General features: G+C 37.0%; 53 protein-coding genes and 1 riboswitch (2 of these 54 running past the window's edge). Of the genes, 19 read left to right on the forward strand and 34 right to left on the reverse strand.

Annotated features, from left to right (window positions below; genetic code table 11):
• From DHD80_RS08045 to DHD80_RS08060, 4 genes are all read right to left on the reverse strand, one after another.
• Positions 1 to 1,216, reverse strand: partial view of a M56/M15 family metallopeptidase gene (locus DHD80_RS08045; protein ID WP_251740647.1) — the 5' portion only. 212 nt of this gene lie to the left of the window's left edge; 1,216 of the gene's 1,428 nt are visible here — the first part of the coding sequence; the start codon lies at positions 1,214 to 1,216; its stop codon lies beyond the left edge, outside the window.
• Between the two features lies 1 nt (position 1,217).
• A complete protein-coding gene (locus DHD80_RS08050) occupies positions 1,218 to 1,595 on the reverse strand; it encodes a BlaI/MecI/CopY family transcriptional regulator (protein WP_251740648.1) in 378 nt (125 codons plus the stop codon).
• Positions 1,596 to 1,750: 155 nt separating this feature from the next.
• Entirely contained in the window at positions 1,751 to 2,308 is a 558-nt protein-coding gene (locus DHD80_RS08055) for a DUF1572 family protein (protein WP_251740649.1), read from the reverse strand.
• A gap of 579 nt (positions 2,309 to 2,887) precedes the next feature.
• On the reverse strand, positions 2,888 to 3,289 hold the full coding sequence (locus tag DHD80_RS08060) for a GNAT family N-acetyltransferase (protein WP_251740650.1): 402 nt from the start codon (positions 3,287 to 3,289) through the stop codon (positions 2,888 to 2,890).
• 728 nt (positions 3,290 to 4,017) lie between these two features.
• Between DHD80_RS08060 and DHD80_RS08065 the strand changes: the two genes are divergently transcribed.
• Complete coding sequence (locus tag DHD80_RS08065; protein WP_251740651.1) at positions 4,018 to 5,508, forward strand: serine hydrolase; 1,491 nt, start codon at positions 4,018 to 4,020, stop codon at positions 5,506 to 5,508.
• A 474-nt stretch (positions 5,509 to 5,982) separates the two neighbouring features.
• Here DHD80_RS08065 and DHD80_RS08070 read toward each other — a convergent pair whose 3' ends face one another.
• From DHD80_RS08070 to DHD80_RS08110, 9 genes are all read right to left on the reverse strand, one after another.
• On the reverse strand, positions 5,983 to 7,047 hold the full coding sequence (locus DHD80_RS08070) for an AhpC/TSA family protein (protein ID WP_251740652.1): 1,065 nt from the start codon (positions 7,045 to 7,047) through the stop codon (positions 5,983 to 5,985).
• A 47-nt stretch (positions 7,048 to 7,094) separates the two neighbouring features.
• Entirely contained in the window at positions 7,095 to 7,283 is a 189-nt protein-coding gene (locus DHD80_RS08075; RefSeq protein WP_251740653.1) for a hypothetical protein, read from the reverse strand.
• 489 nt (positions 7,284 to 7,772) lie between these two features.
• Positions 7,773 to 8,459, reverse strand: coding sequence for a hypothetical protein (locus DHD80_RS08080; RefSeq protein WP_251740654.1), 687 nt, complete (start codon positions 8,457 to 8,459; stop codon positions 7,773 to 7,775).
• 197 nt (positions 8,460 to 8,656) lie between these two features.
• A complete protein-coding gene (locus DHD80_RS08085; RefSeq protein WP_251740655.1) occupies positions 8,657 to 9,148 on the reverse strand; it encodes an alpha/beta hydrolase in 492 nt (163 codons plus the stop codon).
• A gap of 181 nt (positions 9,149 to 9,329) precedes the next feature.
• Complete coding sequence (locus tag DHD80_RS08090) at positions 9,330 to 9,584, reverse strand: hypothetical protein (RefSeq protein ID WP_251740656.1); 255 nt, start codon at positions 9,582 to 9,584, stop codon at positions 9,330 to 9,332.
• A 337-nt stretch (positions 9,585 to 9,921) separates the two neighbouring features.
• Positions 9,922 to 10,221, reverse strand: a complete 300-nt coding sequence (locus DHD80_RS08095) for a type II toxin-antitoxin system RelE/ParE family toxin (protein ID WP_251740657.1) — start codon at positions 10,219 to 10,221, stop codon at positions 9,922 to 9,924.
• Positions 10,214 to 10,465: a type II toxin-antitoxin system ParD family antitoxin gene (locus tag DHD80_RS08100; protein WP_251740658.1), complete on the reverse strand. Its 252-nt coding sequence runs from the start codon at positions 10,463 to 10,465 to the stop codon at positions 10,214 to 10,216. Before DHD80_RS08100 ends, DHD80_RS08095 begins: the two co-directional genes overlap by 8 nt.
• 379 nt (positions 10,466 to 10,844) lie before the next feature.
• Complete coding sequence (locus DHD80_RS08105; protein WP_251740659.1) at positions 10,845 to 13,013, reverse strand: prolyl oligopeptidase family serine peptidase; 2,169 nt, start codon at positions 13,011 to 13,013, stop codon at positions 10,845 to 10,847.
• A 378-nt stretch (positions 13,014 to 13,391) separates the two neighbouring features.
• Positions 13,392 to 13,790, reverse strand: a complete 399-nt coding sequence (locus DHD80_RS08110) for an ACT domain-containing protein (RefSeq protein WP_251740660.1) — start codon at positions 13,788 to 13,790, stop codon at positions 13,392 to 13,394.
• A 427-nt stretch (positions 13,791 to 14,217) separates the two neighbouring features.
• On the opposite strand from DHD80_RS08110, the gene DHD80_RS08115 reads away from it, so the two are divergent.
• Both DHD80_RS08115 and DHD80_RS08120 read left to right on the forward strand, forming a co-directional pair.
• Positions 14,218 to 15,849, forward strand: coding sequence for a hypothetical protein (locus DHD80_RS08115; protein ID WP_251740661.1), 1,632 nt, complete (start codon positions 14,218 to 14,220; stop codon positions 15,847 to 15,849).
• 112 nt (positions 15,850 to 15,961) lie between these two features.
• Complete coding sequence (locus DHD80_RS08120; RefSeq protein ID WP_251740662.1) at positions 15,962 to 17,065, forward strand: Fic family protein; 1,104 nt, start codon at positions 15,962 to 15,964, stop codon at positions 17,063 to 17,065.
• A 343-nt stretch (positions 17,066 to 17,408) separates the two neighbouring features.
• Here DHD80_RS08120 and DHD80_RS08125 read toward each other — a convergent pair whose 3' ends face one another.
• From DHD80_RS08125 to DHD80_RS08140, 4 genes are all read right to left on the reverse strand, one after another.
• Positions 17,409 to 17,939: a dihydrofolate reductase family protein gene (locus tag DHD80_RS08125; protein ID WP_251740663.1), complete on the reverse strand. Its 531-nt coding sequence runs from the start codon at positions 17,937 to 17,939 to the stop codon at positions 17,409 to 17,411.
• Positions 17,940 to 18,130: 191 nt separating this feature from the next.
• Positions 18,131 to 18,544, reverse strand: coding sequence for a PIN domain-containing protein (locus tag DHD80_RS08130; RefSeq protein ID WP_251740664.1), 414 nt, complete (start codon positions 18,542 to 18,544; stop codon positions 18,131 to 18,133).
• Positions 18,541 to 18,786: a DUF6364 family protein gene (locus DHD80_RS08135; RefSeq protein ID WP_251740665.1), complete on the reverse strand. Its 246-nt coding sequence runs from the start codon at positions 18,784 to 18,786 to the stop codon at positions 18,541 to 18,543. The genes DHD80_RS08130 and DHD80_RS08135 overlap by 4 nt, the downstream gene beginning before the upstream one ends.
• Before the next feature lie 228 nt (positions 18,787 to 19,014).
• Positions 19,015 to 19,470: a RidA family protein gene (locus DHD80_RS08140; RefSeq protein WP_251740666.1), complete on the reverse strand. Its 456-nt coding sequence runs from the start codon at positions 19,468 to 19,470 to the stop codon at positions 19,015 to 19,017.
• 581 nt (positions 19,471 to 20,051) lie between these two features.
• Between DHD80_RS08140 and DHD80_RS08145 the strand changes: the two genes are divergently transcribed.
• Positions 20,052 to 21,017: an IS110 family transposase gene (locus DHD80_RS08145; RefSeq protein WP_251740667.1), complete on the forward strand. Its 966-nt coding sequence runs from the start codon at positions 20,052 to 20,054 to the stop codon at positions 21,015 to 21,017.
• Between the two features lie 48 nt (positions 21,018 to 21,065).
• Here DHD80_RS08145 and DHD80_RS08150 read toward each other — a convergent pair whose 3' ends face one another.
• From DHD80_RS08150 to DHD80_RS19890, 7 genes are all read right to left on the reverse strand, one after another.
• On the reverse strand, positions 21,066 to 21,827 hold the full coding sequence (locus tag DHD80_RS08150) for a class I SAM-dependent methyltransferase (protein ID WP_251740668.1): 762 nt from the start codon (positions 21,825 to 21,827) through the stop codon (positions 21,066 to 21,068).
• A 409-nt stretch (positions 21,828 to 22,236) separates the two neighbouring features.
• Complete coding sequence (locus DHD80_RS08155) at positions 22,237 to 22,578, reverse strand: DUF1016 N-terminal domain-containing protein (protein WP_251740669.1); 342 nt, start codon at positions 22,576 to 22,578, stop codon at positions 22,237 to 22,239.
• On the reverse strand, positions 22,556 to 22,696 hold the full coding sequence (locus DHD80_RS08160; protein WP_251740670.1) for a hypothetical protein: 141 nt from the start codon (positions 22,694 to 22,696) through the stop codon (positions 22,556 to 22,558). Before DHD80_RS08160 ends, DHD80_RS08155 begins: the two co-directional genes overlap by 23 nt.
• Positions 22,697 to 23,387: 691 nt before the next feature.
• Positions 23,388 to 23,696, reverse strand: a complete 309-nt coding sequence (locus tag DHD80_RS08165; RefSeq protein WP_251740671.1) for a hypothetical protein — start codon at positions 23,694 to 23,696, stop codon at positions 23,388 to 23,390.
• Between the two features lie 44 nt (positions 23,697 to 23,740).
• Positions 23,741 to 24,385, reverse strand: a complete 645-nt coding sequence (locus DHD80_RS08170; RefSeq protein ID WP_251740672.1) for a hypothetical protein — start codon at positions 24,383 to 24,385, stop codon at positions 23,741 to 23,743.
• 11 nt (positions 24,386 to 24,396) lie between these two features.
• Entirely contained in the window at positions 24,397 to 25,113 is a 717-nt protein-coding gene (locus DHD80_RS08175; protein WP_251740673.1) for a hypothetical protein, read from the reverse strand.
• A 715-nt stretch (positions 25,114 to 25,828) separates the two neighbouring features.
• The gene (locus tag DHD80_RS19890; RefSeq protein WP_279347015.1) at positions 25,829 to 27,025 is read right to left on the reverse strand and encodes a redoxin family protein; all 1,197 of its coding nucleotides are present in this window, start codon (positions 27,023 to 27,025) and stop codon (positions 25,829 to 25,831) included.
• Between DHD80_RS19890 and DHD80_RS08185 the strand changes: the two genes are divergently transcribed.
• Positions 26,975 to 27,565 carry a GNAT family N-acetyltransferase gene (locus tag DHD80_RS08185; protein WP_251740706.1) on the forward strand — a complete coding sequence of 197 codons (591 nt, stop codon included), beginning with the start codon at positions 26,975 to 26,977 and terminating at the stop codon, positions 27,563 to 27,565. The two genes, DHD80_RS19890 and DHD80_RS08185, sit on opposite strands and share 51 nt — an antisense overlap.
• Positions 27,566 to 28,099: 534 nt before the next feature.
• A complete protein-coding gene (locus tag DHD80_RS08190) occupies positions 28,100 to 28,414 on the forward strand; it encodes a hypothetical protein (protein WP_251740674.1) in 315 nt (104 codons plus the stop codon).
• Positions 28,415 to 28,603: 189 nt separating this feature from the next.
• Here DHD80_RS08190 and DHD80_RS08195 read toward each other — a convergent pair whose 3' ends face one another.
• From DHD80_RS08195 to DHD80_RS08210, 4 genes are read right to left on the reverse strand one after another with little or no spacing between them, the layout of a single operon-like run.
• Positions 28,604 to 28,906 carry a Trm112 family protein gene (locus DHD80_RS08195; protein WP_251740675.1) on the reverse strand — a complete coding sequence of 101 codons (303 nt, stop codon included), beginning with the start codon at positions 28,904 to 28,906 and terminating at the stop codon, positions 28,604 to 28,606.
• Positions 28,907 to 28,909: 3 nt separating this feature from the next.
• A complete protein-coding gene (locus tag DHD80_RS08200; protein WP_251740676.1) occupies positions 28,910 to 29,536 on the reverse strand; it encodes a thiamine phosphate synthase in 627 nt (208 codons plus the stop codon).
• Positions 29,533 to 30,588 (reverse strand): AIR synthase family protein, encoded by a 1,056-nt coding sequence (locus DHD80_RS08205; RefSeq protein WP_251740677.1) that lies wholly within the window; start codon positions 30,586 to 30,588, stop codon positions 29,533 to 29,535. The genes DHD80_RS08200 and DHD80_RS08205 overlap by 4 nt, the downstream gene beginning before the upstream one ends.
• Positions 30,588 to 31,310, reverse strand: coding sequence for a class I SAM-dependent methyltransferase (locus DHD80_RS08210; protein ID WP_347709963.1), 723 nt, complete (start codon positions 31,308 to 31,310; stop codon positions 30,588 to 30,590). The genes DHD80_RS08205 and DHD80_RS08210 overlap by 1 nt, the downstream gene beginning before the upstream one ends.
• A gap of 63 nt (positions 31,311 to 31,373) precedes the next feature.
• A riboswitch (TPP riboswitch) is annotated at positions 31,374 to 31,467 on the reverse strand.
• Positions 31,468 to 31,798: 331 nt separating this feature from the next.
• Here DHD80_RS08210 and DHD80_RS08215 point away from each other — a divergent pair.
• The 3 genes from DHD80_RS08215 (at position 31,799) to DHD80_RS08225 (ending at position 35,877) form a co-directional block, all read left to right on the forward strand.
• Positions 31,799 to 33,238: an AMP-binding protein gene (locus DHD80_RS08215; protein WP_251740679.1), complete on the forward strand. Its 1,440-nt coding sequence runs from the start codon at positions 31,799 to 31,801 to the stop codon at positions 33,236 to 33,238.
• Positions 33,214 to 34,329, forward strand: coding sequence for a DUF3419 family protein (locus DHD80_RS08220; protein ID WP_251740680.1), 1,116 nt, complete (start codon positions 33,214 to 33,216; stop codon positions 34,327 to 34,329). Before DHD80_RS08215 ends, DHD80_RS08220 begins: the two co-directional genes overlap by 25 nt.
• A 366-nt stretch (positions 34,330 to 34,695) precedes the next feature.
• Positions 34,696 to 35,877, forward strand: a complete 1,182-nt coding sequence (locus DHD80_RS08225; protein WP_251740681.1) for an aminoglycoside phosphotransferase family protein — start codon at positions 34,696 to 34,698, stop codon at positions 35,875 to 35,877.
• A gap of 98 nt (positions 35,878 to 35,975) precedes the next feature.
• On the opposite strand, the gene DHD80_RS08230 is transcribed toward DHD80_RS08225, so the two are convergent.
• From DHD80_RS08230 to DHD80_RS08250, 5 genes are all read right to left on the reverse strand, one after another.
• Complete coding sequence (locus DHD80_RS08230) at positions 35,976 to 36,296, reverse strand: type II toxin-antitoxin system RelE/ParE family toxin (protein ID WP_251740682.1); 321 nt, start codon at positions 36,294 to 36,296, stop codon at positions 35,976 to 35,978.
• Positions 36,287 to 36,529, reverse strand: coding sequence for a hypothetical protein (locus DHD80_RS08235; protein ID WP_251740683.1), 243 nt, complete (start codon positions 36,527 to 36,529; stop codon positions 36,287 to 36,289). The genes DHD80_RS08230 and DHD80_RS08235 overlap by 10 nt, the downstream gene beginning before the upstream one ends.
• A gap of 296 nt (positions 36,530 to 36,825) precedes the next feature.
• Positions 36,826 to 37,908, reverse strand: a complete 1,083-nt coding sequence (locus tag DHD80_RS08240; RefSeq protein WP_251740684.1) for a hypothetical protein — start codon at positions 37,906 to 37,908, stop codon at positions 36,826 to 36,828.
• A 300-nt stretch (positions 37,909 to 38,208) separates the two neighbouring features.
• A complete protein-coding gene (locus tag DHD80_RS08245) occupies positions 38,209 to 40,791 on the reverse strand; it encodes a PEP/pyruvate-binding domain-containing protein (protein WP_251740685.1) in 2,583 nt (860 codons plus the stop codon).
• A complete protein-coding gene (locus tag DHD80_RS08250; RefSeq protein WP_251740686.1) occupies positions 40,788 to 41,681 on the reverse strand; it encodes a UbiA family prenyltransferase in 894 nt (297 codons plus the stop codon). The genes DHD80_RS08245 and DHD80_RS08250 overlap by 4 nt, the downstream gene beginning before the upstream one ends.
• Positions 41,682 to 41,736: 55 nt before the next feature.
• On the opposite strand from DHD80_RS08250, the gene DHD80_RS08255 reads away from it, so the two are divergent.
• Complete coding sequence (locus tag DHD80_RS08255) at positions 41,737 to 43,983, forward strand: efflux RND transporter permease subunit (RefSeq protein WP_251740687.1); 2,247 nt, start codon at positions 41,737 to 41,739, stop codon at positions 43,981 to 43,983.
• Positions 43,984 to 44,180: 197 nt separating this feature from the next.
• Here DHD80_RS08255 and DHD80_RS08260 read toward each other — a convergent pair whose 3' ends face one another.
• Positions 44,181 to 45,212 carry a LacI family DNA-binding transcriptional regulator gene (locus DHD80_RS08260; RefSeq protein ID WP_251740688.1) on the reverse strand — a complete coding sequence of 344 codons (1,032 nt, stop codon included), beginning with the start codon at positions 45,210 to 45,212 and terminating at the stop codon, positions 44,181 to 44,183.
• A gap of 250 nt (positions 45,213 to 45,462) precedes the next feature.
• Between DHD80_RS08260 and DHD80_RS08265 the strand changes: the two genes are divergently transcribed.
• From DHD80_RS08265 to DHD80_RS08305, 9 genes are all read left to right on the forward strand, one after another.
• Positions 45,463 to 48,564 (forward strand): TonB-dependent receptor, encoded by a 3,102-nt coding sequence (locus DHD80_RS08265; protein ID WP_251740689.1) that lies wholly within the window; start codon positions 45,463 to 45,465, stop codon positions 48,562 to 48,564.
• An 18-nt stretch (positions 48,565 to 48,582) separates the two neighbouring features.
• Positions 48,583 to 49,944, forward strand: coding sequence for a RagB/SusD family nutrient uptake outer membrane protein (locus tag DHD80_RS08270; protein WP_251740690.1), 1,362 nt, complete (start codon positions 48,583 to 48,585; stop codon positions 49,942 to 49,944).
• Positions 49,919 to 51,421: a DNRLRE domain-containing protein gene (locus DHD80_RS08275; protein ID WP_251740691.1), complete on the forward strand. Its 1,503-nt coding sequence runs from the start codon at positions 49,919 to 49,921 to the stop codon at positions 51,419 to 51,421. Before DHD80_RS08270 ends, DHD80_RS08275 begins: the two co-directional genes overlap by 26 nt.
• 16 nt (positions 51,422 to 51,437) lie before the next feature.
• Positions 51,438 to 52,202 (forward strand): glycoside hydrolase family 16 protein, encoded by a 765-nt coding sequence (locus DHD80_RS08280; RefSeq protein ID WP_251740692.1) that lies wholly within the window; start codon positions 51,438 to 51,440, stop codon positions 52,200 to 52,202.
• 122 nt (positions 52,203 to 52,324) lie between these two features.
• Positions 52,325 to 53,101, forward strand: a complete 777-nt coding sequence (locus DHD80_RS08285; protein ID WP_251740693.1) for a glucosamine-6-phosphate deaminase — start codon at positions 52,325 to 52,327, stop codon at positions 53,099 to 53,101.
• A gap of 12 nt (positions 53,102 to 53,113) precedes the next feature.
• The gene (locus DHD80_RS08290) at positions 53,114 to 54,670 is read left to right on the forward strand and encodes a family 20 glycosylhydrolase (RefSeq protein WP_251740694.1); all 1,557 of its coding nucleotides are present in this window, start codon (positions 53,114 to 53,116) and stop codon (positions 54,668 to 54,670) included.
• 60 nt (positions 54,671 to 54,730) lie between these two features.
• Positions 54,731 to 56,203, forward strand: a complete 1,473-nt coding sequence (locus DHD80_RS08295) for a sodium:solute symporter family protein (RefSeq protein WP_251740695.1) — start codon at positions 54,731 to 54,733, stop codon at positions 56,201 to 56,203.
• A 12-nt stretch (positions 56,204 to 56,215) separates the two neighbouring features.
• Positions 56,216 to 57,364 carry an amidohydrolase family protein gene (locus DHD80_RS08300; protein WP_251740696.1) on the forward strand — a complete coding sequence of 383 codons (1,149 nt, stop codon included), beginning with the start codon at positions 56,216 to 56,218 and terminating at the stop codon, positions 57,362 to 57,364.
• A gap of 13 nt (positions 57,365 to 57,377) precedes the next feature.
• Positions 57,378 to 57,671 carry the 5' portion of a beta-N-acetylhexosaminidase gene (locus tag DHD80_RS08305; RefSeq protein WP_251740697.1) on the forward strand. 1,344 nt of this gene lie beyond the right edge of the window, so the window shows 294 of its 1,638 coding nt (coding positions 1–294); it begins with the start codon at positions 57,378 to 57,380; the stop codon falls past the right edge of the window.

A 57,671-nucleotide genomic window follows, 5' to 3' on the forward strand; every position in this document is an offset into this window, starting at 1 on the left:
GAACTAAAATTTCAATGAATGATTTAGAAACTTTTTCGAAAAGATTATTTGATGAATAATAGCCTTCTACGCCATTCTGTTTGATATTATTCGACGCATTACAATGCAAACTAAGTAATAAGTCAGGCTTGATCTTATTTATCAATTTTACCCTGTCATTCAGAGAAATAAATTCATCGGAATCTCGAGTAGAAATTATTTTAATATCGCTGCTTTCAGATAATTCTAAAAGTTGATTGGTTATTTCCAAATTTATATTCTTTTCCTCTAGATTACCTGCATCTTCACCCCCATGACCTGGATCGATTAAGACTACAAAAGATTTATCCTCTTTTATTGGAGTTGATGAACTCAGGACGAAAATACCCGCACTAAGCAAAAACGCAAAACTAATTTTAAGTGCATTTTTAAAAATTGATGATTTTTGTTGGTGTAACATATTTAAACGGTTTTTGGTTTTTATTAAACTGAACCCACTATAGATCCCTAGAATATTCTTTTTCGATTGGTTTACTATTAGAGTTGAATAAAAGTCTAGATTTATTCCCGCATTGATAACGAATGAATCAGCCAGAAATTCATGATTTGTTTCTATTTCCTTTTTAAATAACCATATAAATGGGTTAAACCAGGAAAAACACATGAGTAATTCAACTAAGATGATATCAAAAGAATGATATTGTTGAGAATGGCAATTTTCATGTAGCAATATGGATTTTAAATCAGTCTCATTTTCTAAATGTTTAGGTCTTAAAAAAATATAATTGAAAAAACTAAAAGGACTGTTGGTGTCCTCTGTAAGACTTATCTCCTGACCCCTATAGTGAAGCTTTTTACTGCTTTTTATCAAATAAGAAACTTTCTTTAAATTCCATAAAAGCCTCAACAGCATTACAAAGGATATTGTAAAATATATAATTGAAATCACTGAAATTTCCTTAGGGGTTTGATATTGAATTATTTCAGAATTTCCGAAAGATACATCGGGTGAAGTATCTATAAGATTGGCAGTTGTGATGTCTTGATCGATCTTATTGATAGGATTCCAATTTAAACCATAATCTAATTGTAAATAAGGTGAAGCAAAGCAGAGCAAAAGGGATGTTAATAAATAGATTCTGTTAAGTTCTAAGTTCTTCTCGTTTTTTAATAAAAAAACATAAATAAGATAAAATAAGCTTAGAAGGATTATATTATAGCATATGAATTCTATCATATTATTCTTTTTTAGAAATTTTATCTTTTAAAATTTTTTCCAATTCCTTTAATTCTTCTAAGCTCAGGTCTGAATTTTTAGTAAAAAATGATGCAAATTGAGAACTGGAATTATTAAAGAAGTTTGAAACGATGTCTTTAAAATGATTTTTGAAATAATCATTTCTTTTTAAAATGGGAAAATAATTTTTATCCCTGCCACTTTTCTCAAAACCAATATAATTTTTCTTTACCATCCTACTGATGAGTGTTGAGATAGTTGTATAAGCTGGTTTGGGTTCGGGAAACTCTTCGACTATATCTTTTAAAAAACCTCTTTCAATCTTCCAGAGGTATTTCATGATTTCAAGTTCAGTCTTATTTAATTGCTTTATATCCACAAAAGTAGTTTTAATACTACAAATGTAGTAATATTATTTTAATAAATATTATTTTATTGAAAATTTTCTTGTAGCAAGGATCTTGGTTAACGTAAATGGCGTGGATTAGGGAGGTAGCTCGGCGGCTTAGTTGTTTGTTACTTGGTATTTAAATTTTATTTTATATCATCGGTAAAATGTCCTCCATGTTTTCCCCTTGAGAATTTTTCATTATTAAAGTGAGAGGATTTTCCTTTGGGTATGGACAAACTCTTCCATTCGTTTCCTTTTATCATTCGGCCAATATATACGATTTGTCCTATATGATATGAATAATGAGCAAACTGTCGATTTACAGCTTCAATAATAGAATGTGATTGATTGCGGATGAAAATTTCTGTATCAAAATTTTGTTCCTCTATAGAATTCAAAGCATCGAACAAGCATTTCCATCCGTCATTCCATTTCGATAACAGTTCCTCTTTTGTTCTAATAACGGCTTCAAATTCTAAATCCCTATTCCGCCATTCTTTTTCCCCATCTGAGGTCAGAAAATCAGTCCAACGCGATTTCATATTGCCCGAAAGGTGGTTCGCAATGATAGAGATGGAATTTGATTCATTATTGAATTGCCAGAAGAAATCCTTTTCATCTAGTTGGTCAAAAGTCTTTTCTCCAAGAGATTTATAATATTTAAATTGTCTTTTGATACTATTTAAGTATTCTAATTTCATTTCAAATGTTGTAAAAAGTTTTGGTTCATAAATAACCTGAAGGGATGCGTTGTCGGCTTATTTATTTTAGGTGTGATAACTAAATTATCACTTTTCATTGGAATACCGTTATTCACATCTATTTTAGAGACAATCTTATTACAAGTGCCATTACGAGCGTAGCGAAGCAATTCCATGAGCAATTAGCACTAATCAATTTATCGAAATCCTGCTTACACATTTCGACTCCGCTAAATGTGACAAAGCATTTGTCCATTGCGAGGAAACGAAGTGAACAGGATAGTCATTGCGTGGAAACGAAGTGACCGAAGCAATCTCATGTAAGAACAAACAAGGAAGAGGTCGCCACGCTACGCTCGCGATGACAATCAGCAGGGAATGCGTCCCAAGTTTCGGATTCGGGACCCGTAGGTGCAAAATCCGTTAAAAAAGAATTACTGTTTGAGCGAAGCGAGTTCAATTCTTTTAGGATTTAAACCCTTACGGGTGAACGAGAAACTGCAGACTAGCTTTTTTGTTTCTTTTTCAGCAATGGAAAAAGAAAAGAATGAGAATATGCTTCGACTGCTCTATTAATCTTTATTTACTCCTTTTTATAATAAATCCATTTTTGATTTCTTCAAATCCTATTTTTGGATAATATTCCATCGCCAATGGCGCAGAAAGTAAAATCAAGGCAGTTTCATTACCAATTTCCCTTTTGGTCATTTCTATTAATCGCTTACCTATTCCTTCTTTTTGGTATTCTTCTTTAACAGCTAAATCTGATAAATAGCAAGCGTAGCAGTAGTCGGTTATAGCACGAGATATTCCAATTAGCTCACTATCTGACCACGCACTAATGATTAAGTTAGAATTTGCATACATTTTTGTTATCCTTTCGCTTTCTGCGGTTGGGCGTTTTATTCCTGAACTATTATAAACTTCAATAATATCTGATGTCTCTGGAATTAATCCAATTTTATATATGATGTTTTTCATTGTATTTCATTTTTTTTTAGCTTGTTGCCAAAAGTCCACGTAGAATGACAATTGACGCGGAGTTATGGATGCTCCCGCTCGCTAGCTTAGGGATTTCCGGCTTAACGTTTTTTTTATTAAATATAATTTAGTCCTTTTCAAATAAACACGCTTTTGAGTTAGGATATGGCGTTGGAGACAGATTTAATTTACGATTTCAATTCCTTCAAATTTTTCAACCAAATCATCCATAGGTTTCGTAATCCTAGATTTGAAACCTCACGTGCAATATTCCTTTTTTCCAATTGCTCGAATTGGTGAACCTTTCGGATATATTTGAATTGAATTTGGTTTAATTGTCTTCGCCTGATATAATAAGGAATAGCAATATATCCTATTATAAATAATAACATGGCGCTGATAAATAAAATGCTAAAAACAAACCATGTATCTATGTCAACTCTAAAATCCATTAAATTTCATTTCAAAACTCCATAATTAATACTAGCTACATTAATCCCGGGCGCAAGTAATGTAGAGTTAGCGCTTGTTCTTGTTGGCTTTGTTATTTATTCCCTGAGGTTTCTAAAATATCACTTTTTACTCGATTGCCCGTTATTTGATGTTTATCGATGTTACATGTAGGTTTTCCATGAATTATGTTTTAAATAATCTCCAGTGTAACACACCACAAAATGGATTGTCTCTAATGTATATAATCAATCATTAATTTAGACAATCCATCAATTATGCAGAAACAAACTTTCTTCGCTTATCTAATTTTCTTCTTAGGTTTTACTTTCCAATCAAGTGCTCAGGATACCCATCAAGCTCAAATCGATACGTTGTTGGACATTTGCTATGAGCGTGGAATATTTAATGGCAATGCTTTGGTGATTAAAGATGATAAAATCATTTATAGTGCTGAAAAAGGTTTTACAGATGCAAGCAAAACTAAACAACTTGATAAAAATTCGATTTTTGATATTGGCTCCATTTCAAAGGAGTTCAATGCCGTAGCGATTATGATGCTCGAAGAAAAAGGATTGCTAAATCTAGACGATGAAATTTCGAAATATCAATTAGGTCTTCCCGAATGGTCGCATAAAATTACTATCAAAAATCTGTTGCAATATAGTAGTGGATTGCCTTTGGTTGATTGGGAAAATGTACATGGCGACAATGACCTTTATAATAATTTAAAATCCCTCAATGCATTGGAGTTTGAACCTGGTACGGGTTATTTGTATAGCAATAACAACGTATTTCTTCAAAGACGAATCGTAGAAAAAATAACTGGTAAAACTTTCAGCGAATTTATTAAATTGAACCTTCTACAACCTATGGGGATGCATAATTCGGTGATTGACCACCAATACGAAAATCCAAATTTCGTAAGAGGGTTCAATAGCGACAACATTAATGACGAGAAGTTGGAATTAAAAATGTCTGGCTGGGTATGCCCAAACATTAGTGATTTGGCTAAGTGGGCGAAGCAATTGTTGTCCTACAACCTAATTTCACGAAAATCTCTACATACTCTTTTTGAAACCTACTCAAATGATAGTCAGTCCCCGCTGGGTAACGGTAAATTTGTTAATGGGGAATTGGTTACGTATGAACATCATGGCTCATCCCTAAACTATGAATCCATGGTTCATTTCGATCTCCAGGAAAAGTTATTGATCATCCTGATGACTAATAGCAAAAGTTTGAAAATTAGTGAAATAAATGAAGCTATAAGGCATATTTTAAAAGATGAAGGTTACGAAATACCTCAAAAGTCTGTTTACCTGACTATTCGGGAAAAGACTTATGATGATGTGGACGAAGGTGTAGCCTACTATAAAAGGTTAAAGGATTCCAGTTTGGATACTTATAATTTTTCTGATCAATGGGAGTTGGCCCGCTTGTCTTACAAATTGCTCGAAAAAAATCAAAATGAGGAGGCAATTAAAATATTGGAACTCCTGATTTCAGAACTACCTATTAAATCTGAAGAAACACTTGAATTTATAGGATCGAGGATTTTAGAGGAAAACCAGGTTGATAAATCCATAAAGGTCTATGAATTAATGGTGGCGGAATTTCCTTCCGGTAAGTCGTATAGTGGTTTGGGTGACGCTTATTTTAAAAAGGAGCAAATTGATCTCGCTTTGCGCAATTATAAAAAATCTTTGCAAATTGAACCTGAAAATGAAAATTCAAAAAAAATGATTTTGGCGATTGAAAAGTTATGATTTAAGCGAGATTGTATTTTCTTATTATTAGGGGATTTTTTCGATATTGGTAAACGTGCTTGGTTACGCAAGTAGCGTAGAGTAGGGGACGATTTCTTGCCGGCTTTGCTGTTTGTTACCTGGGTCTCACTAGAATACCCGCTATTTACTCTTCACCGATGGGAGGTGCTATTTAATTCAGTGATCTGTCGTAATTCCTTTCCGAATTTTTATTTGTCCGTTAAAGTACCTAATAGGCAAATCATGACTAAAATTGTCACGTCGAGCATTTCGACTTCGCTCAATACAGGCTCAAGTCTAGACGTTTTTGTTTGACCTTTCGATTGCGCTCAAGGTGACAAAAACTTATGTTAGGTGTCTAAACGGATAAGCATATAACTATTTTCTTTCCTGGTTACTAAATTACAGTTTTTCGGCAATACCCATTACCTGCCGGCGGGGCAGGTTCGTGATGAACCGACTTGGCAACTGGCATTATTGCAGAATTCCTGTTAGTTTTTGATTCAATTTGTCTCCTCTTAAGTTTCTACCAATAATTTCACCATTTTCTGAAATTAAAAAATTGTCTGGTATTCCGTTAATACCATAAATTAGGGAAGCTTTATTATCATCACCTTTTAAATCATTTACATGATTCCAAATTAAGCTATCATCTTTAATTGCTTTTATCCAGTTATCCTTGTTAGAATCTAAAGAAACAGCAAATATTTCGAATCCCTGTGGATGAAATTTTCGATAAGTTTTTACCAGGTTAGGATTTTCTTTTCGACATGGACCACACCATGCTGCCCAGAATTCAAGTAATACTGCTTTCCCTTTTAGATTAGAAAGTTTTCTCATATTTCCTAGTGTATCTTGCATTTCGAAATCTACAAACTGTTCTCCTAATTTTGGTTCTTGGTTTAGTTCAATATATTTTGAAATTTTCTTTCCGTATTGATTGTTTTTATTGTCGGGTGAAAAGTTTTCATATAATGTTTTTGTTTTTTCTTTACCCCAAGTCGATGAATAGACGGAAAGTATATATGAACTATGAATACTTTTTGGATGATTTTTCACAAATTCCATATCCATTTCAAGTTGTTTATTCCTCGGGAGTGAATCGGTTTTTTCGTGTAATTTTTGACTTAAATTCTCTTCATATGAACCTGTTACATCTGCATTTCTAAAATCTGATTTTGTTGCGTCAAAAGTCATTATCGTGTCCTCTAACCATAAAAATCTATAATGGGAGAAATCTTTTGTTCTAAGTACTACTTGTATTGGTGATTCTGTTAAATCTGTATTGAAAGAAAACGAATTATTTTGAATTTTCGTAGAATCTAAAATGGTATTATCACCATCCAAATATATTGAAGCTCCATCCTCAATTCCCTGGGTTTTTCCTTCTAATGAAAATTCTATCTGCTTTTGTTTATTACAAGAATTTAATAAGATTAAGAAAAGTACACATATCAATTTTTCATAAGAATTGTATTTAATGCCTTTGTTACTAAGGGCAGTCTCTCTAAAAACCGTTTTTAAACCCGCCGTATCCAACTAAAATACGGGTTTTTATGGTTTTTGGGAGAAGGCTAAGGTAAATGTTACCTGATCTTGATTATCACCTCATCTAGCATTACAGAAATTGCCTTTTCAAAACCCTTGGTAAACCATGGATTGGAAGGTGCCCATCCTATATTTATTGTAGACATTACATCTACTTTTACATCTTCGTACCTGAATCTGCATTGTACGGTATCTTCTGCATTTTGGGTAAATCCTCTTTCAATCAAAGATTTTCTTTTGATTGTCCGTAAAGTATAATCTAATAAAAGACGTCATTCTGAACTTGTTTCAGAATCTTCTAACACTGTAAATCACCCCAATAAATGAGACCCTGAAATAAATTCAGGGTGACGAAATAACTATTTATGACAAAAAACGGGTATACATTAAATTTTTCTACAATAAGGGATTTTACCTTTTTTCCAGTTTTCCATTTCCATTTCATCCGAATTATCCCGCTACGGAATCTTTAGGATCTATTCGAAAAGGGATGTTTATTAAAATGGGTGGAGGAAGAAGTACCAGTTATATACTGAATCTATAAGCCTCCTATGCTTATCTTAAAAAAAATTTCTAGATGCCCAGTTTAAAGATTCAACAGAACCGCCCCGTGCGAGACCCGCTTGGTGTATGCTGAGCTTAGCCGAAGGTTACGGTGGTGTGAGGGGTGCACTCCGTCAATTAATGGCGGAGCCATCACTCGACTATTGCATGTTTTAAATCTGGATACTTAATGAAAGTTTAATCAGATGATAGTATATTTTATATACTACCTTATCATCATATTGTAAACTTTCATCAATCCATCCTAGACTATCTTTACGTCTAAATTGATTTATTTCATAACCTAGTTTTAAAACAGGGGTATATTTTCCTAAGTTCTTACCAATGCCAAAATCTAAGTTGGCTAACAGTCCCCCTTTTTCTTCAAAGTCATATTCACCATTAGAATAACCATATAAAAATTGGCTTACTTGATATCCGGCATTTAAATCAGTGCTAAAAAGCCAATTTTCTGCGAATTGATGATGATATCTAAATTTGGTGAAGAGGGGCAACATTATTTTGTCATAATATTCATTTGAGATTATTGGATGTTTATCTTTGTGGACAACATTTATTCCTGATCCAATTCCCATAATAAAGCTTTTATTTATTTGATAGTTTAGAGAAAAATTTAAACCAAACACGGGAGAGTCAAATTTTGAATTTTCAGGGACATCAACATTTATATTATTTCGATATTCAATGTGATCTCTGGTTTCCTTTCCCACTGAAAACTTAGTTACTGCATCACCTTCTAGGTATATATGGTCAAATATTTGAGCTTGTATTGAATTTGCAGCTATGAATAGTAAAAAAAGGAATAATTTATTTAAAATTGGATCTGTTTTAACTGTCATAACTAAGTTTTAAAGAATTAGGAGCATGATTTCTCATTTTAAAATATGCTATAACAGCAGCTTGTCCAAGAAAAATTTACTCCTACCGTACCCAACTAAAATACGGTTTTTATGGTTGTTGGGAGATGCTTGCAGGAAACACTTCCAGGCTATTGATATTTCGAAAATGCTCTTAAAATGCTGGCAAAAAAATATAGTTACCATACATTTTTGTTTAATATCTCTATCAGTTTTTTCTCAATTTCAGGTTCCGAATCAGAATGTCCTCCATCTACAATAAATATTTCACTATTTTTTAGTCTGGAATCTAACTCAATAGCAGACTTTACCGGACATATAGCATCATCTTTTCCATGTACAATTTTAATGGGAATTTGTTCTATTTGTTTTAAGTTATCGAGAATATAATTTTCCTCTATGAAGCAGTCATTTTTTAAATAATATGTTTCCAAAATGGATAATGATTCATAAGGAATCTGTTCTAATATTTTCTCAACCTCTTTTTTTGTAATCCCTTTTTTATAAATAGATATTTCATAAAATGACCACTCATAAGAAAAGTGTTTTTTTTCTGCTGGCGTGCCATTTATTATCTTTTCTGAATAATAATTTATAATAGGAATTTGGCTATCATCGGGCACATTTTTTTGAATCTTTCCCATATCCCGGGAAATTGTTTTCCAACCCATCCGTTTAGGTAGTGGTTTGTCGATTCTTTATCTGCTAAATATACACCTCTTAGCAATAGACCCTTAATTCTTTTTGGGTTTTGGATCGCATATACTAATCCAAGAGTTGTTCCCCAGGAGCCTCCAAAAATCAATACTTTTTCTATTAATAAATAATCAAGAAGTTTATTGATATCATTGACTAAATGCTGGGTTGTGTTTTCTTCAATACATCCAAAAGGAATACTTTTGGAAGCTCCTCTTTGGTCAAAAAAACGACCCTTTGTGTATCAAAATTAAAAAAGCGTTTATCTCTTTCAGAAAATCCAGCTCCAGGACCTCCGTGGATGAACAATATTGTTTCCGCAATTGGATTTCCACAAACTTCGTAATATATTTTATGAGTTTTACTTACTTTAAGAAAATCAGTCCTAGTTAGTCGTGTTAAATTCTCCATTTTTTGCATTAATCTGTGCCAATAGGGGGCTCCCAAAAAACAATTTTTCCAACCGCCGTACCCAACTAAAATACGGTTTTTTCGATTTTGAAGGGGTAAGGTAAAGGTTACTTGATCTTTTAAAGTGACAAAACGAACCGATATGCTTATAGCCACAGAAAAAGTGGCACAGTTTAAACCAAAACCAGTAAAAAATAGCTAGTGGGTCAGCATCCGCCAGAACGAAAGCTGCCTAAAAAGGGGGGTGAGGATCAGTTTAGTCCTGTATATTCATGTACTGTTCTGTGAGAGGTTAGGGGCGAGATTTCCCTTTACCTACTCGACTGCGTGTAGTTTTTTATTCGGTTATTCTCCTCTTTAAATCCATTCTCTCGTGTAAAATTCTCGTAATTTCAACATAGTTTTCATTTAGAGTTCGATAGAAAATGATATGTCGATTCGTTTTCATTCCTAGTAGACTTTGAGTAATTCCGTCATGGTTTTTTCCTAAATTCGGGTTGTCTGCAATTTCCTGGCAGGTTGAAATTAGCATTTCATAATAGTTGTCGGCTTGATTTTCAGACCAAACCTCAAAAGTATAATCCCAAATTTTGGATAAATCTTCAACAGCTTTGTTTGTCAATTTAAATTCAGCCATTCGAGTGTTTTTCCACTTTTAGGGATTCAAGATGTTTTTTGGGATCAAAATCGTGAGCAATTCCGCTATCAATTCCGTCCTCAATTGCATTCCTTAATGCCATTACTTTACTTTCTTCTTCTTCTAAAAGCCTTAACCCTGCGCGTATAACTTCGCTAACATTTTTAAACCGACCCTCTTTTATTCGACTTTGGACGAATTGGTCAAAATAATTTCCTAGTGATATTGATGTGTTTTTGTTCATTTTGATACTATTTGATTTAAAAATACCAAAAATTGGTATAATATCCAAATTCTCAAATTACACATAACGTTGGGCAAAGTGGCCGGCTTTTGAAACCGAGTCCTCTCCACCGTCACCGAGCGTATGAACGAAGATAGCTCTTAATAGCTTACACCGAGCCCCACCTTTGTGGATAGCTTTTGTCTGCACGATTTACCTTTTCTCATCACATAATAAGTTGGTCTTCTCTTTGTCGTCATGGGTTCTCTTAATAGAAAGGTTTGTCTCTAATAATGGTGTCAATTCTTTATTTTATTGTTTTTAGTCCCACCGTACTTAGTCGTTGTACCCGATCAAGGTAACCGTACCTACTCTTTCGGGTTGCGCTAACTAATCTCATTTATTTTTTTGTAGGCTGAAAATCCTTATGCCCTGCTTGCCAAAGGGCAAATGCATACATGTTTGCATAGTTTCGGAAACTTACATTCTTCTCTTCCGTCCAGTGGCCACTATCGTAATTTACCTGCAAGACAATTGGTTTGTTCGATGTAGTGGCATTTTGCAATGCAGCTACAAACTTGGCCGGTTGCCATACAGGCACACGGGTATCATTGATGCCCGTAACTGCAATAACAGCAGGATACTTTACGCCTGGTATTACATGCAGGTAGGCATCCATTTCTATTAACCCCATTGCTTCTGTAGAATCTTTTACAGTACCAAATTCTTTTGAATCCAGAATACCATTGGGTCTGTTCTCGCCACGTAAAGGATTGCTAACAGGAACATTGTTGATGGCAGCTGCAAATAGATCTGGACGTTCCGTGATGGCCCTACCAATTAAAATGCCGCCTGCACTTGTACCATCGCCAATAAGATGTTGTGCTGAAGTGTATCCGTTATTAATTAAATATTCTCCACAGGAAATAAAATCTTTCCAAGTGTTTGGTTTGGTGGCCTTGAACCCTCCCATATGCCATGCATATCCTTTTTCCCCGCCACCACGTGGATGTGTTTCGGCAATAATAATTCCCTTATTTAATAAGGGTAAATACATTGGTTTAAACCATGGAGAAGAGGAAATCCCATAGGAGCCATAACCTGTCATCAATACAACATTACTCCCATCTTTTTTAATGTTCTTATTGTAAATCAGTGATAAAGAAACCATAACCCCATCATGGCTCTTGACATCGACTTCTTCGACTAGAAGGTCATCTGTTCCCGGATATTTTGCTGTTGAATTAAATACGCTAATGGATGTTTGATGTGATAGAGGATTATAATCATACCGGGTTGTGGGTTGCTTCCATGAAGATACATGCAGGATACAATCATTTGTTTTTATATCAAATGTCTGCGCCCATGAATAACCACTCAGGGGGAGTTTTATAGATTGAACTTCACCGTTTGAAAAATTATATTGATCAATTGAAGAATTGATACCGTCTGTTTTTTGTACAAACAAATAATCCCTGCATATGGTAAGCCACTCAATGGTTTGTTTACTTTCTGGGACAAGTGTTTGTGCATGGGTTACATCAAGTTCATTGAGCGGAGATACCAACACTTTAAAATGAGGGGCATCTTTTCGGGAAAGCAGGTACACCATCTCTTTATAGATTATTGCATCCTTAACCTCGTCCTCAGATTTCACTAAGGTTTTCCAGTTTACCTGATTATCTGTTAGGTCAGGAGCAGAAGCGTAGAGTTTCTTATTCTGCTCCTGGCTACCGCTCCAGATCGTTGCCAATAGATATTTATTATCCATTGAATAATCAACAAACAACAGGTCAGCAGCTTTTAAGTCAAAATTGGGATTATTGATACGGGATAAAATAGTTTTGTCTTTCATTGGATCAGTTCCCAGTTGATGGTACTTCACAGCTATATCCTGGAACAAGTGGGTAGAAAGCTGATCGCTGGTTTGAAGGGCACCATAAATAAACCCTTTGCTGTCAGGTGTCCATGCTTGCACAGAATTGACCGGATATAGGGTATCGGAATTAAATTTCTTCGTGTCAACATTAATGACCCTTACAGTGGAAATATCTGCTTTACCACTTTGAGTAAAGCTCAGCGCTACCATTTTTCCGTCTTTGCTGGGCAGAAAATTAAAAGTGATTTCTTTAGAATGGCCACTGCCATAGGTATGCGGATCAAACAACAAAACTTCTTTTCCTTCCTTGCCCTGCCTGTAATAAAGTTTCGCCACATTTTCACCGGCCATTGTTTTTTTATAAAAATACCGACCCGATTCCCGGCTTATATAGGGGATATCCGATGGTGTCAATTCATCCAGCTTTATTAAAGCATTCCGCCCAGGGATTTTATCCAACATTTTATTAGTAAACTCTGATTGCAATTTTATCCAGTCCAGTACTTGTTGATTATTCACATCTTCCAGCCATCGGTAATTATCCACCACAACTTTACCAAAGATGGTTTCCGTTACGGGTTGTTTTTGTGTTTCCGGATAAATGAAGTTTTGTGCTGCAGAATGATTGCTGATAAATAGGGATACACAGCAGACAACTGAAGCAAGGCTTTGTGTTGAGGAATTTTTCATGTGTGTAAATTTTGAATTTACCTGATGCTTTGTTTATCTATAAAGTTCTTGTCGATTGTTTGCTTGTATCTTGTTTCAAGTTCTTTTATTCATTTCCCCGGTCAAAGTTATCTAAGGAAACGAACTCTTGTCCCTGTGGAGAATCTGAATTAACAGACTGTCACGTGTTAATTTCTGAATTTCCATGAGAGTCATTTGTTGCGTTAAGTTATTGAACTCAGGTATTTGTTATAGCATTATCGCTAATGTTCTCGACTAAAGCAAGTAGCGTGGAGTAGGGGCGCTTTCTTCTCGGCTTAGTTGTTTGTTACTTGTTCTCTAAAATAGCATTTTTTACTCGATTGACCGCTATTTGCCGGTAACCCTAGCAACAGTTTTTTAATTATTCCCAGATAAATTTTTAAGTACTTTAATTGCTTTTTCCGCATCTTTTTTATCCACGAAAATATGATCGTGATAATAACCTGCAATTACATTACAACTAATTTCATTTTTAGCTAATTCGGTTGAGAAGCTTGCCGTTAAACCAACAGCGTCAAGGGATGAATGAATCATAAGGGTAATCCAGGAAGCCACATAGTCATAACTTAAATTTAGTTTATCTGCTTTACTTTTCTCAATAACAATGGTGGTTCCTTCTATTTCTTTGAATTCACAAATTGTACTTTCCCGGTTAATTTTATGTATATCTTTTACTGTACAAAAAACATATTCTCCCAGGTTCAGTTTGGGGGTCATTCCTTTTATTAAATCCGAAATATTAGTTTCTCCGGCCATTTAGATTAATCATTATTTATAGTAAAGATACAATAGTCAATAAACCCTCAAATGCTAGTCCCGATTAAATAGGATAGCGTATAAGTTAATTTTTTGTTCTTTAAATTCCCCATTTTTTTAATATGTAATCAAGAAGTATTTGGAAAACCCCAATAAAACTAATTCAATCATAGTATTCATTTTTGTTTTCAACTTGTTGCTGGTGGTTACGGTTTTGGGCAAGCTGCGGGAGTAGGGTGTAGACCTGTGGGCCTTACTCCGCTAATAACCAAAAGTGGCACCCTTTAAACCGAAATCACTGGTACGTTTTGATTTGAGTTATTTCCTATTGGATAAATCTTAAATCTACCCATAAACAGGTATGGTATTGTTTCATAGTGAGGGGTATTTTTATAGTAAATAAAAATTTTCTATAAATCTGAACATTATGAAAAATTCAATCGTTTCAATCGTTTCATTCATTTTTTTATTTTTTAGCTATATTTCTTCTGCACAAGAAAATAATGAGCCCGCACCTAATCAGAAAGACAAATTACCGATTCTAAATATTAGCGCTACACTGTATTCAGATAAACAGGTGAGCGATATAACCTTCTCCAAATTAATTTTTAAAGATTTAAATTATTTGATACTTGGTGATGATTCTCCACAGCAAGGTATTAGTTATGAATATAAAGAAGATCTTTCTTCATTAAAGTTGAGCGGATATGTGGCAGATTTCAATTGGAACGGTAAAAAAAATGGTTTTGTTACCATAGACGGTGAATTTAAAACTAAAAATGGTATATATTTTTTTGATAAAGAAAAAGGGGGTAGTCAGGCTAAAGTCACAGGGAATATCTTTTTTACTATAGATAGTTATAGAAGTTATAAGAGTTTATTTTCTGAAAAGAATGGTCAATCTGAATGGAATAAGGCTAGGCAGCAAGCTTATATACGTACCAATTATCAAAAAGTTCAATTATTACAAGATTTATATACCAAGTACAAAACCCTTTTTTCGATAGCCTCTAAGATCAATTATCCGGTCGAATCTCTTTCAATTAAGGATACTATTAGAAAAAATGCAGAGCCTTATCTGGAAGACCACAAAATAGAATTTGAATTTTTAGAAGACGCTGAGTTTGATTTAAGTAAGTATAAGGTTAATTCTACGATAGAATCTATAATTGAATTTCAGAATATAAATAAATTAAAAGGGGAGGAAAAAAGAAAGTTAAAGAAAGTGGCTGACGGGAATAACGAGAATTTCGAAGGTTATAAAATTGATAAAGAAGAGGTAACTCTCATCGGGTCTACTTATAATCTTTCTAAAGTTTTTGCTGAATTAAAAGATGTAAAAAATAAAATAGATTCTTTGGCTTTCGCTTTAGAAAAAATTGAAATTGAAGAAGCTGAGGAAATTTGGACTTCAAAGCATGTATGGTATATGGGTGTTTCACCATTTTACGCTAGGGAATCATTGGAAATATTTAATTTTAATGAAAATTTAGAAACTTCAGATCAGTTCAAAACTCAAAAGAAAGATATTGTTGGGTTGAATATAAATCTCAATTATTTCACACAAAATAAAAAGGAGTCGTTTAATCGATTTTATGCCAGGGCTAATTTAGAAATATCTAAGAGTAGTAATTTCAATGATTTAAGTCTATCTCAAATCAAGGTAATAGATTCTTTTGGAATTGGAGCTGATGGAAATTTATTAGAAGTGGTATCTGAGAAAAATGCTTATAATGGTTCACTGGTTTATTCAGATGCTTTTAAAGTTGGTGCTTCTTTAGAAGGGTATTTGTGGGTTTTAAATGATTTTGGCATTTTTTCTAAAATTGGCATTAATAATTATAACTACAGTAGTGAAATAATTAAAGATAAAAGTGAAATCCCATTTAGATTAGGAGTATTATATGAATTTAAAAATTCCAAGGAATCTGGAAAAGTTGCCGTTATTCAAGCCTTTTTAGATAGAAATGATCTCAAAAATCATCCCCAGGCTAAAGATCAAAATCTCAGGTTTGGTTTTAAAGTGGGGATTCCTATTAATATAAAAAGTAAACTGTAGGTGTTAATAGCACGTACATCTAAATTATTTAAAAGCAAATTGAGCCGAAAAACATACCTAATCGGTTCATAAAATTTATATATTTGAGCCGATTAAGCAATCTATTCGGCTCATGAAATATAACTGGCAACAAAAAGACTGGCCTAATTTTAAGTATTCTACTAAGGATGTAGAGAAAGACCTCTATGCCTTTTCTGAAAGGGCCGGTAGGTTGAGTGGAGCGATGGAAGTGTTGCCGGAGGAACTTCAATTTGAATCTATAGTTGATCTTTTAGTAGCAGAAGCCCTAAAGACATCGGAGATAGAAGGGGAATATTTAAGCAGGAAAGATATAGTGTCCTCTATTCGGAATAATCTTGGGCTTAATACAAACCAACAACCGGTACATGACCAGCGGGCACAAGGAGTGGCCCAGATGATGGTCGATGCACAAAAATTTTTCGAAAAACCATTATCAGAAAAGATGCTATTTAGCTGGCATAGGATGTTGATGAAGGGTAGTCCAGGAATACCGGTTGGTAGGTGGAGAGATCATTCAGAGCCCATGCAGGTAATTTCCGGTGCTATGGGAAGAGAAATAGTGAATTACGAGGCTCCACCGTCCACACGTGTTTCCGAAGAAATGGAAAATTTTATCACCTGGTTTAACCATACAGCCCCCAATGCAAAAGGTGAAATCAAACAACCGGTTATTCGTGCTGCGGTAGCTCATCTCTATTTTGAAAGTATACATCCCTTCGAAGACGGGAATGGCCGGATAGGACGGGCCATCTCAGAGAAGGCCCTTTCGCAATACCTTCATCGCCCGGTGTTGCTTAGTTTATCCCAGGCTGTTGAAGCAAAAAAGAAAGATTATTATGAGGCTTTAAAAAAGACACAGCGATCTAATGAGATAACTCCGTGGGTTAATTACTTTGTGAAAACCACCCTGGAAGCCCAGGAAAATGCTGAACAGCTTATCAATTTTTCGGTTAAAAAGGCGAAATTCTTCGATAAGTTTAAGGATAAGCTTAATGAGCGACAATTAAAAACGGTGAAGAGAATGTTGGAGGAGGGGCATAAAGGTTTTGAAGGAGGCATGAATACCAGGAAATATATTTCTCTTAATAAAACCTCTAAATCTACCGCTACACGCGATCTTCAGGATCTTTTAGATTTAGGAGCATTTATAAAAAAGGGTGGTGGAAGAAGCACCAGGTATATGCTGAATTTGTAAAACTCCTAACTTTTATTTTAAAAAGATATTTCCTTGATACCAGCTTAAAGCTTCCACAGACGGAAACCAGGCAGCTTGTTCTCAAACTGAGATAAGCTAAACTCAGAGTCTTTATCATTGACCAGGCCTGATACCTTCTTAGGTGATTGTTATAGACCCGCGATCAAAAGCACGATACATGCTAGGGGAAAATATCGAAAATTGCGGGAATAGGGAGCGCGGACTTACCGTCCCTGCCACGCAATAGGCGTGGTTGAATATTTTCTTTCCTAGTTTTTAAATTTACACTTTTTTAGACAATGCCCGCTATTTGCTGGTAACCGACTTGTTGGCATTTCGTATTTTATTTTTGCCTTTTGTAATGATTTTGAATAATCTGATTCAAATATGTTTTTGTTCCGATTAATTCGAATTTTATTTTGTTAGGAAGTTCAGAGAATAAAGAAGTTCCGCCACCTAACAGAATTGGAATTGTTGTAAGAATCATTTCATCAATCAAATCTTCTTTTAAGAAATTTCTTATTGTGGTTCCACCATCAATATAAAGTCGGTAATATCCTTTTTCGTGAATTTGTCTTATAATTTTGGTCAAACTTCCTTTTATTAAAAACGCTTTGCCTTGAAGGCTGTCGGGGATTTCATTTAATTTATTACTTAAAACAAAGACAGGTTGGTTATATGGCCAATCAATATCAAATCTAAGGACGGTTTCAAATGTTTTACGTCCCATAAGAATAGCGTCAATTCCTTTTATAAAGTTCGTATAACCCATATCATAATTATGAGGGTATGGAATAGAATGCAGCCAGTCAATTCCGCCATTTTTGTCAGCGATATATCCCTCTATACTTGTTGCAATAAATACGCTATTCATTTTGTGCATTGTTCTCAGCTCTTGTTAAAATATGAATGCCACCGTTCTCGGTTATCGCCAGTTGGCGGAATAGGGTACGCGGTCCCGATGCTTCGGGAGTTAGCTTAGAATTAGTTTGTTGGTCAAGTTACTTATTTTCTTTCTAAGGTTGCCGCTTATTGGCGATGAACCGGCTTAAGCCACTGGTAAAATTACTTGGTCGCCAAATATTCTTTAGCAGTTAATACTGGTAATTTCGAGTTTTTAAAATCTTTTTTATTTCTTGTTATTATTATCTCAACATCATTTTCAATTGCTGAATAATATTGCAATCCATCTTCAAAATCAGGAAAACTCTCGTCACTTAATGCTAACTCGGTAATTTTATCATCCAAACTTAAAACTTCAACAAGTACTTTAAACTTTCTGAGAATTTCTCTGGCTTCCTTAGGTGATTTTAACTTGGTAAGGATGTAATTTGTATTTGCAAAAGTTAATGAAGAAATGGTCAGCTTTATTTCTTGTTTATCTGCTTGAGTAAATAGTTTCGCAGCTTCATTATAAAATCCTTCTCTTTTTGAAAGTAAATCGATTACGATATTAGTATCAATTAATATTCTTTTCATTTATATTTTTCGATTAAATATTTTGTGTAATCATCTTTTGGATCGTAATTCTTATCAACTGAAATGACACCGCTTAAACTTTTCACAAGTGGAGAAATTTCCAAATTTTTCTTTTCTTCTTTAGTTAAAGATCCCAGGTAAGATTCTATTAATTTTGATAAACTAATATTATTAGCTTTTGCATATCTTTTTGCAGTTTCTATAATACTTTCGTTGAGACTTAATGTCAATTTTTTATCCATCACAAATTATTTTACGTACAAATATATTCAATTACCACGTAGAGTTTAACAAAAATCTCAATTTTTTGGATTTAACCTTGGAATACGGTTATCGCCAGTTGGCGGAGTAAGGGACGCGGCTTTTCGACTTAAGAATGATTTGTTGCGTTAAGTTATTGAACTCAGGTATAGTTAACTATTTTCTTTCTAAGGCTGCCGTCTATTGGCGCTGAACCCTTGCATAGTTTTTTAGTCTTCAATTTCAACAATCATATAAACAGAAGCAGCAAAATTATAAGGAACACTAACTCCTACTGCCGTTCTTGTGTGTTTTCCAATTTCTCCAAAGACTTCTACGACAAAGTCAGAAGCTCCATTCATAGCATCAGCTTGTTCTGTGTTTTCTTGCGTGGCGTTAACGAGCCCGTGAACGGCAATAATATTTTTTATTTTGTCCAGTGGCCAGATACTCCTAATTGCAGCCAAACAATTGACCACACATAATTTGGTAGCAGTTTTACTTTCTTGTAGTGTAATGTCCTCACCTAGTCTTCCTTTGTAGCTTTTACCATCATACACAGGAACTTGTCCAGCTGTGTGAATCAAGTTCCCCGTGCGTTTGGCTGGAATATAGTTAGCAATTGGTTCAGGCAAATCGGGTAGGTTAATGCCTAATTCTTTTAGTCTTGATTCGATTTTGCTCATTTTTTTTAATTTTTATGCATATCTGCGCGGCAACCCCGTTTTTTATAAAAATAGCAACTTCTGTTGTAGTTTAGGTCAATTAGGCGAAGTTTTGTTGAACTGCAATTTTTGGGCTTTAAAGATTGGGGATATATACAAGTAGCCTATAAGTGCCAGAATGGGACGAAAAATGGCCAATATCAAAGGACGAAGGGCTTTGAGCCTGTTCTTTAGCTTTTTTGGTTCAAGGATGACATAAGCCTTCTAAGGTTGTAACAGATCATGATTAGGTTCGCCTTCGAGAGCCACGCGAACTTACCGGCTTAGTTGTTTGTTACTTGGTGTCTAAAATATCACTTTTCACTGGAATGCCAGCTATTTGCTGTTTACCGACTTAAGTTTAAATTTCCTAATTTTTATCAATAATCAGAAAGAACAAAAGAGAGGAGTAAGGTTAAATTAACCGTAGGAACTTTGGATTCCGTCAACATTGATAATCCCCTCTCTTTTCTACTTTAATTTCGTTCAGTTCTATGAGACCTAGATCTCGTTTTCAAGTCGATGAAACCAAGGTAGATGTCCTTTCTTAATCTAATTATTTTATGATTAAAAGTAAACAAATTTATGGAGTGGACATCAGTAAAGATGTGTTTGATGTAGTAAATTCAGATGGGAAATATTTTCAATTTCCCAATAATTCTAAAGGTTTTAAAGATTTTTTAAAGGTGCTTTGTTCAGAGGCACTGGTTGTTAGGGAAGCTACGGGCTACTACCATTATAGGTTGGCCCAGTTCCTTTATGAGCAAGGGGTGTTGGTTTCTGTAGTAAATCCTTTGTCGGTCAAGAGGTTTATTCAGATGAAGCTATCTAAAGTCAAAACAGACAAGTCAGATGCTAAAGCGATATGTGAATATGCCACTATAAATGAAGTACCTTTATACACGGCTAAAAACAAACACCAGGCAGAATGCTTGCAGTTATTGAGCATGATCGATATCTATATCAAACAAAGCACTGCATTGAAAAACAAGGAGCATGGAGAAAGAACCTTAGGCAAACCTTCAAAGGCTGTTTATCATTCCCTTCATCGAGCTTTAAAAGGTATTCAGGGAGAAATGAAAGTTCTTGAGGATAGGTTAATGGCTCTGGTCAAAGAAGCGCAACAAAAGCAGTTAACACTATTGAAAAGCATTCCGGGATTGGGAAATAAGACAGCGATGCACCTCATAGTTATAACCAATGGTTTTTCTAATTTTGAGAATGCCCGGCAGCTTTGTAGTTACACTGGAATTACTCCCATTATACGAGAGTCTGGATCGAGTGTAAGAGGAAGAAGCAGGATAAGTAAAATGGGGAATTCTAAGCTTCGGAACCTATTGTTTATGTGCAGTTTTACTGCTTGTAAACATAACAAGGCATGCAGGCAAATCTATGAACGAATTATAGCAAAAGGAAAGAGTAAAAAACTGGCGCTTATTGCTGTTTGCAACAAGTTGTTGAAACAGGCTTTTGCAATAGTAAAATCTGGGCTGCCCTATGATGAGAAATTTATATCAAAAATCGGATAATTTACTTGGAAGTTAGCTCAGTTCTTCTTAAGCACCAGTTTTTATCTGTTATACTTTTTGTTTAACAGCTCTAGTCGCTATAAATGATGGTAAAAATTCGTCTATTATATTTTCTCCGCCCCAACAGTCTTCAAACATTGCTGTTACTGTAAAACCTGCGTCTAATTGTCCACCAATTTGGTCTGTCAAACTGTGTCCAAATATCAATGCCTCATTGTTTCTTTTCAATGCTTCTAATTTTTCTGCCGGCAATGAATGCAGGTCTGAAAAAGGTTGCTTGTAAATTACCTTTAAATTTTCTTCGTCAAGCTGAAGTGAAATTGGATTCATTAAACCTGTCATTAAAATTCCGTTGGGTTTTAAAACTCGAAAACATTCTTTCCAAACTGGCAAAACATTGTCAACGAAGAGTATTGAGCAAGGATTAAAAATCAGGTCAAATGATTCGTCTGCAAACACTGAAAGGTCTTTCATATCTCCTTGAACAGTTTTTATATCCAGGTCAAATTTGTCGCTTAAAATTTTGTCTTGTTGTAATTGCTTTTCGGAATTGTCAAAAATTGTAACGTCCGCACCCAAAGTTGCAAAGATTGGTCCTTGCTGTCCACCACCAGAGGCAAGCCCCAGTATTTTTAAACCTGCCAGCGTTGGAAACCAATTATGTGGAACAGTTTTCTTAGGTGTCAAAACGATACTCCAATTTCCATTTTTCACATTTTCTAACTCTTCTTCTGAAACAGGAATTGTCCAACGGTCTTTTTTGTCAACGTAATTGTCCCAGGCTGATTTATTATATTTTACTATGTCCATTTATTTGTCGTGTTGTGTCGTTTTACAATTGGTGCTAATGGGAGTCTGCGCAGCAAGCCCAATTTTTATAAAAATAGCAACTTCTGGTGTAGTTTAGGTCAATTGGGCGCAGTTTTGTTGCACTGCAATTTTGGGCTTTAAAGATTGGGGATGTATATAAGTAGGCTTACCAGGGCCAGAATGGGACAAAAAAAGGCCAATATTATAGGGCGAAGGGCTTTGAGCCTGTTCTTTAGTTTTTTTGGTCCAATGATGACATAAGTCTTCTAAGCTTGTAACAGATCGTGATTAGGTTCGCCTTCGAGAGCGACGCGAACTTACCGGCTTAGTTGTTTGTTTCTTGTTCCCTAAAATAGCACTTTTCATCCGATTGCCCGCTATTTGCCGGTAACCCTAGCAACAGGTTTTTTTAATTAATCCCAGATAATATTTTAAGTACTTTAATTGCTTTTTCAGTATCTTTTTTATCCACGAAAATATGATCGTGATAATAACCTGCAATGACATTGCAACTAATTTCATTTTTAGCTAATTCGGGATTCTTCTTCAATTGTGACGACACTGTCGTCACAATGTTTTTCCCATATTCAGCACGACCATTTTCCAGTATCTCCTCGTTAATACGTTTACCAACTTCCCAAAACACTAAAGTCATGGTGCTGTTTACCTGTACCGCGATTTGTTGCTTTCCCTGCTCGATAAGCCGGCTTAGCTCAGTAATTAGGTTTTTAGGTGAAGTTTTGCTGTTCATTTTCTATTTTTTTCGGCTTATTACCACTGCCATTATTTTCCCAATTTAAGGCCACAGCTTCTTTCTCCAAACCTTCGGAAAGTTCTCTTTTATATTCTATACGATTGGTTTCAGACATGATTACCCAAAAAATAAGTATGTGGTTAAAGAATTATAACAGTTCCCAGTATAGATGAAATTACACTATGACTGGGAGATCATAATTTAATCACAAATATATATTTACTAATCTTGTAATTTAAAAACCTGCGGTATGGGATTTCCCGGAGCCTCAAGAGTTATTATTAACCTTACAAAAAGTAGGGATAAGTTACAATCTGTGATATGGGATATTAAGTTGCATCACTAAAATAATTGAAAATAGGAAATGATTTACTTGTTAGACGGCTGTAACTGAAAATGCTACCTCCTGGTCGCGGTAAAAGCTATCGTTTTTCCTTTAGCCTAGATCATACCAGTTTAAAGCTTCAACCGCCGGAAACCAGGCATTTTTTTCCGGTAGGAGGATAGATTGGTTCTCAAACTGCGATAAGGTAAACTTAGAATCTCTATCATTGACCAGGCCTGAAAAATCTTCTCATAGGACTTTTAATTATTATTTTACATGTAGGATTAAATAAGCTCTCTCCGAAACAGCCACCATAAAACAGCCAAAGATAAAAGCTTATGTTAGTTTGATCCAATACTACAAGCGATGAGTTTCATTATTGAACCGCAGTATATGAGACCCGTATCCCCGAGCCTCGGGAGTGGGGTGAGGAGTGCACTCCGTCAATTAATGGCGGAGCCATCCATTCTTGGCGGTGGTTTTATCCAAATATTTCAACATTAACAGTTACCGAAGCATCTTCAGAATATCTAATTGTAACCTGACTAAAGTTCTTCGCTGAATCTTCAGATAATTGAAGATTGAATGGTTTTGGAGTTCCTTTCATTGGCCCATTTCCCGGTTGGACTTTTAAGTCTAATACCAAAATTGATGGATTAATCCCCTGAGGTGAAGCTACATTTATCTCAATGATGTCATCAGCTCTATATGTCATTATTGAACCATGGACATAGAGAGTTTCTGGTTGTTCCTTTAAATTTAAAATTGCGTTTGCTGTAATGTTTCTCATTTTAATAAGTTTTAATTTTTAGAAATTTCTGTACTATAATTTAGTTACTCTAAATCAATTTGTATTTGTCTATTATTTCTAACCGTTCCTAAATTGATTTTAGAAGGTTTATCAAGTTGAGTATCTGGTGTATCAATATCAAATCTTAGTTGCGCAGGCAAAATTGCTTTGCATGGATCATACTCGCTCAAATCAACCAAGTTAAAGTTATATTGAGGAGGGAAGCTTTCAAGTAAAAGTCCATCCCATTCTAAGGAAAATAAGTGTGGAAAACATCCACCACCATAACTAATATAAATAATTAGCTGATTAGTTGTTTTGTCAAAACTAGCACCCTTTAAAATTAGGAAATTAGCTTGCTCCTTAATGAAATTTTCGACTTTTTTTACTTTCATCTGAACTGTTTCATACTCAGATTCATCAGGTGGTAAAGTCGGTTGAGTAATTCTTATACCGTTCGTACTTTCATTTCCTGTCCACAGTGCTTCAACTGTAAATGGCACCATCATATCAGCACCAAAGACGGATGTTGGAATTACTTCAAGCGTATACCCCCAAATTCCATCTTCAGGTTCTTTCGTATAGATATGTTCATGTAATTTAACGATCAAGTTGGTTCTTGAAAGTTGTCCAGATACAACTACTCTACCATCAGTTGTAATGTCGATTAATTGAATGTACGCTTTCATTTTTTAGGTATTTAGTTTTGATTGTTTGTAATTAAGTTATTTTTTGTCCCTTTTGATAATTTTAAATCTCCACCAATAGGGGTATTGTTATTACATGTTCCTGTTGCACGTATTGTAATGAGTTTACCTTTTCCATAGATTGTGCTTCCTTCTAAAAATTTCAAAATGTTATTGTTTTCATCTTTTACTGGTAGCCCATCAATAAATACGGTAAAGCTAGTATTAGAGCAATTGAGAGTAGAATAATTAATACTTAACAAAAATTCTTGTTCCACTTTTAATGTCGCAACTAATAAATCATTAGATAAACTAGTATAGTAATTCCATGGGATAGTTATCGCAGATGTTTCAGGTTGTTGTATAATTGCCCAAGTACCTTTAACCATTATGCCTGGTGTTAATTGTTGAATAGTTATCATTTTACCTTCAACTACAACATAACTTCCTTCTTGGAATATAGCTTGAACCACAGTTCCGTCAACTGTTATTTTAAATTGTAAAATTGGAGCATCAACTAAGGTTGTGCATTCAATTTTATAAATATTTGTTTCAAGATTATTGCTTACGGTTATTCTAGTAAATGGATTATCGACAGATGTACGCCAACCACCAGATGATAGTGTCTGTCCTTGGGCACCAAAAAATGATATCATAAAAACGATAAGGGTAAAAATGCTTTTAACTATCATTTTATATTTGAGTTTCTTAGAGTACTTTATTTCCTTCATAATTTTAAGTATCTGTTGCTGTGTTAAAATTACTGCCAAAACCAGTCTGTCTAAAAACCGTTTTAGATTAGTTGTATCAAACTAAAATAGATTTTGGAAGAGGATTGTAGGAAACCCTTCCAGTATATTGATATTTCCAAAATGGCCTTGAAATTTCACAGGAGGCCATTTCTTGAGATTTATTTTTCTCTTCTTGATTACCTTAAAGGATACAACTAAAAAACATCAAGATAATAATGTAATAAAAAACTTGAGCTTTCATAAGTTCAAGAAATTTAGTTAGTTACGATTTTTAAATCTAGGATAATTAATTGGGTGGTAAAAGGGGAAAAATCCCTTTTTTGATCTTTTTTAAACGTTATTTTGCGTAATTACAACAAGACGGGATATTTATAACGTGCTCATAGTTGCTGATTATATGCCGTTAATTCTATTGTGCAAATTTGTATCTATAGTAAAAAAACTTCCTTTTCATGCCAATTCAAAGCTTCCACAGCCGGAAACCAGGCATTTTTTTCCGGTAGGAGGATAGATTGGTTCTCAAACTGCGATAAGGTAAACTCGGAGTCTTTATAATTGACTAAGCCTGAAACTTTAACCCTATATTCTTCGGTGATGCTTATAAGGCCGCGGTCAAAAGCACGGTGTAGGGCAGGTGATAGAGCAATCTCATTTGTTTTGAAATCTAACCTAATTTTCCTTAGTACAGTAGGTTTTACTCCTGTAATTGCTTCTTCAGCATCTCAATTTCAGAGGGCCCCAATACATATTTCTTTAGAATATTTCCGCTTCCATCGGTGAGCATATGCCAGGGGATGCCAAAACTGTCCTGTCCTCGCAGGCGGCGTAAATTTTTCATCAAGCTGTCATTCGCTCTTATATGATACCCATCAAGTTGATAGTATTTCATCATTTCACGCCATTTTTCAGCTCGCTCATCCTCATCTATAGAAATGTAAAGCATCGTTATATCTTCTTTTTTCAGGAGCTTATGCAATTCAGGATAATACTTGAATTCCTTTTTACATGGCCCGCACCAGGTAGCCCAGATATCCACATAAACCTTTTTGGCGTTTAACTTACCTACTGCTTCTTGTAGTGAGTTAATAGTTTCAAAGCCATCCATAACGCGAACGGTTTCACTCATTTCCTCCTTTTGTTTCTCATGGAAACTATAAATAGGGATGATCTCAGATTCCACAAAATGGGTATATGGGCTGGAGGGATACTCATTTTTGAATTCTTCAAAAAGTGCTAGCAGTTCTTTTTCATAATTTTTATTGATGGCCTCGTATAATATATAAGCAGCATAATAATATTCCAGTATTTTGCCAGAAAGGTATTTTTTTGCCATCTCGATATTATGGGTATGAATTTTTCCCCGTTTCCCGATTTCCGATAATGCTTGCAGGTCGTAATCGCTATCTGTCGATTCTTTAAAACGTAAATAAGACTGTACGTAATAAAAAAACCATGGTGAGCGCATGAGTTTTTCTGATACCGGTGCTGTTTGGAAAGCATCTGCCCATAGGCCGGTGTATTGCTCTTCGTTCAAAATATTTTGTTCACGCTCTTCCAGGAGATAATTTAAAAATGCGATACTGGATTGCGCACCGGCATAGAAATAGGATCTATCAATGCTAACAAGGTTATAGAAATCTTCTGAGATTTTATTGGAGTCCAGCAGGGCCTTGTATTGCGCAAGTTCCTCTTCTATATCTTCCTTCAATTTTTGGCGGATTTCACTGGGGATGGAATCTTTAGCATAATCCCTGGCTATAATTTCAAAGTGACCGGTTAACATACTGCGATTCGCATTTTGATTGTACAGCTGCTGAGCCTTTGTATTGTTGCTTTCTATTTGGAATCCGTTTTCCTTACTTTTTGGTTTAATAGTAATAGTATATTCCATCCCTGGCTCGGCAATAAGAGTTCCGTAAAAGTCAAAGCCGGGAAAGATATTGAAGCTTTTACAAATAAGTTAGCAATCCGGATTAAACCGGAATTAACTAATAGTGAGCTGGAAAAATGCTATGAACTTTATTTAGCGGTAAAGAAGAATAATTTAGGACTCAACACCTTTAATTATCCCTATGCTTTATTTCAGCACATGAATGTGTCTATACCATGGGAATTCATCCTGGTATATCTAAAAGATATGGATATGCGTTTGGTGGGGGTGATGTTTTGCTATAAAAACTCCAATAATATTTATACCCCGGCTGTTGTAGGAATGGATTACGAATTCTCCAGGGAATATAATGTTTACCGGCAGCTTTTATATCAAACCATATTAAGAGCCAGAGAGGTGGGCAGTACAAGAATTGATTTTGGATTAACCGCCGGTTTTGAAAAGCGCAAAGTAGGGGCCAGGGTTTTACAAAAATGCGCCTACCTGCAGACCCGTGATAATTTTGCCCTGGAAGCCCTTGACTGGCTGCGGAATGATTGAAAACAAACCAACGTAATTAGTATTCCCTACAAACTAAAGCGATTTTGCAGAACGCTTAGCTATATCTAAGGCCGGGGTCAAACATAAAATCCATTGACGTGGATATTAAGCGATCTGGCTATGAGAAAAAAAGGTAAGAATTTAGAAGAAATAAAAAGTATCCCCGAACAAGAATTATATGCTTAATAAATGGGTCAGGGATAATTAAAAATCTCCGTTTTTGGCCCAAAGGCCAAAATGAAACCGGCGAAACCTGCCAGCCGGCAGGCTGGTACCCTTACGGCTTGCTTTGGGGATAGTCGGTTTCAAGAAATTTTTAATTTATCGTCAGGGAGTCAGAGATAACCGGTAGTTATTAACTCCATTTAAAAAGCTTAGAAAATATGCAATTAAACAAGTAAAGCCGCGGCAAGGATAGAGGAGCCAATCAATTAAAATTTACAGTTAATCAGTCCTAAACATCGATAAAATACAATATAACCTTGATAAAATGTATTTTTTACATATATTTATAGTCCTTTAACCCTACAGGTTATGTGTAGTTTAAAATTATTTAAAGAAGGTACGGGTATGGAGAAGATCATTGCCCAATCTTCTTATGCCAATTTGTGTAAACTTTTAAAATATAATCTGGTGTATATAGACGAAAATTGTAATGTTTTTCTTACTGTAAAGGGGCGGGTCGCCCAAAAAATTGGGCCGGCAAAATACTTAGAATTGGAAAATATAGAACGGGTCCTATTGAAGCGGAATGAAGCAAGAATTAAGATTACATATTTAGGGAATATTATATTATATCTGGCAGGGATAGTCTTTCTGGTATGGCTGTTATACTGGAAATTGTTATAGACCTTGCTTATTTTAAAAAAGCTCAACTCCTTCTTCATTTTTTTTCGTCTATGGATCCTGTTTAAAAAGGAAGTCGGGTAAATAACAACAAAACCGTTTACCATCTACTACCAAGCAGCTATCCTTCAATGGAATTTTTCAAAAACATTCGAAGCGGACCAGACTATCCAGGGTTAGGCAGGATCATTTTTAGGGTTTTGGTATTTTATTTTCAGAGGTTACTTCTTTTTGTATCAACCGGAAATTCTCAACCGATTTACCTTTAAGATGTTTCTGCCATCTCTCCAGTAAAGGTTTTTCCATTTCAAATTCACGATATTCATCCGGGTTCATAATGGGGATACCACTTACAATAGGGTAAATCCTTTGACAGTTTGAACAGGTTAAAATTCCTTCAAGAATGTTTTCATCCGCATCTGTAGTAATGACGGTTAATTCGATATCATGCTTATCAAACGGGCAACAAAGCTTCTGTACTGTTTTTTTTCGCATATTTTACAGGTTTAATTTTCTTCTATATTCCTGAATTGCTTTTTCAGGTATTTTTGCATTCATTACCCCAGAAACTACGGCAATTCCATCAAAATCCAGATCCCTAAGCAGTGCGAGGTTTTGTGGGGTTATACCTCCCGCCAGGAATACGGGTAATGAGTATTTTTTTGTGGTTTCCCGAATAGTATCGAAACTTACCAGTTCACAACTATTACTGGTGATTGAGGGGAATAAAGAACAAAAAGAGATATAATCCAGTTGATTTTTTGCCGCCCATTCTACATCTGAAAGGTCGTTATTGCAGGTTAAACCGATGATATATTCTTTAGAAATTTCACTTTTTATTTCTTTCCAGTTTTCCGGAATAGCATCAAAATGAACCCCATCCAGCGAAGTGTTTTTTAGAAGGTGCCAATGATTATTTATGAGTACCGGAACATTCTTCGCATGTCCTAGCGCACAAATTTTTTCTATGAATGCATGGCGATTTTGGGTCTCCTGAAAATTATCCCAAATCTGCAGGGCGACTATTTCCTCCCCGAGTACCTTTGCTATTTTGTCCAGAAGTACTGTTTCATCCATAGAGGGATCAATAATCAAATAGATTCCTTTCTTCTTGTTTTTCATCATTTCCATCCTGCATTCAGTGCTTTAAAATAGGCTTCCCAGTAAGGATCGTTTTCTACATAGTTGAGGCTGGTATGTTTATCATTTTGGACCAGGTTAATTCCTTCATTTTTGTTCGTAATCCGGCCCACCGTGGAACAGGGGATATTTTCCTTTTCCAAACCGGCAATGATCTCTTGCTCACTTCCCGCATTACAGGTAATTACCATAGCCCCGGCACCAATACAATATCGTGGATCCAGGGAAAACAGGGAACATACTTCCTTTTGCAGTTCTCCCACCGGAAGCTTTTCATCATAGATAAGGGCCCCATTGTTTGAAGCGATCGCCAGTTCATAGATGGCTCCCAATACACCGCCTTCGGTTACATCGTGCATGGCGGTTATTTTTTCATGGGATTTGGCACTTCCCACGGCTACCAAAGCATCTTTTAAAGAACTGGTGTCATAAAAGCTTTCACAGGCACGGTGGTAGTTTTCCATTCCCGCTTTATTTTGTACAGTTTTTGGAAAGCTCATGGCTAAAATTGCCGCTGATGAGATGGCACAGGATTTTGTCACCAGGATCACATCACCTTCCCGGGCGTATTTTGATAATTTTACTTTATCCTTTGGGACCACACTTATAAAGGTGCCTCCTCCGGCAATAGTAGAATTTTGCCCCTCTATAAAACCAGTATGGCCCCCGGTTATGGAAATACCCGTGTCCTGGCAGAATCGATGGATATGGTCCCAGTATACCTGGAAATCTTTTTTTGAGAATTTTTCGGGAAGGTTAAGCACAAACTGCCCGTACATGGGGGCAAACCCGGTTGTGGCCATATCATTGGCCATGAGCTGAACAGATAGCCAGGCTGATTCCTTTAAACCTAAGGTAGGAATGAGCGAAAGCGGATCGCTGGTTAATACCATAGCCATTTCGGAGGAAAGGTCGATTACGGATACATCTACTCCAAATTCAGGTCCGGTTTTAACTTCACTTCTTTGGTGACCGGTTTTTTCACTGATCACGTCCTTGAAAAAATCCAGGTTTATTTTGCCCAGGGTATCACTCATTAGGCTACATCATTAAATTTAACATATAGGCCAAAAAAATCCCCGACAGGCAAATTCCATTGCTGTACCGGAAACCAGTGGGGGAGACCTGTACATTTCCATTCAATAGTATAATTTCTTCCCCGGAGTGCCTTATTAATTATGCCGATGAGTTTTTCGGGAGTATAAAAGGTAGCGGTAACATAAAAAGGGTTCTTGCCAAAAACCTGCTGTATCCTTCTTCGGGCGACTTTCGGGGAATTTCGGTTCATCATTCCCATTATTATTCCATACTTACCAACTCTTGCTGCTTCCTGGATGACTTTTACCGGATCCTTGTAGTATTCAAAAGTGGTAACAAAAGCCAGTGAATCAAACGAATGGTCTTTAAAAGGCATATGGTGTGAATCTGCCATCACCAGGTCCCCGTTGAAAAGATGCAGGGCCTGGGAAAGCATAAAAGGGGAAATATCCCCACCTGTTGCTTCAATTCCTATTTCCTGCCACCATCGGGTAAACCGGGTCGTACCACATCCAAATTCCAACAAGCTTTTTACCCGGGGATCTGTAGCAACCAGATTTTCCATTATTCTCTTTTGCCATACCTCAGCCCGTTTATAACGACCTTCATACCACTGTTCATAAGTATCGGTATGTTCGCGGTTAAAAAACCATTCAGCCCTGTTTTGCCAGTTCTGCTGTTGTTTGGGAATTAGACCATGACCAGACTTTTCAATTTCCATTATACGTTGTTTTAAAATAAATGTATTTGGAAAATCCAGTGGAGATAAAACCGGGAATAAAATCCCTGTTTTAGTTTGCATCCCTACGTTGGCATTATCCAAATCAGGTTTCGGGTGTTTTCTCAGCCTTTATTTTAGGGCACCCCGTGCTTGTTGTTCTACAAAGCTACTTAAAATTTTAAATGTAGGATTTAAAGAGTATAATATTTTTTCAAAGGATTGTGATCCTTTTCGCAGAAGTATTGTTGAAATATTTAATGTGTGATCATTGTTGTGCCTTTTGCCTATTTAAAGACGCATATGACTACCCGCGTAAATTTTCTATCCAATTCAAACCAATTAACGAAGTTAGAGAAAAGAAAATCAGGATGCACTAAATTTTTCTTTATGCGATTTTATTATATGGAAAAGGGATCAACATTTTTGAGGACTTTAACCTTTAGAAGTCAAAAAATTCTACCTTAACTTTGTTACCCAGACTACTGTTTATGGCTTCAAACTTTTATTCAGGCATTTATCATCACCTCAGTGAAAATCCTGATAAGGTATTTCTCAAATGGCCGGCCAAATCGGACACTTACTCACAATTTTCAGGTAAGGCAATATTGGAAAAAGTTGCGTTTGTTTGTAAAGCCCTGGAAGATAAAAAAATCAGAATTGACGAAAAAGTATTTATCGGCGTTCCATTTTCCCCCGAGCTTGTTTTTGCTGTTTTAGGGATCATGGCCTATGGCGCTATCCCCGTTTTGCCACCGGCCGCTACTACCAAAATGGAATTATTCAAACAGCTCCTTCAGAAAAAAATTAAAGTAGTTTATTTTAAGAATCCTCCAATTTTTATCAAACTATTTTTAGCACTTTTTGGTATCAAGGCAATTTTCCAAAGCTCTAATTTCAAAAATATTACTGATTTTAAACCGACCTTGGTATCTGAAGATCAGGCGGCTTTAATTTCTTTCAGTTCTGGTTCTACCGGGAAACCCAGGGCGGTATATAGAAGCCACAAAATTTTAAATTCACAGCATCTGGCACTGAAAAAAAGTTTTCCACCCATGCCAGGGCAACAAGATTTTCCAATTTTTCCAAATATCCTGTTGCACAATTTATCATTGGGGATCGCTACAGTGATTCCGGAAATCCCCAATTTCGACATCAGACTTTTGGAGCCGCAAAAAGTGCTAAAACAAATCGTGGACGAGGATGTTGACAGTTTAACGGGGAATGTTTTTTATTTTAAAAAACTTCTGAAGCAGCTTCAACATACAGGCCAGATTTTACCGGGAGTGAAAGAAATAGGTATAGGCGGTTCCCCTGTGCCGGAATACCTACCCCAGCTTTTAAAAAGCTATTTTGTAAACGCCGTTATTTATATTATCTATGGCTCTACCCAGGCAGAACCTATTGCAGTAAGAACCGTTAGGGAGCACAAAAATCCTGCTCTTGGTTATTTCGTGGGCGCTGTACATCCCGATATTGAGCTTTGGATAGATTCTTCGCAAAAAATAAAAGCGGGAAAGTATAAGTTTCCCTCAGGACTTATATATGTAAAAGGCAAGCATGTAGTGTTGGAAAAAGATCAGGAATGGTTGAATACCGGGGATTATGGTTATTTAGATAGAAATTCTGACTTATATTTGACTGGAAGGCAGGGAAATGAAACCCAGGTGCAGGGTTACGGACACTATCAAATTGAAAATGTATTAAATAGCTTACCACAAATAAAACAAGTTGCGGCCATTGCCAATACAGAAACTTTTGATATTTTCTATGAAGGGGAGGTGAAACCTGCGACTATTCGGGAAAAGCTTAAAATGTTTCCGGTATCCATCATTGGTTCAATTAAGTCAATTAAAGAAATGCCCCTCGACAAACGCCACCATTCAAAAATACTATACCATAACCTATGCACACCGAATTTGAAAACGTAGATCTTGACCTAATACGGTACTCCCTGGTCTGGGAAGATGCACATACTTTATATAACGGGCTGGAGATAAAAGAAAACGACCGGCTGCTGGTGATCACTTCCGCGGGCTGCAATGTGTTGAATACCTTGCTTAAAAAACCTGCTGCGGTTACGGCAATAGACCTTAACCCGGAACAAAACCGGCTTTTGTTGTTTAAACAATATCTTATTGAAAATTACAATTATGAGATATACGCCGCGCTTATTGGTTTCTACGGAAGAAATGCCGTTCAAAAAGCCTGGATGGAGGTAGCTCCTGCTCTAGAACCTGAACTTAGGGCGCATGTAGAAGGGTTTTTCTTGAAAAATCCAGAGGGAATCATATCTTCCGGCAAGCTCGAAACCTATATTCACGGTTTTGTGCCCGGATTGCCTGAAACATTTCAGAAGAACTTGAAGAAGCTTATTTCGTTTGAAACCATTGGGGAACAGCAGGTGTTTTTTGCTGAAAAACTGGATAATTCACCATTTAAAGAACTCTTTATTGATTATTTCGATCAGCAGAATTTAAGCAAAGGCCGTGACCCCAGGTTATTTAAACACGTCAAAGAATCTGGGGGTAAAATTTTTTACTCCCGGCTGAAGGATTTTATCGGGAAGAATCTTTTAAAAAATAACTTTTACTTCCGATTTTTTATGTTTGGCCCACAAAATTTACCGGAAGAAATTTTACCGCCCTGCTACCAAAAGAAGAACTTTGAAATTTTAAAAAAACAACTTCCCAAATTAAATATTGTTACGGGAGAGGCCATAGAATACCTGTTGTCCCGGGAAGGGGAAGCCATAAACAAGGCAGGGCTTTCCAATATTTTTGAATATGTTGCAGAAGCGCAATTTGCCGAAGTTTGCCATAAACTTTTAAACCAACGCGAAAAACCAATCAGGATCATCTTTTGGAACCTTTTGCAATCACAGGGGAACAAGCATTGCCAGGATTCCCTTTTGGGAAACCTTTCTGAAAAGCTATCTGAAAAGGAAGCCTGTTTTTATTTTAAAAATGTAAAAGTGATGGAATCGGCCGCACTAAAGAAATCCGTCGATATTGAAAAATAAATATGCATTTCCGTTTTCTGTACTGAAAGTTCTTTTGTCTCCCTGATACCTTGGATAAAAAAAGATATAACGTAGGAAATTGATATATGGTGATTCCTTGCAGATTTATTGTCTTAAGAACAATGATAAAAATTAAATGAAGCTTTATCGACCAAAGGGAGTGTCTTATATATCTTAAAAATATGTCAATGATAACCTATTTCAGGGTCTCAATATTGCATTTACATAGAAATGAGATTCTGAAACTCCCGAACGGTCGGGACAGAATGACGTCATTAGAATAAAAATAAATTTATAAAAGTCAATAATCCAACTTCGCAGGGTCAAATGTTTTGGATGGCGGGTAAGGTTTGAAAAATGAATAACATGAAAACATCAAATTATTTTAGGCCTGGATTTATTGAAAAACTAATGCAGGACCATCAACCCGAAAATGAAATTAAAGTGCAAAGTGTTGGGCAATTCCACGTGGACAATTCTGCCAGTATCCTTTCGACTTTAAATGCAGGTAGCACCGGGCTGGAAATTGGCCATTTTGGGCTGGAAGTAAATTTTACAAAAAATAAAAAAAACTGCTCACGTAGAATGGTGATGAAGGTGAAGCCACATGGGGATGTGACCTCAACCATGCTCCTGGGGCTTGCCCAAATGAATGGGGAACCTCTAACTTCAGTTTATAAGCCATTTGCCAAACTCACCGGATTTCAGAATACCCATATAAGGGAATTGGAGGTGTATAAAAAACTTGGCATGCCCTTACAACCGGAGATTTTTGGACTAATGGAAGACCGTCAAAACAATATTTTTTTGGTGCTGATGGAGGCTCTGGAGGAGGTGGAATTACTGAATTCGGTAATGCAGCCGGAAAAATGGACAGAAGAATATATAAAAGAATCCCTTTCAGCAATCGCCAGTTGGCACGCTTCCAATATGGAGGCTCCTAAATCTTTAAACAAACAATACTGGAATGAGGACGTGCCTTCAAAAGAATATATGCTGAAGCTACAACCCTTATGGCGAGGCCTTCTCGATAATGCGGTAGAAAACCTTCCGAAAATTTATACCCCTGAAAATACCCAAAGGTTAAGGTGGGCTATTGAAAACATCTCTGAGTACTGGGATTTACTTGAAAAGCAGCCAAAAACCCTAATCCATAACGATTTTAATCCGCGGAATATGTGTTTTAAAAGCCTTGAAAATCCCCCAAAGTTATGCCTATACGATTGGGAATTGGCAACTTTTCACGTTCCCCACTATGATGTGGTGGAATTTTTGTCTTTCGTATTACCTCCACAACACTACCATCTTCGAACAGGATATATTGAATTTTACCGCCAGGAATTGAATAGGCTTACTGGCAATTACGGAAATGAGCAACTATTCAAAAAAGTTTTCTACTATGCCGCGCTGGATTTTGGGCTGCACAGGTTTGGGATGTATATGATGGCCCATAGTATTAGTCCGTATCCCTTTTTACCGCGGGTGATCCATAGCTATTTTGATACTTTAAAACAACTATCCCTAATAACTGGAAATTTAGGTAGTTAAGATTACTGATATGTGGGCTTAGGTTTTGTTTTTTGGTTTTCTAAAAAGATTGTTTTACTTCAATAATCGCAATTTTGGATGTGTTGGTATCATCCGGTTTACTGGGTTCTTTTTAATTTCGGTGGATATTGTCGAACATCGAAAACATCATTGATTTCAATCCGGTTTTCTTTTTGATTTATCCAATAAATGATTTTGTAATTCCTTTTGTAGAGAAGGTAACGGAACTCAACTTTTCGATTTTTTAAATATTCCTCAATTTGTCCAATTTTGGGTTGATGGGTCAATTTAAAGGGTTCTTCATAAATTCCGACAGCAAGTTTTTTTGCAGTCTGATATCCCACTTTCTTAAGATAATATTTAAAAATTCTATAGAGCTCGTCCTCGGCAAATCGCGTCCAATAGATTTCTAATCCCATTTATCAATTTTTATCTTTAAATCACTTGCTTTAATTATACGTCCATTTTTAGAATCCTCCATTGATTTGTCAATTCTATTATTGAATTCATCAATACTCATTTGCTCAAACTCATTATCTGTTGAAGATGTGTTTTCTTTTCGCAACAATTCTTCAAGTTTCGTAACTACTTCCTCGCTCTGTACCTTTAAGAATTCTTGCACGAATTCTATTTTTCTTGACTGTAAATCCATTTTTCAGCATTTATTCAAAGATACTGAATTATCAAATTGATCCATAATTTTAATTAATTGAGGATTTTTCAATATTGATAACAAATGGGATCTGGAACCTAAGATTTTTACCTTGGTGTCTTACTTGCTATAGAAGCGGGTTTCGGTAATGTGTATGTCTTCTATATCTAAAAATTCTCTGATCTTATTGCTTTACTTCTTTCTCTTTTCTCTGTAGCCGACTACTCCGAGCATTCAGTGAGTGCTAGGTCGGAACTGCTTTCCACAATTCCGGGTGAGGAGAAAATAAAATTTTTTTAGGAAATTTTTATTTGTTTTTCATACAGGGCATAATATGCCTTTTCGCATTCGATGCCATCGGTGAAATGCCGGGAATAATTATCAGTTTTCATCAGGCAAAAAATAGTGTCCTCATAAAGTTCCCGGAAGGAGAGCATGGCATAGGCACCGGAAAAATTCATTAAATTCATCTTCCGGTAATCGGGGTGAACCCCCGAAGATTTGGCTAGCATCGTGGGATTTTTAAGTTTTGGGTAGTCCTTTTTAAAAGATGGGGCGCCATTTATTTCCCCTTCCAGGCTTTTGTAATTAGGATGGCAAAAAGTAAGCGCCACCAGTTTTTTTGAAATGGTATCCTCAAACAAACTGGCGGTATAAGGGCAAAGTTTCTCCGCAAACTGCTGGTTGTACAACAACTTAAATTCTGCTAAACTTATATCTTTATATCCGGGATTCTGATTAAAAATAGCCTGTACAAGTTCAAAGATTTCTTCCTGATGATTTTGCCAGTTCTCCGGGTTCAGGGGGATAATCTTAAAAGGCAAATCCTGAATCTCCTTTACAAACCTTTGTTTATCGCGGTAGATCTTCCTAATCTCCCGGGCAGGGATGCGGCGGCTTTCATAGCTAAGGGAAATAGTGTAACCAAGATTTTCCAGCAAGCCTGGATAATATTTCGGGTTAACCGGTTCACGGTCGAACATTTTCCACGAAGGCATTTCCCCCAACCGAAGCCGGTAACGGTGAAAGGTGTTAAAATGCATGGGGCCGTTAATACTCGATTTTCCGAATTTTTTCGAATCGGCTTCCAGCAGTTCAAAAGCCCTTGAATTTAAAGAAAGGTTGTCCTTTGTTTCCCAATATCCAAAGTAAGCGATATTTCCATTTTTCGGAAAGATACCTACCAGGCGGATGTTATGATGATTAGTATAGATTATAATGTCGTGATCTTTGTTTTTCAGCTGAAAAAGATGCAGAACTTCCCGTTTGGTTTCTTCGGGACAAAATTCCAGTCCGCAGTAAATTTCCGCAGGGATCGAAAAAAAACTATCGGGTAAGGAAATCTCGTTTTTATAGAAAATACGTTCTATTTTTGGCATTCTTAACTGTTATTTTCGTCTAATATGCTAATTACGGAAAACGTGTTTAGTTTTTAGTGTTACATCGGGTATTTTGCCATCGCCCAGTATGACTTTAAGCTCCGGGCGACTTCAACATAAGTCCTGCTGAGACCCTGTCGAAGCCCATTTCTGTTACAGATCATGTTCCCACCCCATACCAAGTACAGTTTTCGACAAGCTAAGTACAGGCTAAAGTCGAGGTGTTTTTGTTAGCCCTTCGACTGCGTTCAGGGAGACAAAAGTAGGTGTTTGGGGTTCAAACGGATGTATATAATTCCTTTATACGCTATTTTCAGTAGTTTTTGGTGTTTGATATTTTTCCTCTATTCTAAAGATCTCCCCCGTACCACCGTCCATTTTTATCTTTTCGCCAGATGCCAGCCGGTTGCATAGACCGGGAACATTTACAATGGTGGGGATTCCCAGTTCTCGAAGTAGGATAACCGAATGGGATAAGGCAGAACCTTTTTCGATCAATACGCCTTTACAGGTAGGGAACAAGGCCGCCCAACCCGGATCTGTGCGCTGCGCACAAATAATCTTGTTGTTCACATCCAGACTGTCCCCAGGGTCTTTAATTACCGCAATTTCCCCGCTTACCTGTCCGGGATAACAGCCCTGGCCTTTGAATAAGTTGGGAGCAGAAACCACCTTTTCTTCTTTCAAGGGCGGGAAAGGCACAATGACGCGGGACTGTACTTCTATTTTACGATAATTTTCAAATTCAGCTTTTCTTTCGGCAACGATACTTTTAAAGCGGTCAATTATCCCTGCCTGTACCAGTTCCTTTTCGGTGAGGTAGAAAACATCCGCGACATTATCCAGCTTTCCGTTTTCGAGCTGGTAATGGCCATAAGCGCGATAGATAGCGCGGTACATTCCAAAAAGGCGGGTCCGTTCCAGGCGAAGGCTTTCCCGGTATCGTATGGCCATCTGTAATTTTTTCAAATTTTTCTGAAGTTTTCTTCTGAAGAAAAACGACTTTGTTTTCAGGAGATTTTCCAGCTTGGCTTTAGCTTTTTCTGAAACCCTTTCAAGATTTATTTTTCTGATCTTTTCGCCGCTTAAAAAATTGCGCAGGTATTTATAAAATATCAGGGGTTCCACCCGCATGGTTTGGGTTTCCAATTTTAGTTCCCCCACGGTTCGGTCTCCATAACGCTGGATGAAATAGCTTACCTCCCTGAAAAAGACGGGATGTTCCTTTTCGATTTTTTGATGCAGGTTGTGAGGAAGACTGAGAATTAAATTTTTTAGTTCCTTGCATTTTGTGGCGATTTCGGCCACTTCCATCATTGCAATGGTTGGTTGGGTGCTTTCAATTTCCTGATCCCCGGAAAGATAGCGCCCCAAAAATTCTTCGGGATTTTGGATGCCTGCTTTTTTAAGTTTTCGTAGTACATTTCCATTTAGCATCATCACATTAAAATCATTGATAATGGGAATGGCCCAGGAATTTATCAGGTTTTCATCCAGTCCTTTTTTCTTCTGAAGGAAATTTTCGGATGGCAATGATTGCGGTGTAATTTTATAAAATTCAGCATAATACTTCTGAAAATGCTGCTGAAAATCCGGCACCAACTTATGCAACTTGCTTATTTTTCGCCACAGCCGGTAGTAGTTAAGAGCCAGTTTGGGCAGCAACTTTATTTTTTCCGCCAGGTTTTTTTTAAGATCTTCGATAAAGTCCACTGGTTCCTGCAGACCCATCATGAGTTCCATATCGGCTTTGTTTTGTTTAAAGGAAGGCAGTAGCTGTAGGCCACGGTACCAGTTATTGATGTTGTAGTAAATCCTTCCTTTTACCAGTGCCAGTAAATTGGAGAGGATGTGGTCATGCCGGGAAATAACATTTTTAGAAATTCCCAAAACCTGCATGGTTTGCTGGTAAACCGTTTTATAAGCCCGGGAAGCAAAGCTGAAGGTGAGCGGAGTGGTCACCCCGCAATAACTTTCCTGGATATTGGAATTGTCATATACCACCACTTCCGGAATCTTTTGTGTGATGGACCGAGCCTGAAGAAAATACAGCTCTTGGTTTTTAATGGCAAATTCTATATCCAGCGGAACTCCACAAGTTTTTTCGGCAGCCTGAGCGGTTTTAAACAGCCTTTCCAAAACAGCTTTTTCGATACAAGGGTGGTTTTGTTTTTCCAATATGGTTGCCACCGGTTTTAAACCCTGATCTTCTGCTTTACGCAGTGCCGTGGTTTTTGTTGCTATTATTTGTCGGTGCAATTTCCCCGAAGCTTTTTCAAAATAAAACTCATCGCCTTCAGCCGCGCCGTTCATCAAGCCTTCTGCAAATCCCAATACGGCATGGATGGCCATTTCCTGGGGAAACTCGGGAAAGGTGGTGAATGCAACGCCGCTGGCATCGGGATTTACCTGTTGCTGTATAATCACGGCAGGTCGTGCGATGGGGTCCAGGTTATGCTGCTTACGGTACGCCCTTGCTGTCGGCGACCAGGCGCTAGCTGCACATTTGCCCACCGCCCGTTCCAGTTCCTGTTTTGTGAAGATGTTTAAAAAGGATTGCATTATTCCAGGAAAAGCATTTTTTGCTGCGTCTTCATCCAAAACAGAAGAGCGTACCACTACCGGCGTATTAGGGAAATCCCACTTCCGCAGGATTTTATCCAACTTTTTCCAGTCTTCCGCAGGTAATTTATAGTTTAGTAATTTTTGAGAAATTAGTTCTGATTCACTTCCATCAGGTTTACTTTCAGAAATAATCCCTTTAAAATTTTTATAGTGGATAACCAGGAAATCTGGCACCTGCATTCCTAATTTTCGCAGTTTGTAGAGACCTTCAGCCTTGCCGCCAATTCCATTCCGGTATGTTTTTCCGTAACAGATCATTGGGAATGCACTTCAATAATGATACTTACATAACTTGCCAGCATAAACAGGGAAACAATTTTTTCGGCTTGGCGTAAATTTTTTTCAGAAGGTTTATAAATATTCTTCAAATAAAAGAGGAGCGCAACAATGAAAATAGCGCCGATAAGGAAATAGGCCCAGGATCGGCTGTTTATCTGGTAAAGCAGATATACCTGTACCAGCACCCCACTTAGCAATATCAATAACAACAGGGCAATGGCACCCATATATCCAACGGATTTTGAATAAGAATCCACGCCGGGTTTTTCAGCTTTGGGCGAATGAAGTTTTCTGGCAATTTCAAAAGAAAACCCTGAAAACAGGCTCAGTGCTGCCAGAATGTAAAAAGGAAATAATACCTCAAGTTGTGGGTGAAAAGCGGAATATACCCAAAGAATGATCAAAGGCATCACCAGCATGTGGGTGACGGCATATAGCAAAAGGTATTTATTAAGAAATTTCCCCACAAAAAATTCATAGCGCATTAGCAGGCTGTAACCCACTGCTGCAATCCAGCAAATTACCACAGGAAACCCTGAAATCAGCGACCAGGCTATCTCTATAAGTGTCCCTGCCATAGCAATAGCGATAAGCTGCTTTTTCTTTACCCGGCCAGTTTGTAAAATCCGCTGCGGATGATTTTTTGAATCGATGTCATAATCTTTTATTTCATCAAAAACCCGAAGCCGGAAAAAAAAGGAAATAACGGCCACCACCCCTAAAATCAGCCACCAAAGCTCTTCCTCCTGACCTGTGGAAGTGAAAAAGCTTGCTGCGGAGCGTACGGTAAAAAATAGGATGGCGAAGAGTGCCATATTTATGACAGGGAAACGCTCCTTAAAGTAGGCAAAAATGTTTTTCAGGATCATGGAATAAGCTTGGTGTCGAGGTAAATTTAACTAATTTTAAGACAAATACTTCCATATGAAATTTATAAGAAATGGCCTCTCCCGCTTAAAGTACATTATCTTATTGTTGCTGCTGGTTTGTTGCTATTTTTTATGGCCGGGGGTGAAAAAGGCCATTCAGTTGGATAACAGCCTAAACATCTGGTTTCTGGAAGATGACCCCGCCCTGATAGATTATAACAACTATGTGGATCGGTTTGGGAACGATGAAAGTGTGGTGTTGCTGATAAAAGATCCTGAAGGAATTTTAACTTCAGAATATTTCCAGTCTTTTATAAACCTTACCGATTCCCTGGAAGCTATTCCGGAAGTTGAAGGTGTGTTGGGGCCGGGCAATATTCAGGTCCCCACCAATACTTTGCTGGGTTTTGGAGGGAGGGACCTTATTAAGGAAAATTCAGAAGTCGGGCAGGTTTTACAGGATTTGGAAGAGCATAGCTATATCCGGGACCAATTTTTTACAGAAGATAAAAAAGCTGCACGCTTTGTGGTCGTTTTTAAGCCCCTGGCAGATTTTGACGCCCACCGGGACAGGCTTATCCGGGAAGTAAGGAGTAGGGTGGAGGCAGAATTTCCAGGAGGCAACACTTTTTTAGGTGGGGTAGGGGTGATTTTTTCAGGTTTGAACAGCCTTTCGCAGGAGGACTTTACCTTTTTCCTTGGCTTGGGCTACCTGCTCATGTTCCTGCTGGTACTGGTTCTCTTTAGAAGTTTTTACGTGCTTGTCTATACCTTGCTTACAATCGCTTTTGCTACTTATATCTGTATTGGAATTTATGGAATTATGGGCCATCAGCTTAATTTGATGACCACTTTGATCCCCACCGTGCTTATACTGTTGGGAATATTGGACATCGTCCATATTTTGAATGAACATCGATCTACCAAACGCAATGATAATAATTCTGAAATTGGAGTCCTAAAAAGGGTTTTTCGACCTTGTTTATATACCAGCCTTACCACAATGTCAGGATTTCTTTCCCTGCTGAGCAGCCCGATGGCAATTCTGAAAAACTTTGGCATTTATACCGCTTTGGGAATATTCCTCTGCTTTATTTTGAGTTTTTTCTTTGGGCTTATTTTCCTTCCCCTCATAAAACGGAAAGAAAAATTTGTTTTTCCTGTAGCCTGGTTTCATTCCCTTCATGATCATGTTTTAAAGAAAAAATCGGTTTATACCATTTTAACCGGTTTACTGATTTTTGTCGCTACTTCCGGAATTTTAAAACTGAAAAACGATACCTATACCTTAGGTTACTTTCCGCAGGACCACCAGGTGGTGCTGGATCACGTGGAAATAGAAAAAACCTGGGGACCATATATGCCTTTTGAACTTATGATCTCCCCAAAAAATGGCTTCAACATCCACTCCCCGGAAGTGGTACAGGCAGGGCTTCGGTTTTCAGATTCTATTTTAAATATCCCGGGTATAGGTTCTTCTTTCGGTTTTCCGCAACTTTATGATGCGGGCCTCCAAAACAGGTATAAAAATAATGCAGCGCAAATGCTACAACGAAAGTCCGGCCTGTCCCAGGTTGATAAATTCCTTAAAACCGGTTATCCCCAATTGAGCGGATATTATATAGACCGGAACTCAGGTACGGGAAAAATTACCGTTTTTGGGGAAATGAGTTCTGCCGTGGAACTTACCAATAAAAAAGATTTATTGCTCAAAACCGGGAATGCCGCGTTTGGTAAAGTAGCCGAAATAACGGCGGCTGGTTATTTGCCTATGTATTCGCAAATTGTACAATATGCCGCGCAATCCCAGGTAAATAGTTTGCTTTTGGCATTTCTACTGGTGTTTTTGCTCGTATGGATTTTTCTAAAAAGCTTCAAACTGGCATTGCTGGCAATTGTTCCAAACCTTTTTCCGGTAGTTCTTATCCTGGGCATAATGGGATGGTTCAATATAGACCTTGATATTGCAACTGCCAGCATCAGTGCTATCGTACTTAGTTTTTGTATTGATGACACCTTACATTTTATGTACCACTATAAAAAGCACCGGAACATGGGACAAAGCACATTGCGTTCCCGCGTTTTAACCTTTGGTCGCGTAGGGGCTGCAATCGTAATTACCAGCCTTATCCTGCTGGCGGGATATTTATTGATGCTTTTAGCTTCTTTAAAAACGGTTTACTTATTCGGGCTGCTAACGGCCATAGGTATTATAGGTGCATTGTTCAGCCATTTAATCGTATTGCCCATATTGTTGGAGCGCTTTGATAGAAAAAATGACTATAGGAAGAAAGGGTTATAAATGTACTTAAGAAACAACCCAAAAATAAATTTTATAGGATTTCCAGACTCTAATAGTCAATAACCTAAATTACTGGTCACCGGATTGGTCTCGCTTAACCTTGTTTTACGTTTTGATATTCAGATTGAAGGGTTTTCGGGGTGATTTTAGGATATTCAACTAAAAATCATTGATAGAGAATACTAATTTAGTTGCTGCTAAACTGTAGTCTTCATGGAGGATTCTCTAACGATAAGTTCTGTATTTAAAGAGATTGTTTCAGACTTTATAGATTCTTCCTCATCTTCAATTAATCGTATGGAAAGTTTAGCGGCTTCGGTACCCATTTCAAAAGCTCTGTCATTAATGGTAGTGATATGTGGTTCTATAACCCGTGAAATAGGATAATTACTAAAGCCGACGATAGCGGTTTCTTCCGGGATTTTCACTCCGGCTTTCATAAATACCTGCAATACACTTACTGCGGTGTAATCATTTGCACAAAAAATACCGTCTGGCAAGACCGGGAGTTTCAAAAATTTATTTGCCTGAATAACTCCTTCTTCATAGCTCAAGTTATGCGTGAGGCCAACTAAATTAGCATCAAGTGTAAGTTTGTGTTTCTTTAAAGCTGCTTTATACCCCTCATAACGTGCTTTAAATATCGCAGTAGATTGATTTCCTGCAATGTGAGCAATACGTTTGCATCCTTTTTCTATGAGATGCTTGGTTGCAGTGAAGGCAGATTCGTAATCATTGATTACGATACTATTTACATCTATTTCTGATGGAACCCTATCATAAAATACCAAAGGAATTCCCAGTTTTTTAAATTTTTTAAAGTGATCGTATTTATCAGTTTCAATAGATAAACAAACAATCACTCCCTCAACCATTTTATTCTGAAGGATTTTTGTGATTTCCTGCTCTCTTTTCATAGAGTCTTTGGACTGGAAAATAGTAACATTATAACCCATTTTATAGGCATAATCTTCAATGCCGCTAATAACTAGCGAATGGAAGTAGATATCTATTCTGGGAACTATGATTCCAATAGATTGTGTCTTTTTTTTTCTAAAACTTGAGGCAATAGAATTTGGTATAAAGCCTAACTCCTCAGCCTTTTTCTGAACTAGTTTGGTGGTAGATTCACTGATGCCTGGATGGTTGCCCAATGCTCTTGAAATTGTAGATGCCGATAGATTTAGTTCTTTGGCTAAATCCTTCAGAGTAGTTCTAGAATTTTTCATATTATACCCAACAAACGTTTGCGTAAATATACAAATTATTTGTTAAATCGTTTTAATATATAGAGTCCTTTTAATTTCTGTAAGTTAAATTTTATACAATATTACTGGTGAAAACTCTAAATAAGTGAATTTAAATTCATAAAATATGCTAAAATAATTATGCAAACGTTTGCATAATAAATAACTAAATTTTACATTTGGATCAATCAATTGCTTTAAAATAGTCTAATCGATCAATGAATATTTAATTATGAACAAAAAAATCAACAGACATCCGGTAGGATTTAAAAAAAGCTTCAACTCAGTTTCACGGTCGGTTGCAACCACAATGCTTTTCCTTTTTGTTTCAATCCTTTCCTATGCTCAGGAAGCAACAATTTCCGGTACAGTAACAAATATGAACACAGGAGAGCCCCTTCTTGGTGTTAATGTCATTTTAAAAGGCACTTCAAAAGGAGTTTCAACTGATCTTGATGGAAATTACAGCATACAGCAAATCGCCCCTGGCGCTGTATTAAGCTTTTCTTTTTTAGGTTTTGAATCTAAGGATGTGTCTGTAGGTTCGCAAATATCCATAGATGTAGCGCTTAGCCCTGTTACTAATGAACTTGATGAGTTAGTGATTGTTGGATATGGTAAAAAGAAGAAACGGAATCTGACCGGTTCTATCTCTTCGGTAGGAAGTGAAGAAATTGAGAAAACAAATCAACAGGATGCCGTTTCTATCTTACAAGGTAGAGCTGCGGGTGTACAGGTTACTTCAAACTCTGGTGCACCTGGAGGTGCTATGACGATTCGGGTTAGGGGGAACTCTTCTTTAAATTCGGGCAACGATCCTTTATATGTTGTAGATGGTGTTCCTATAGAGTCTAATAGTTTGTCATCGCTTAATGGTTCAGAAAATTTTGGTCTGAACCCGTTGGCAGATATTAACCCCGGTGATATAGAATCTATTGAGGTATTAAAGGATGCTGCTTCTACCGCTATTTACGGTTCCCGGGCTGCTAATGGGGTAGTAATGATTACTACAAAACGTGGTAAAGAAGGTAAAGCTCAGATTAACCTGAATGTATTTACCGGAGTTAGTGAGATTACCCGAAAGCTAAGTGTTTTAAACGCAAGTCAATACAGAGCGGTAATTCTGGATTCTTACCGAAATATGGATAATCCGGTTGAGCCCATATTTGCGGTTTTAGATTCATTAAGCCCCAAAAATAACGGCGACGTAGATTGGCAGGAAGAATTGCTGCGCGTTGCGCCTCAATATAAAATAGATCTTTCAGTTCGAGGTGGTTCGGAGAATGTAAAGTATTCATGGAGTTCGTCTTTCCTTAATCAGGATGGTGTGATTTTAAACAACAATTATAAGCGGGTTACTTCCCGATTGAATGTTGATTTTAACGCTACAGATAAATTGAAATTTGGTCAGAGTATATCCTATACCAATGCGATAAATAATAGAATTAATGCCGGAGGATCAGGTAATTTAAGTGTTGTAAGAGAGCTATTGATTCGTCCACCCACGTATGCAATGTACTTGCCAGATGGTTCATTGAACGGATATCAGTTTGGTAAGAGAAATCCGGTAGGTCTTGCAGAACTGGCTACACACCTTAATAAGACAAACCGAATTATAGGTAATGAATATGCTGAATATCAATTTACAGATGCACTCAAATTGAGAAGTAATGTAAATCTAGATTTTGTAGCTATGAAAGAAGATGAATTTATCCCGTCTAGTTTAGATTATAGACCGGGCTATAATACAGGTGCTGTGCGCTCATTAACCAATTTAACCTGGGGTAATGAAACCTATTTAACGTTTGATAAGCAACTTAACGAAGTTCATAACTTGTCGGGATTATTGGGTTTCAGTTTTCAAAACTGGAAATACGAGCAAACCGGTCTTGATGGTATGCTTTTCCCAAGTGATAATATAAGAACGCTCAACGGGGCAGGAACAATTTCTGGTCAGGAAGTAAACATAAGTACAGAGCACTCGATGTTGTCTTATTTTGGCCGTATGTCTTATGACTATAAAGGAAAATATCTTGCTGAAGTAAATCTTAGAGCAGATGGTTCTTCTCGTTTTGGGGCAGATAATCGTTTTGGTTATTTCCCTTCAGCATCAGTAGGATGGCGTTTTTCTGATGAAGGGTTCCTTCAGGATAACACGGTAATTAATGATGCTAAGTTGCGTTTTAGTGCAGGTCAAACCGGTAATGAGGCGATAGGAAACTATACTTCACAAGGGGAATTTGCTGTTGGTGTAAATTATTTAGATTATTCAGGAGCTGCTCCTACAGTAATGCCAAATGCAGGATTAACCTGGGAAACGACTACGCAATATGATATAGGTTTGGATCTTTCCCTATGGAATAACAGAGTGAATTTGACTACAGATTATTACGTAAAACTTACTGAAGATTTACTCTACAATGTGCCGATTCCTAGAACTACTGGGTTTTCATTTATAACGCAAAACATAGGAAGCATAGAGAATAAAGGTATTGAGTTTACCTTAACCACACGCAACTTAGTAGGAGATTTTAAATGGGATACCAACTTCAATATTAGTTCTAACAGTAATCGGGTAAAAGATTTACCAGATGAGCTTTTAACGAACGGTTATATACAAAATGGAAAATACCATATTCTTAGAGAAGGTCTACCTATAGGAACTTTTTACGGTTACAAATTCAATGGAGTATATTCCCGAGATGAAGACAATGTAAATCAAATTACAAATGGTTCTCAAGGTACTGTTTTTAAAGGTGGGGATCCTATCTGGGAAGACGTTAACGGCGATAACATCATAGATGCAGACGATAGACAAATAATAGGTGATGCTACTCCAGATTTCTTTGGAGGTATTACAAACAACCTGTCATATAAAAATTTCAGTCTTGGTGTATTCTTTCAGTTTTCTTATGGAAATGATATCTATAGTGAAATCAATCACCAGCGAAACTCAGTGGTACGTTACAACAATCTTTCTACAGATGCACTTAACAGATGGAGGGAGCAAGGTGATGTGACCGATTTTCCACGACCACTGCGTGATGACCCTTTAGAAAGCGATAGTCGTATTCAGAGCCGCTGGGTAGAAGACGGTTCTTATATAAAACTGAAAAATGTTAACCTGAGCTACAGTTTTCCTGAAGCGATAATAGGTCGTATTGGTCTTTCAAAATTAGACGCTTATGTAACGGGGATAAACCTTATTACCTGGACAAAATATACAGGCTTTGATCCTGATGTGAATTCATACAGTGGTTTACGTGCAGGAGTAGATGAGGGATCGTATCCTCAAAGTCGTACGATTATTTTAGGATTGAATTTTGGATTTTAAGAGGTAAAAATTAAAGATATGGAAAAATTACAGAAGTTAATAGTAGCCATTATTTTGTTGAGTACCTTATCGTGCTCGCAGGATATTTTAGATAAAGAACCCTTAAGCAGTTTTTCTGCACAAGGGTTCTATAAAACCACAAGTGATGCTCAGGCAGGCGTTTATGGTATTTATGAATCTCTGCAATCAAACTACCGCATCAACTTTGCTTATTGGGGAGAAGGGAGAGCAGATGCGGTGGAAACAAATCATTCTGGCGATCCTTTATTACTGAAGCAAAACACGCTGAATAAAACAATGCGTTCTGCACAATGGACTTCACTGTACCAGACTATAAGTCGCGCAAACTATGCGATCAAATATGTTCCGGAAGTTTCTCAAAGTGAATTTGGTTTCCGATTAATAGGGGAAGCAAGAGCCTTAAGAGCCTTGTCGTATTTCTATGCGGTGCGTATTTGGGGAGATGTGCCTTTAATCACAGAGCCTTATGAAAGTGTAGAGCAAGAACTTTTTGTAGAACGTACCGATAAAGAACTTGTTCTGGATCAAATAGTAGAAGATCTTAAGTACGCTGCAGAAAATTGCAATGAAAACTTTGGTGGAGAACGCGACCGTGTTCTTATAACTCAGGGCGGTGCAAATGCATTGTTGACACAGGTGTATATGTGGCGAAAAGACTATCAAAATGCAAGTATTACAGCAGATTTAGTTTTAGATAATAGTCTTTATTCCCTGGTAAGCATGGCAGACTGGTCAAAGATTTTCACGACCGGTTTTTCAAATGAAAGTATCTTTGAGGTGGGGTATAATGACGTACAAACAAATGCATTACGAGTGCTCTACGCTTTAGGATCAGACAGTGATTATTTTCCCAGCGAAAAATTTAAAAACTCATTTGAAGATAATGACTTAAGACAAACAAAAATTTATGATACCACGGCAGCTGAGCCACGTAAAATCTGGAAATACTTCGGGGAAGGATTTAATGATGAGAGTTCCGATCCTTCTTCAAATAACATTGTGCTTATACGCCTGGCAGATATCATTTTATTAAAGGCTGAAGCTTTATACGAATTAGGTCAAACAGATGAAGCGCTAGATCTTGTAAATATTATTAGAACCAGAGCTGGTCTTCCAAATTTAGATGAAGCAAGTGCAATTGCTGCTTACGGTGATGTACAATCGGCTATACTTCACGAGCGCTCTATTGAACTTTCTTACGAAGGACACCGCTGGTTTGATTTAGTAAGGACTGGTAAAGCGATACAAGTTATGCAACCTATAAACGGTTTAAGTGATGAAGCTAATTTGGTTTGGCCTCTTCACGAAGATGCATTAAATAGAAACCCTAACCTTGATCAAAACTCTTTTTATCAATAGTAAAAAAGCTGTCAATCAATGTTTAATTAATAAAATTAAAGTGATGAAGAATATAAAAACTATTTACTTTTTGCTAATTGGGGTGCTAATTAGTCTGATGTCCGGTTGCGAAATACAAGAAAACTTTGAATATCAAAATTCAGGTTCAACTGGAGAAATAGGTGTTAATGCCTGGGAATATATTCAGTCTAGCGATTCGCTGGTTTTGCTCGAAGCTGCAATAAGGCGAGTAGGACTCGAGTCTATATACCAGGGGATGGATGCTAAAACATTTATTGCACCTACAAATACGGCTTTTGAGGAATATTTAGCTGCAAACTTGTATGCGAGCCTTGATGATGTGCCCGTTCCTATTTTAAGGAATACACTTAAATATCACATTGTTAAAGATGTGGTTTTATTTACAGATCCGGACCTGGCAGACAGCAATAACCCCATCGCCTATGACACTGAGAACGGACAGATAATGTTCTTGTCTCATAATACAAATTATCAAGGTCAGGTTAATGAGGGAACAAGCAAACAGTGGACGATTGTAACGTCTAATCTGGTACCTACAAATGGTGCGATGCACATAGTTTCTTCAATCGTATATTTTTCTGCACCTGCCAGTAACTTAAATATTCCTGATCCTTCTGTAAAAACAGATACGATATATCCCAAACACGATGCGTATATAAATGGTGGTTCCAACTCTGGTGTTAACTACGGAAGAGATATTATTATGAAAGTAAAGAATGTAAGTGATAATGGAAACTATGATAGAAAGGCATATATGATGTTCGACTTAAATGAGTTTGATAAAGAAGGTGTGATAACCGATGTACGACTCGATATGGCTGTGAAGTTTACAGCTGCCAAAGGGGTTGGTATGAATCTTTTTGCTGTAAATGATACCTTATGGAACGAGTCAAGTTTAACTTTTGACAATGCGACCCTACCTACGGGAAATCCAGTTGCCAGTTTGACTACGACTAAAATAAACACATTCGCTTTTGATGTGACCGACTTTTTTAACGGCTTAGATTCACGCCAGCTTGTTTCTTTTGTCCTTGACGGGGAAGCAGGAACCGATGAAACCGATGAGTTTGCTACCAAAGAAAATACAAGCTTAAATGCACCTATGCTTATTGCTACAATAGCATCGGGTAATAATGTTCTCGATTTAACAACAAATACGGGTTTTTCCGTTACCAGTGGAGAAACGTATGTATTAAGTAGTGAGGTGCTCGAAGTAACAGGAGCGGCTGCTGCAGATATCATCTTTACAGTTGAAGAAATTCCTCAAAACGGATGGCTTATAAGGGGCGCAGATATATTAAAAGCTGGCGATCGTCTTACCCAGCTTGATGTAAATTCTAAAAATTTGGTTTACATAAGCAACGGGTCTGGTACAGGGGATGCCATTGTATTATCGGCAAGAGACCGAGCAGGATCCAGTCTTGAAAGTTTCAGCCTAGATATAACTATTCAATAGTAAAAAGTAGTGCAAGATGAATTTAAGCTTAGTTAATAAACAGATAATAACCGGTTATTTACTGGCAGCATTTTTACTAGTGTTCATTTCTTGTGCAAGCTCTCAGGAGAATGATGAACTACCCATTGTAAATTCAACCCGAATTATAAATTTCTCGGGTTATGAGTGGGTGGTTCGTACTACTGATGAAGGAAAACAAGGTCCCGGACCCAATTATTTTTCAGATTCCGAAGAAAATGTATGGGTAGATGATGACGGGAGATTGCATCTTAGAGTTGTTGAACGCAATGGGAAATGGTATTGTTCCGGGGTTATTTTGCGCCAATCGTACGGCTTTAAAAAGTATGTTTTTTACGTGTCAAGCCGTGTAGATAATCTTGATGAAGATTTAGTTGGTGGCTTGTTTACCCATATTACCGATGACGAAGAAATAGATATCGAATTTTCAAGATGGTCTGATCCCGAAAATCAAAATTCACAATTTGCGGTCCAACCTTCCTTTAAAGCAGGAAATAAAGAGCGTTTTGACCTTGATTTAGATGACAATCTATCTACGCATTTTTTTGATTGGAAACCTGAGAGTATAGAATTTGCCAGTTACACAGGGCACACCCTCACTCCCGAAGCAGATGCAATCGTCAATACGTGGATGTATACGGGAGAAAATGTACCACCACATACAGATGAACGCGTTAAAATAAACCTGTGGCTGTTTAGAGGGGCAAGTCCTGCTAATGGCATAGGGGGCGAAATGATTATAGATCGCGTCGAAATTTATTAGTCTGTATAAACACCAACTTTAATCTTAATTAACGAAGTAACAATTGGGTGAATTGCTATGGGGTCATTTTTGATGACTATCAAACTTTTTGTCTATACTTATCGAAATAAAAAAATAAACACATGTTAGAATCTCGCGAAGATATTAATGTCCTTTCAACAGGTGAATTAGCTGGTGTTGCCGCAGGAAAGAAGATCGAGAGTTGTATTGAAAAATTACAGAAAGATAAAAAAATTATACGTATTGTTTTTGCGGCTGCTCCTTCACAGGATGCTATGCTAGACTATTTATCAAAGTCAAAAACTATAAAGTGGAGCAATATTGTTGCTTTTAATATGGATGAGTACATAGGTCTGCCTGAAGGTGCTACACAATCTTTTGCAAATTATCTTGAGGAGAATTTATTTTCTAAAGTAAGCCTTAAAAAGAAATATACAATTAATCCTAGTTCAGCTATTGATGAGGAGTTAACACGATATTCTAAATTAATAAGTGTAGCGCCTATAGACATTGTTTGTTTGGGTATAGGAGAGAACGGTCATATCGCATTTAATGATCCTCCTGTTGCAGATTTTAATGATAAACACATTATAAAAACAGTAAATTTAGACGAGCCTTGTCGCCTACAGCAAGTTCACGACGGTTGTTTTGATACGCTGGAAGATGTGCCTAAAAAAGCTCTGACCTTAACCATACCGACCCTTTTAAGCGGAAAGCATTTGTTTTGTGTGGTACTGGGAGCTAAAAAGAGTGAAGCTGTAAAAAACACATTTTCAGGTAGCGTGACCACCTCGTGTCCTGCATCCATTCTTACCACTCACGACAATTGTGAATTTTTCTTTGATGAAGCGGCTTTTAAAGATGCATCTAAAATAAAACCTAAAATTCTAAACGATTAAAGCACACAACCTATGAGATTTAATTTTTTATATAAAATGATACTTGTTGCTTACGTACTAATAGCTAGCTCATGTGTTGCAATTGCTCAAAAAGAACAACCTGATTTTAAGGTGAAGGGATTTCATCTTGATTTGCGCATACAGGTGATGACCCCTGATGCGCTAAAAGCTTTTGCAGATGAACTTGCAGGTTTTGGGATGAATACGCTGGTGATGGAATATGAAGCGACCTATCCTTTTGAGAAGCATGCAACTATCGCAAATGAGTACTCGTACAGCAGAGAAGAAGTTAAAGATTTTGTGAGTTATTGCAATTCAATAGGGATTGAGGTTATTCCGCTGCAGCAAAGTTTGGGACACTTAGAATATATTTTAAGAAACCCCAGATACAGTGATTTAAAGGAGGACAGACAGGATATTTCTCAGGTCTGCCCCATGAAGATTGAAGAAAGTAAACAACTTTTTACCGAGTTGTTTACCGATATGGCCGAAATGCACGATTCAGATTATATGCACATTGGCGGCGATGAAACCCGTCTTTTAGGTCATTGCCCGCTGTGTCAAAAGCGTGTGGAAGAAGTAGGCACCTCAAAACTGTTTGTAGATTATATGTCTATGATTACGCAGATTGTTGTTGATCTGGGTAAAAAACCGGTAATGTGGGCAGATATTATTCTAAAACACCCTGAAGCAGCTCAGGAACTACCCAAAGAAACCATTTTTGTAGATTGGAATTACGGCTGGAAAATCAACCACTTTGGTGATATACCGGCGCTTCAGGAAAAAGGTTTTTCATTTTGGGGATCTCCCGCCATTCGCAGTCACCCGGATAATTGGTATGTGACCGACTGGAAAACGCATTTTAAAAACCAAAGAGATTTTATACCGTATTCGCGCAACGCTGGTTATGAAGGTATGGTGATGACTTCTTGGTCTACCAGTGGCGTTTACGGTTTTACTTGGGATGTAGGTTACAGTGTGGTAGATATGGTTCAGCTTAGAAATACCTATCCGCTTACAGGATTTAGAATTCTTATTGCCAGCTATGCGGAAGCATTAAAGACAAAAGACACGATTAATACCGAAAAATTTATTGAAAACTACTCCAAAACACGCTTTGGTTTATCTATTAAAGATACAGAGCGATTTGTAGCTTTTCTCAACAGCTCACCCGAGTTAATAGTAAATGGTAAGCCGAAAGAAAGTGAAAGCATAGGGGAGATGATCAAATACTTTGGCAACATACGGGATGAACTGATAAAGGTTGATGTAAAAGATAATGTGGAAGAATTTGCCCATTTTAAACTTATGGCAGATTTGCGAATGCATTACTTAAACTTTAAACAAGTGGAAGCTACTTATAATTCGGTGGACTATACAAGTGATCAGGCTCCGAAATTGTTAAAGCAATTAGATGGTTTAATAGCTGAAGCTAAAGATTTGAATACCCGTTTTTACAAACTCAATGCAGGCTTTTTATACGACGCAGAACTTAACGATCAGAATGCATTGCGACTTCAACAAGTTGAGGTCTTGCACGATCGCTTGTCAAAGCTGAAATACGATTGAAGCCATTAAACTTACAATAGAAAACCTTTAGAAATTAATAACGAAAAGACCTCAAGCTAAATGGAATTATTAGACTGGATTGTATTATCGCTCTACTTTATAATGCTATTGTCAATAGGGTTGTGGGCATATTTTCGGGTTAAGAATTCTGAAGATTTTTATACAGCCGGTGGTAAATTACCTTGGTGGTTGTCTGGTATTTCACATCATGTTTCGGGCTATAGTGGGGCAGTATTTGTGGCTTATGCGGGTATTGCTTATACACACGGTTTTACCTTGTATGTTTGGTGGGCATTTACGGTAGGTATTGCCACAATGATCGCTGCTTTCTATATTGCACCCAGATGGTCTCGTTTGCGGATTTATGCAGGAATACAATCACCTACCGAATATTTATTGCTGAGGTATAATCTACCTACGCAGCAACTTATTGCCTGGGCCGGGGCTATTATTAAAGTCTTTGATACCGGCGGGAAACTGGCAGCAATAGCAGTGCTTTTAAATGTTTTTAGCGGAACGTCTATAAGCTTTGGAATTCTACTGGTAGGTACAATTTCGCTTATTTACATAACCATTGGCGGACTCTGGGCAGATGTATGGAATGATTTTGGCCAATTTATCGTACAACTGCTGGCCGGGTTGACCATGTTTGTGATGATTATCATCAAACTCGACGATGGCTTCGTTGGTATTTTTAATATGTGGGATCGTCTCCCGGAAGGCAATTCTGATTTTTTTAATGATCCCTATACTTTGTCGTTTGCTTTGGTAATGCTGGTCATTAATTTCTTTAGTTACAGTGGTGGAACCTGGAATTTAGCCACCCGGTTTATATCTTCTTCGTCCGGTAAAACCGCAAAGAAAGCAGCGATTTTATCTTCATGTCTTTACTTTATATGGCCGCTTATTTTATTATACCCCATGTTTGCTGCGCCACTATTTTTTGAAAATCTTTCAGATCCAACTTTATCGTATGGAAAGATGGTATTAGACTTTCTCCCGCAAGGTTTGGTAGGTTTAGTTTTAGCGTCCTTATTTGCAAATACGCTTTCGATGACGGCTTCAGACTCCAATACGGTTTCGGCAGTAATAAGTCGAGATATTTTACCCAATCTTTTTCCGAAGATTAAAAACTATTCAAACAAACAACTCCTGAAGCTTGCTCGTATTACGACTTTAAGTTTTACGATACTTACCATCGTTACTGCGTTAAATGCCGGTGTTTTTGGAGGTGTTTTCGGTTTGATTATTTCCTGGTTTGCAGCTTTATTAGGACCAATAGCCATCCCCATGATATTAGGGCTGTTGCCTGTTTTCAGAAAAAGTGATGGTCGGGTAGCGATTATTTCTATAGTTGGTGGTTTGTTTTTCTTTGTTATGCTCAAGTTTTTCCCTGTAGATTCTTTTGCGCTCGAAGTGGGTGGTCCTACCTTTATATCGTTGATTTTATATGTCGTTCTAGGTTTTTTCAACAAAAGGGAAGTGCCTTCAAGAGTCAAAGAATTACATTTTAATCTGGATAATAATCATTAAAACCAAAGCAGGATGGCAAGTACCTTAAAAGGGATACATTATAAAACAGAGGAGCCTATTGAGCTGGAAATAAAATCCGGTTTAATAATGGCTATCCATTCCACTTCTGCACTTAAGGCCAATCAATTTATTGCACCCGGCCTGGTAGATTTACAAATCAACGGTTTTAGAGGAATCGATTTTAATGAACCGGGCTTAACTGAAGAAAAGGTCTTAACGATAACTCAGGAATTATTCAAAGAAGGGGTTACCGGTTATTTCCCCACACTAATTACCAATAGTGATGCTGCAATTAGCAGCACTCTTGAAATAATTTTAAAAAGCTGCGCGGGAAATAAAGTCCTAAACGAAAGCATTATGGGGATACATCTTGAAGGCCCATTTTTATCTTCTGAAGATGGACCTCGCGGTGCACATCCTTTAAAATATATACAAGCTCCAGACTGGGAACTTTTTTGCAAATGGCAGGAAATCGCACAGGGAAAGATCAAAATAATTACGCTAGCTCCGGAGCTACCAGGTGCTCTTTCGTTTATTAAAAATTGTGTAAAGAACGGTGTGACGGTAGCGATTGGACATACGGCAGCAAGTCCTGAACAAATACAGGAAGCAGTTGTTACAGGCGCCAGATTTTCAACCCATTTAGGTAATGCTTCCCATTTGGTTATGCCGAGACATGCTAATTATATCTGGGAGCAGTTGGCTTCAGAAGACTTATGGGCAACCTTAATTGCAGACGGTTTTCACCTGCCGGAATCTTTGCTTAAGGTGTTTTTAAGAGTGAAAAAAAACAAGAGTGTTCTGATAAGTGACTCGACCAAGTTTGCCGGTTTGCCGCCAGGTTCCTACCAAAGTCATATAGGCAGAGCTGTCGAGTTAGACGAGAATGGAAGACTGTTTATGAAAGGCAGTCCTAAAATGCTCGCCGGTTCTGCACGTTCTTTACTTGATTGTGTAGATCATTTAATCAGCACGAAAATAGATACTCTATCAAACATTTTTGATATGGCTTCTCTAAGGCCAAATGAGCTTTTAGGTAATACAACGCGGTGTGGTTTAAAAGAGGGCAATACGGCAGATTTAATTGTTTTAGAAAGAGCTTCAAACACAACAAAAATTATACAAACTATCAAATCGGGAGAAGTTGTTTATTCCCTTTAAATCGAATTGAATTATGAAATTACTATCGAATTCGAGGTATAAAAAGATGCGTTTAGCTTTACTTATATTCTCCTTTGTGATTATGAATGCGCATTTTATATTAGCGCAAGAAAAGGTGCAGATTATACCCCAACCTTCATCAATCGGTTATGGCAACGGCACCTTTGTTTTAAAAGATAAAGTGACCATTAATGCATCAGAAGGCCTTCAGAATGAAGTACAGTTTCTTTCAGCTTTACTACAAAAAGGATTTTCTAAAACTCCCAAACTTGTGAAAAAAGGGATAGGAATCTTGTTGAAAATTGAT

The organism is Gramella sp. AN32, from assembly GCF_023718305.1.
In the GTDB taxonomy this organism is placed as follows: Bacteria; Bacteroidota; Bacteroidia; order Flavobacteriales; family Flavobacteriaceae; genus Christiangramia; species Christiangramia antarctica.

What these genes read in the sequence shown, in the direction of transcription:
- DHD80_RS08055 (WP_251740649.1), bottom strand. Translation starts at nt 2,308, where the DNA reads ATGAAATTAGAATACTTAAATAGTATCAAAAGACAATTTAAATATTAT.
- DHD80_RS08060 (WP_251740650.1), bottom strand. Translation starts at nt 3,289, where the DNA reads ATGAAAAACATCATATATAAAATTGGATTAATTCCAGAGACATCAGAT.
- DHD80_RS08065 (WP_251740651.1), top strand. Translation starts at nt 4,018, where the DNA reads ATGCAGAAACAAACTTTCTTCGCTTATCTAATTTTCTTCTTAGGTTTT.
- DHD80_RS08080 (WP_251740654.1), bottom strand. Translation starts at nt 8,459, where the DNA reads ATGACAGTTAAAACAGATCCAATTTTAAATAAATTATTCCTTTTTTTA.
- DHD80_RS08085 (WP_251740655.1), bottom strand. Translation starts at nt 9,148, where the DNA reads ATGGGTTGGAAAACAATTTCCCGGGATATGGGAAAGATTCAAAAAAAT.
- DHD80_RS08090 (WP_251740656.1), bottom strand. Translation starts at nt 9,584, where the DNA reads ATGGAGAATTTAACACGACTAACTAGGACTGATTTTCTTAAAGTAAGT.
- DHD80_RS08095 (WP_251740657.1), bottom strand. Translation starts at nt 10,221, where the DNA reads ATGGCTGAATTTAAATTGACAAACAAAGCTGTTGAAGATTTATCCAAA.
- DHD80_RS08100 (WP_251740658.1), bottom strand. Translation starts at nt 10,465, where the DNA reads ATGAACAAAAACACATCAATATCACTAGGAAATTATTTTGACCAATTC.
- DHD80_RS08105 (WP_251740659.1), bottom strand. Translation starts at nt 13,013, where the DNA reads ATGAAAAATTCCTCAACACAAAGCCTTGCTTCAGTTGTCTGCTGTGTA.
- DHD80_RS08110 (WP_251740660.1), bottom strand. Translation starts at nt 13,790, where the DNA reads ATGGCCGGAGAAACTAATATTTCGGATTTAATAAAAGGAATGACCCCC.
- DHD80_RS08115 (WP_251740661.1), top strand. Translation starts at nt 14,218, where the DNA reads ATGAAAAATTCAATCGTTTCAATCGTTTCATTCATTTTTTTATTTTTT.
- DHD80_RS08120 (WP_251740662.1), top strand. Translation starts at nt 15,962, where the DNA reads ATGAAATATAACTGGCAACAAAAAGACTGGCCTAATTTTAAGTATTCT.
- DHD80_RS08125 (WP_251740663.1), bottom strand. Translation starts at nt 17,939, where the DNA reads ATGAATAGCGTATTTATTGCAACAAGTATAGAGGGATATATCGCTGAC.
- DHD80_RS08130 (WP_251740664.1), bottom strand. Translation starts at nt 18,544, where the DNA reads ATGAAAAGAATATTAATTGATACTAATATCGTAATCGATTTACTTTCA.
- DHD80_RS08135 (WP_251740665.1), bottom strand. Translation starts at nt 18,786, where the DNA reads ATGGATAAAAAATTGACATTAAGTCTCAACGAAAGTATTATAGAAACT.
- DHD80_RS08140 (WP_251740666.1), bottom strand. Translation starts at nt 19,470, where the DNA reads ATGAGCAAAATCGAATCAAGACTAAAAGAATTAGGCATTAACCTACCC.
- DHD80_RS08145 (WP_251740667.1), top strand. Translation starts at nt 20,052, where the DNA reads ATGATTAAAAGTAAACAAATTTATGGAGTGGACATCAGTAAAGATGTG.
- DHD80_RS08150 (WP_251740668.1), bottom strand. Translation starts at nt 21,827, where the DNA reads ATGGACATAGTAAAATATAATAAATCAGCCTGGGACAATTACGTTGAC.
- DHD80_RS08155 (WP_251740669.1), bottom strand. Translation starts at nt 22,578, where the DNA reads ATGAACAGCAAAACTTCACCTAAAAACCTAATTACTGAGCTAAGCCGG.
- DHD80_RS08160 (WP_251740670.1), bottom strand. Translation starts at nt 22,696, where the DNA reads ATGTCTGAAACCAATCGTATAGAATATAAAAGAGAACTTTCCGAAGGT.
- DHD80_RS08165 (WP_251740671.1), bottom strand. Translation starts at nt 23,696, where the DNA reads ATGAGAAACATTACAGCAAACGCAATTTTAAATTTAAAGGAACAACCA.
- DHD80_RS08170 (WP_251740672.1), bottom strand. Translation starts at nt 24,385, where the DNA reads ATGAAAGCGTACATTCAATTAATCGACATTACAACTGATGGTAGAGTA.
- DHD80_RS08175 (WP_251740673.1), bottom strand. Translation starts at nt 25,113, where the DNA reads ATGAAGGAAATAAAGTACTCTAAGAAACTCAAATATAAAATGATAGTT.
- DHD80_RS19890 (WP_279347015.1), bottom strand. Translation starts at nt 27,025, where the DNA reads ATGGAATATACTATTACTATTAAACCAAAAAGTAAGGAAAACGGATTC.
- DHD80_RS08190 (WP_251740674.1), top strand. Translation starts at nt 28,100, where the DNA reads ATGTGTAGTTTAAAATTATTTAAAGAAGGTACGGGTATGGAGAAGATC.
- DHD80_RS08195 (WP_251740675.1), bottom strand. Translation starts at nt 28,906, where the DNA reads ATGCGAAAAAAAACAGTACAGAAGCTTTGTTGCCCGTTTGATAAGCAT.
- DHD80_RS08200 (WP_251740676.1), bottom strand. Translation starts at nt 29,536, where the DNA reads ATGATGAAAAACAAGAAGAAAGGAATCTATTTGATTATTGATCCCTCT.
- DHD80_RS08205 (WP_251740677.1), bottom strand. Translation starts at nt 30,588, where the DNA reads ATGAGTGATACCCTGGGCAAAATAAACCTGGATTTTTTCAAGGACGTG.
- DHD80_RS08210 (WP_347709963.1), bottom strand. Translation starts at nt 31,310, where the DNA reads ATGGAAATTGAAAAGTCTGGTCATGGTCTAATTCCCAAACAACAGCAG.
- DHD80_RS08215 (WP_251740679.1), top strand. Translation starts at nt 31,799, where the DNA reads ATGGCTTCAAACTTTTATTCAGGCATTTATCATCACCTCAGTGAAAAT.
- DHD80_RS08220 (WP_251740680.1), top strand. Translation starts at nt 33,214, where the DNA reads ATGCACACCGAATTTGAAAACGTAGATCTTGACCTAATACGGTACTCC.
- DHD80_RS08225 (WP_251740681.1), top strand. Translation starts at nt 34,696, where the DNA reads ATGAAAACATCAAATTATTTTAGGCCTGGATTTATTGAAAAACTAATG.
- DHD80_RS08230 (WP_251740682.1), bottom strand. Translation starts at nt 36,296, where the DNA reads ATGGGATTAGAAATCTATTGGACGCGATTTGCCGAGGACGAGCTCTAT.
- DHD80_RS08235 (WP_251740683.1), bottom strand. Translation starts at nt 36,529, where the DNA reads ATGGATTTACAGTCAAGAAAAATAGAATTCGTGCAAGAATTCTTAAAG.
- DHD80_RS08240 (WP_251740684.1), bottom strand. Translation starts at nt 37,908, where the DNA reads ATGCCAAAAATAGAACGTATTTTCTATAAAAACGAGATTTCCTTACCC.
- DHD80_RS08245 (WP_251740685.1), bottom strand. Translation starts at nt 40,791, where the DNA reads ATGATCTGTTACGGAAAAACATACCGGAATGGAATTGGCGGCAAGGCT.
- DHD80_RS08250 (WP_251740686.1), bottom strand. Translation starts at nt 41,681, where the DNA reads ATGATCCTGAAAAACATTTTTGCCTACTTTAAGGAGCGTTTCCCTGTC.
- DHD80_RS08255 (WP_251740687.1), top strand. Translation starts at nt 41,737, where the DNA reads ATGAAATTTATAAGAAATGGCCTCTCCCGCTTAAAGTACATTATCTTA.
- DHD80_RS08260 (WP_251740688.1), bottom strand. Translation starts at nt 45,212, where the DNA reads ATGAAAAATTCTAGAACTACTCTGAAGGATTTAGCCAAAGAACTAAAT.
- DHD80_RS08265 (WP_251740689.1), top strand. Translation starts at nt 45,463, where the DNA reads ATGAACAAAAAAATCAACAGACATCCGGTAGGATTTAAAAAAAGCTTC.
- DHD80_RS08270 (WP_251740690.1), top strand. Translation starts at nt 48,583, where the DNA reads ATGGAAAAATTACAGAAGTTAATAGTAGCCATTATTTTGTTGAGTACC.
- DHD80_RS08280 (WP_251740692.1), top strand. Translation starts at nt 51,438, where the DNA reads ATGAATTTAAGCTTAGTTAATAAACAGATAATAACCGGTTATTTACTG.
- DHD80_RS08285 (WP_251740693.1), top strand. Translation starts at nt 52,325, where the DNA reads ATGTTAGAATCTCGCGAAGATATTAATGTCCTTTCAACAGGTGAATTA.
- DHD80_RS08290 (WP_251740694.1), top strand. Translation starts at nt 53,114, where the DNA reads ATGAGATTTAATTTTTTATATAAAATGATACTTGTTGCTTACGTACTA.
- DHD80_RS08295 (WP_251740695.1), top strand. Translation starts at nt 54,731, where the DNA reads ATGGAATTATTAGACTGGATTGTATTATCGCTCTACTTTATAATGCTA.
- DHD80_RS08300 (WP_251740696.1), top strand. Translation starts at nt 56,216, where the DNA reads ATGGCAAGTACCTTAAAAGGGATACATTATAAAACAGAGGAGCCTATT.